The following is a 56657-nucleotide window of genomic DNA, read 5'->3' as shown; positions in this document are numbered from 1 at the left end:
TCGGCGACAACGCCAAGGGCTCGCTCATCACCCGCGGTCTCGCCGAGACGACCCGTCTCGGCCTGGCCATGGGCGCCGACCCGCTGACCTTCTCCGGACTCGCGGGCCTCGGCGACCTGGTGGCGACCTGTTCCTCGCCGCTGTCGCGCAACCACACCTTCGGCACCAACCTCGGCCGCGGCATGACGCTGGAAGAGACCATCGCCGTCACCAAGCAGACCGCCGAGGGCGTCAAGTCCTGTGAATCAGTGCTCGATCTGGCGCGCAGGCACGGCGTCGACATGCCCATCACCGAGACGGTCGTCGGCATCGTCCACGAGGGCAAGCCGCCGATGGTCGCACTGGGCGAGCTGATGTCGCGCAGCGCGAAACCCGAGCGACGCTGACGGGTTCGCCCAGGGAGGACCTGAAGGGGGCGCAAGCCGGTGAACGTTCGCGGTCATCGCTCCAGCGGCCCCGGTCACGCTGACGCGAGTGGTACCAGCAGGTACGCTCAACGCGATATGAGCAGCGAGAACCTCCCCCAGAGCCCGGAGCAGCAGCTCCGCAAGCCGCGCGTGGCCGTCGTGTTCGGCGGCCGCAGCTCCGAACACGGCATCTCGGTCGTCACGGCGGGTGCCGTCCTGAACGCCATCGACCGGACGAAGTACGACGTCCTGCCGATCGGCATCACGACGGACGGCCGCTGGGCGCTCACCGCCGACGAGCCCGAGCGCATGGCCATCACGGACCGGAAGATGCCGGACGTGGCCCAGCTGGCCGAGTCCACCGAGGGCGGCGTGGTGCTCTCCGTCGACCCCGGCAGCCGTGAAGTGGTGTACAGCGAGCCCGGCTCGGTTCCCAAGGCGCTCGGCGAGGTCGACGTCGTCTTCCCCGTGCTGCACGGCCCGTACGGCGAGGACGGCACCCTTCAGGGGCTCCTGGAGCTGTCCGGTGTGCCGTACGTGGGTGCCGGCGTGCTCGCCTCGGCGGTCGGCCAGGACAAGGAATACATGAAGCGGGTGTTCACGTCGTTCGGGCTGCCCGTCGGCCCGTACGTCGTGGTACGTCCCCGCGAATGGGACACGGACCCCTCCGCTGCCCGCAAGCGCATCGTGGACTTCGCCGGGGAACACGGCTGGCCGCTCTTCATCAAGCCCGCCCGGGCCGGCTCGTCGATCGGCATCACCAAGGTCGACGATCTCTCCGGTCTCGACGAGGCGATCGAGGAAGCCCGCCGCCACGACCCCAAGTTTCTGGTCGAGTCGCTGCTGCGCGGCCGCGAGATCGAGTGCGGGGTGCTGGAGTTCGAGGACGGACCGCGCGCCAGCGTGCCCGCCGAGATCCCACCGGTGACCTCGCACGACTTCTACGACTTCGAGGCCAAGTACATCGACTCGGCCTCCGGGATCGTGCCCGCCCCGCTCACGGAGGAGCAGACGGCCGAGGTTCAGCGGCTGGCGGTCGACGCCTTCGAAGCCGTGTCCTGCGAGGGCCTGGTGCGGGCCGACTTCTTCCTCACCGAGGACGGCAGCTTCGTGATCAACGAGATCAATACGCTGCCGGGCTTCACCCCGATCTCCATGTACCCGCGGATGTGGCAGGAGAGCGGCGTGAGCTACCAGGAGCTGGTGGACCGGCTGATCCAGGCCGCGTTGAACCGGCCGACCGGCCTGCGCTGAGAAGACGGGACCCGCGGCTGCAGGGCGTGTGCTCCCGCCCGGGAGCGCACGCCCTACAGGCTGCCGGGAACCGTCTTGCGAATGGCCGGGGCGAACGCGGCCAACGGGCTCGCGTCATGGGCGTACGCCGTCGAGAGACTCACCTCGACGTACGCCTTGCGGTAGGTCGTCGTAAAACGCGGACCGGCGTCCGCCGGCTGCTCCAGCAGCCAGTTGACGCCGTCCGCCTCGATCCCCTTCGCCATGGGGTCGTCCATCTTCGCAGGCCGGGGGACACCGCAGCGCAGTACGATCGCTCCGTCCCCCCACTCGGCGGTCAGTTCGGACTTTGTCCCGGTGTCACCGCGGTCGAGTCCGGCAACGGTCTTCGGCAGCTCCTTGTGCAGTGCACGGCAGTAGGCTGCGGCTTCCGGTGACGGAGTGGGAACCGTGATCGACGCCGTGGCGTCCGTCGAGGAGCAGCCCGCCGCGGCCAGCAGCAGCGCGGCAACGGACGGACCGAGAAACACGGGGTGGCAAAGCCGGCGGCGCAATGATGTCACCGGCCCAGCGTAGACGGGGGCTACAGATGAACGACCGGGCAGGTCAGGGTTCTCGTGATGCCTTCCACTTGCTGGACCTTGGCGACCACCATGCGGCCGAGTTCATCGACCGTGTCGGCCTGGGCGCGCACGATCACGTCATAGGGGCCGGTGACGTCCTCTGCCTGGATCACTCCCGGAACTTTGGCGATGGTCTCGGCGACGGTCGACGCCTTGCCCACCTCGGTCTGAATAAGGATGTACGCCTGTACCACGGAACCTCCAGGGCGGCCACGAGGATCATGTGGGGGAAAGGGACGCCACGGTATCGCGTCGCCGCGGGCCGCGGGGAGACCTACGGGGCGGTTGACGTCCACAGCGTGGCTCACGCAAGACACAAGTTGACGTATCTCTTGACAGTACCGACAGCAGTGACGGCCCGCGACCGCAAGTGCAGCGGTGCGAAAGGGGGACAGACATGCCGATGAGAACCGGTGCAGACTGCTCCCTGCGGCGGCGGCCGGTCCACGATCCGGACCCCCGGCCGCTGAAGCAGCCCGGACGATCGTCCGGGGCGATAGATGAGAGGTGAGACTCGGTGAAGGGAACCGTGGGCGAGTTGGGGGAGTTCGGGCTCATCAGGGAGCTCACTTCCCGGCTCACCACCACTCCGGCGGTACGGCTCGGCCCCGGCGACGACGCCGCGGTCGTGTCCGCTCCCGACCGCAGGGTCGTGGCCAGTACGGACATCCTGTTGGAGGGACGGCATTTCCGTCGCGACTGGTCGACGGCTTACGACGTCGGCCGCAAGGCCGCCGCCCAGAATCTCGCCGACATCGCCGCCATGGGCGCCGTGCCCACCGCGCTGCTGCTCGGCCTGGTCGTCCCCGCCGAACTCCCGGTCACCTGGGCCGGCGAGCTGATGGACGGCATCCGTGACGAGTGCCAGGTCGCCGGCGCGGCCGTGGTCGGCGGCGATGTGGTGCGCGGCGAGACGATCACCGTCTCGATCACCGCACTCGGAGATCTGCGCAACCACGAACCGGTCACCCGGTCCGGCGCCCAGCCCGGCGACGTCGTCGCCGTCACCGGCTGGCTCGGCTGGTCCGCTGCCGGATACGCCGTGCTCTCCCGCGGCTTCCGCTCGCCCCGCGCCTTCGTCGAGGCCCACCGTCGCCCCGAACCGCCGTACCACGCAGGCCCCGCGGCTGCCGGGCTCGGCGCCACCGCGATGACGGACGTGAGCGACGGACTCGTCGCCGACCTCGGGCACATCGCCGAGGCCAGCAAGGTCCGGATCGATCTGCGCTCCGGACTCATCGACATCCCCTCGCAGATGTCCGACATCGGTCAGGCCGTCGGCGTGGACCCGCTGCAGTGGGTGCTGACCGGGGGAGAGGACCACGCGATCGTCGCCACTTTCCCGCCGGACGTGAAGCTGCCCGCCCGCTGGAAGGTGATCGGTGAAGTCCTCAACCCCTCGGCGCTGCCGCAGGTGACGGTCGACGGGGCACCCTGGACCAGCAAGGGCGGCTGGGACCATTTCGGAGGCATCGAGGACGCCCCGTAGATTTCGGCGTGTGCCCATATCCGGTGCTGTACCCGCCCGTGTGCGCACCGTCGCCGGTTCCGATTCCGGCGGCGGTGCGGGTATGTCAGACCGATCTCAGGACGATGCCGGCGCTCGGTGTGCACGGAGTGAGCGTGCTGACCGCCGTCATGGCCCAGAAGTCGCTGGGGGTGCAGGGCGCCCGAGTTGTCCGTCGATGCCGTACGCGCTTAGTACCGCAGCGTGGTGGGCGGCCGGAATGCGGCAGGCCGCCACTAAGGTAGTGGGTTTCGGGCCGCGCCGGGTCTTCATCAAGGGCGCACATCTGCCCGGCGAACCCGTCGATCTTGTGACGGACGGCACCGAGGAGCACTCGCTGCGCGCACCGGGGCACGACAACCGCCACACCCACGGCACCGGTTGCACGCTCGCCTGCTCGCCGGCCCTGGGCCAGGACGTACCCACGGCGGTACGGGGCGCGAAGACGTAGGTCACCGGTGCGATCGAAACGGGCTTCCCGCTGGGCGCCGGAATCGGCCCCGTCGACCACGGCCGGCGGACGCGCACCGTCTGAGGGCCCCAGGAGCGCAGCAAAAAGCCGGTCCACCGAGGTGGACCGGCTTTTTGGGCAACCGGAAGGCTGCGCTACGACGGGAACGTCAGCGCGCGACCTTGCCGGCCTTGATGCACGAGGTGCAGACGTTGAGCCGCTTCGGCGTCCGACCGACCACGGCACGCACGCGCTGGATGTTGGGATTCCAGCGACGGGACGTACGGCGGTGCGAGTGCGAAATGTTGTTGCCGAAGCCCGGCCCCTTGCCGCAGACGTCGCAGTTGGCAGCCACGGGTCACTCCAAAGACTTCAGATGCACTTACAGTGAATTCCGGCGCGCCGGATTCATTTGACTGAAGTGGCGACACCGGAGGAATGGCCCGACTCTCATCGGGCAACCGAAGCAGCATACAACGGCTGCGTCGGTAGAAGGAAACTACCATGGGTTCCGCCGCCCCCTGTCCCGCCCCTGTCCCCGCCGGACCCGGCACACGGGGCTACCCTGCGGTGCAGCCGGCCACCCACGGCCGATTTCGAGGAGGACCGACAGGTGCCGCAGACCGCCGACGACATGGACGCCGTCGCGGTGCGTACCTGGTGCTCACTGGCCCTGGAGGCACTGGGCCAAGAGCGCGAGGCGATCGACGCGATCAACGTCTACCCCGTCGCCGACGGGGACACCGGTACGAACCTCTATCTCACCGTGGAGTCCGCGACCCAGGCCGTCGAAGCGGTCTTCGCCGCCCATGAGACCGGTACGACCGTGCCCGTCGCCGCCGACGCGGTACGGGCCATGGCGCACGGAGCACTGATCGGTGCGTGCGGAAATTCCGGCACGATCCTGGCCCAGCTGTTGCGCGGGATGGCAGGGGTGCTGGCCGACGGGCACGACGCGGACCATCTGCGCCGGGCGCTCACCAGGGCCGCCGCAGCCGCCCGGCAGGCCGTCGCTCACCCTGTCGAGGGCACCGTGCTGACCGTGGCCACCGCAGCCGCCGAGGCCGCCGGGCGCACGGTGGACGACGCCGGGACCGCGGCGGTCGCACGGGCGGCGTACGAGGGAGCGCGGACGGCCCTGGAAGCGACCCCCGGACAGCTCGCCGTCCTCGGGCGGGCGGGCGTCGTGGACGCAGGCGGAAGGGGCCTGGTGACGGTGCTCGGGGCGCTCGTCGAAGCAGTCTCCGGGCGTGCTCCCGAGCGCACGTACGTGGCCGTGCCCGCGACCGTGGTCCCTGCGCCGCAGGACTGTGCGGAGGGCGGACCGGCCTTCGAGGTCATCTACCTGCTGGAGGCCACGGACGAGGCCGTGGACCGGCTGCGGACCCGGCTCGACGGCCTCGGCGACTCGCTCGTGGTGGTGGGCGGCGACGGACTGTGGAACGTCCATGTGCATGTCGATGACGCGGGTGCGGCGGTGGAGGCCGGTGTCGAGGCGGGGCGGCCATACCGCATCCGGATCACCCACTTCGGCGCGGACCGGGTGCACCCGCACACCGAACCCGTGCAGCGCGCGGTCGTCGTGGTGGTCCCCGGCGACGGGCTCCGCGGCCTGTGCAAGGAGGCCGGGGCGACGACGGTCCTGGCGCGCCCCGGGGAGCCGCCCGCCAGCGGCGAACTGGTCGACGCCATCCGCCGGGCGCACGCCCGCGAGGTGGTTCTGCTGCCCAACGACGCGGAGCTGCGCCACACCGCCGCTGCCGCTGCCGAACAGGCCCGCGCGGAGGGTGTCCGGGTCGCCCTGATCCCGACCCGGGCCGCCGTCCAGGGCATCGCCGCCCTCGCCGTCCACGAACCCGACCGCAGCTTCGACGAGGACGTGGTGGCGATGACCGCCGCGGCCGGTTCCACCCGCTACGCCGAACTGGCCGTAGCCGAGCGGCAGTCCTGGACCATGGCGGGTATCTGCCAGGCCGGCGACATCCTGGGCCTGATCGACGGCGATGTCGCGGTCATCGGCGAGGACGTACCGGAAACGGCCCGGAACGTGCTGGACCGCATGCTGGCGGCGGGCGGCGAACTGGTCACCCTGGTCCTCGGCGAGGACGTCCCCGACACCCTGGCCGACGAGCTGCAGGAGCACGTGCGCGAGGGCTATCTGGCGGTCGACACGGTGGTGTACCGGGGCGGCCTCCAGTGCGCTCCGCTGCTGATCGGGGTGGAGTAGGGCGGCGCGGGTGTCCTCGAGCGCCGGACGGGCCCGGATTCCTGACCAGGTACCTCAGCAGCGCCTCCGCCTCCGCCCGGCGTGCCCGGCCCGTCTCGCCCGGTTCCTCGTCCCCGTACACATCGATGACACCGCGGGCCCGTGCCCCGGCCGCGTGCGGGCGGTTCAGATCCGCCTCCGGCCAGACGGCCATCAGGCCGGCGGCCGTGCGCAGGCCGCGGAAGTCGGGCCCGGCCTCCGCGAAACCGGGTCGGGCGATCCCGTGAGAGGTGATCGCGAGCCGGAGGCATCGGAGCCGGTCCTGGGGGGCGTGGCGACAGTTCCGACCAGCGGATTCCGGTGTTCCGCGTCGTGCCCGGCGGACATCTGTCAGTGGTGTGGTGTGCAATGGATCGCGTGTCTGCGTTCGATGAACCCCTCAAGAAGCTGCTCGGCGGAGCCACCGCGAAGGTGATGGCCGAACACCTCGACCTGCACACGGTCGGTGATCTGCTGCACCACTACCCGCGACGGTACGAGGAGCGCGGTCGGCTCACGGCGCTGACCGACCTTCCGCTGGACGAGCATGTGACGGTGGTCGCCCAGGTCGCCGACGCACGCGTCATGATGTTCAACAACGGCCGCGGCAAGCGCCTCGAAGTGACCCTCACCGACGGCAACGGCCGCCTCCAGCTGGTCTTCTTCGGCCATGGCGTCCACAAGCCGCACAAGGAACTGTTGCCGGGCCGGCGCGCGATGTTCGCGGGCAAGGTCTCCGTCTTCAACCGGAAGATGCAGCTGGCCCACCCCACGTACCAGCTGCTGGACGCCGAGTCCATCGACGGGGCCGAGGCCACGGAAGCGGTGGACGCGTTCGCCGGGCGGCTGCTGCCGATCTACCCGGCCTGCAAGCAGCTGGACTCGTGGCGGATCGCCAAGGCCGTCGACACCGTGCTGCCCAGCGCGCGGGAGGCCGTCGACCCGCTGCCGCCGAGTCTGCGCGAGGGCCGCGGGTTCACCCCGCTCCCGGAAGCGCTGCTGAAGGTCCACCGCCCGCAGACCAAGGCGGACATCGCACAGGCCAGGGACCGGCTGAAGTGGGACGAGGCGTTCGTCCTCCAGGTCGCGCTGGCCCGCCGCAGATACGCCGACACCCAGCTCCCGGCAGTGGCCCGCAGCCCCAGGCCCGGCGGGCTGCTCGACGCCTTCGACGCCAAGCTGCCCTTCACCCTCACCGAGGGACAGCAGAAGGTCTCCAAGGAGATCTTCGACGACCTGGCGACCGAGCACCCGATGCACCGGCTCCTCCAGGGCGAGGTCGGGTCCGGGAAGACCATGGTCGCGCTGCGCGCGATGCTCGGCGTCGTCGACGCGGGCGGGCAGGCCGCCATGCTCGCGCCCACCGAAGTGCTTGCTCAGCAGCACCACCGCTCCATCACCGAAATGATGGGCGAGCTGGCCGAGAACTGGGGACTGTGGCGCGAAGCGCCTCCTCAGGAGGGGCGGCGGCCGGACGACGGGCAGGCGCTCGGCGGCTCCCAGCAGGGGACGAAAGTGGTGCTGCTCACCGGCTCCATGGGCGTCGCGGCCCGCCGTCAGGCGCTGCTCGACCTCGTCACGGGCGAGGCCGGGATCGTGATCGGCACACATGCGCTGATCGAGGACAAGGTGCAGTTCCACGACCTGGGCCTGGTCGTGGTCGACGAACAGCACCGCTTCGGGGTGGAACAGCGCGACGCCTTGCGCTCCAAGGGAAAGCAGCCGCCGCATCTGCTGGTCATGACCGCGACCCCCATTCCCCGTACGGTCGCCATGACCGTCTTCGGCGACCTGGAGACGTCCGTACTGGACCAGCTGCCGGCCGGCCGCTCGCCGATCGCCAGCCATGTCGTACCCGCCAAGGACAAGCCGCACTTCCTCAGCCGCGCCTGGGAACGGGTCCGCGAGGAAGTGGAGAACGGGCACCAGGCCTATGTGGTCTGCCCCCGCATCGGTGATGACGCCGAGGACGAGGCGGCGGGCAAGAAGGGGAAGAAGAAGGCGGCCGAGGACGACGGCGAGAAGCGCCCGCCCCTCGCGGTCCTGGAGATCGCCGAACAGCTCGCCAAGGGCCCGCTCGCCGGTCTGCGCGTCGAGGTGCTGCACGGCAGGATGAACCCCGACGACAAGGACGACGTCATGCGCCGCTTCGCCGCGGGCCAGGTCGACGTCCTCGTCGCCACCACCGTCATCGAGGTCGGCGTCAATGTCCCCAATGCCACCGCCATGGTGATCATGGACGCCGACCGGTTCGGGGTCTCCCAGCTCCACCAGCTGCGCGGCCGGGTCGGCCGCGGCTCCGCCGCCGGACTCTGTCTGCTGGTCAGCGAGGCCCACGAGGCCAGCCCCGCCCGCGCCCGGCTCTCCGCCGTCGCCGCCACCCTCGACGGCTTCGAGCTGTCCCGGATCGACCTCGAACAGCGCCGCGAGGGCGATGTCCTCGGCCAGGCCCAGTCCGGGGTCCGTTCCTCGTTGCGGATGCTCACCGTCATCGACGACGAGGAGGTCATCGCCGCCGCCCGCGAGGAGGCCTCCACGATCGTCGCCGCCGACCCGGAGCTGGAACATCTGCCCGAGTTGCGGATCGCGCTGGACGCGCTGCTCGACAAGGAGCGCGAACAGTACCTCGACAAGGGGTGACGGGTGCGCGGGCCCCATCCGCCGCGACGCCATATCGTGGGTGGCACGGCGCCGCAGCATCCTGTGGGCCACCCACGAACCGAGGACCAGACACCCATGACCCGCGTGATCGCCGGCTCGGCCGGTGGACGCCGCCTGGCCGTCCCGCCCGGCACCGGCACCCGCCCCACCTCCGACCGTGCACGCGAGGGCCTCTTCTCCACCTGGGAAGCCCTCCTGGGCAGCCTCCACGGCACCCGCATCGCGGATCTGTACGCGGGCTCCGGCGCTGTCGGCCTGGAGGCACTCTCCCGCGGCGCGGTCCACGCCCTGCTCGTCGAAGCCGACCCCAAGGCTCTCCGCACCGTCCGGGACAACGTCCGCACACTCGGCCTGCCCGGCGCCGAAGTCCGTACCGGCAAAGCCGAACAGGTCGTGACGGGACCGGCGCCCACGGAGCCGTACGACGTGGTGTTCCTGGACCCGCCGTACGCCGTGACCGACGACGATCTTGGCGAGATACTGCTCACACTCCGTGCTCAGGGGTGGCTCACAGCCGATGCCCTCGTCACCGTGGAACGCAGCACCAGAGGCGGAGAATTCAACTGGCCCAAGGGCTTTGAGCCACTGCGGGCCCGTCGCTACGGCGAGGGAACGCTTTGGTACGGTCGCGCCGCCTCTACGTGCGAAGACGCACGATGACCGGACCGGAGAGCGAGGGAACCAAGTTGCGCCGCGCCGTCTGTCCGGGGTCATTCGACCCCATCACCAATGGACACCTCGACATCATTGGCCGTGCTTCGAAGCTGTACGACGTCGTACATGTCGCGGTGATGATCAACCAGTCCAAGAAGGGCCTGTTCACGGTCGACGAGCGGATCGACCTGATCCGCCAGGTCACCGCCGACTTCGGCAACGTCGAGGTCGAGTCCTTCCACGGCCTCCTGGTCGACTTCTGCAAGCAGCGCGACATCCCGGCGATCGTGAAGGGCCTGCGGGCCGTCAGCGACTTCGACTACGAGCTGCAGATGGCCCAGATGAACAACGGCCTCTCCGGCGTCGAAACGCTCTTCGTGCCGACCAATCCCACCTACAGCTTCCTGTCGTCCTCCCTGGTCAAGGAGGTCGCGACCTGGGGCGGCGACGTCTCCCACCTGCTGCCCCCGGTGGTCCACGAAGCCCTCACCGAACGCCTCGCTCAGCGCTGAAGAACTGACGAACCGTCACCAGGTGTCGGGCGGGCGCCGACTGGCCGTACAGTCGTCCCGTCCGTCTCCAAATCGGCTGTAGAGAGTGGCGAGCACACGGTGGACGTGCAGAAGAAGCTCGACGAGATCGTCGAGGCGGTCGGGAGCGCCCGGTCCATGCCCATGTCGGCTTCGTGCGTGGTCAACCGCGCCGAGCTGCTCGCGATGCTCGAAGAGGTGCGCGAGGCCCTGCCCGGCTCGCTGGCCCATGCCCAGGAGCTCATCGGCGGCCGGGAGCAGATCGCCGAGCAGGCCCGTCAGGAGGCCGAGCGGATCATCGAGACCGCGCATGCCGAACGCACCTCGCTGATCTCCGGGACCGAGGTCGCCAGGCAGTCCCGCAGCGAGGCCGACCGCATCCTCGGCGAGGCCCGTCGGGAGGCCGAGGAGGTCCGTGCCGAGGCCGACGAGTACGTCGACAGCAAGCTCGCCAACTTCGAGGTCGTCCTCACCAAGACCATCGGCTCCGTCGACCGGGGCCGCGAGAAGCTCCTCGGCCGTGGCCAGGCCTTCGACGAGCAGGGATACGAGGACCCGGACTTCGCCGAGGCCCCCGAGCGCAGCACCGACCCGGCCACGCTCCAGCGCCGTGCGGACGAGTACGTCGACACCAAGCTCGGCGCCTTCGAGGCCGTGCTCGCCAAGACCCTGGAGGCGGTCGGCCGCGGCCGGCAGAAGCTGCACGGCCGGGTCGCCACCGACGAACTCGGCGCGCACGTGGCAGCACAGGACGCGGCGGGCAGTCAGGGGCACATGAGCGACGAGGACCACTGGGCCGGCCTCGCCGAGCTCGCCACCCCGGAGCCGCAGCCGGTGCACCAGCAGGTCCAGCCGCACTTCCCCGTCCAGGCCCAGCCGAGCTACGCGGAGACGTACGCGTACCAGGAGCAGCCGCAGCAGGACGTCTACGGGTACCAGCAGCAGCCGGACCCGTACGCCGCCTATCAGCAGCAGGGCTATGACCAGGCCCAGGCCCAGATCCCGGTCCAGGGGTACGACAGCTGGCAGCAGCAGCCCGTGCAGCCCCAGCAGGCGGTCCAGCCGCAGGGCGAGAGCGCCCTGGACGAGACCAGCCTGTTCGACACCAGCATGATCGATCTGGACCAGCTCCGCCGGTACGAGCAGGAGCGCTGACCGGGCGGCACGGAGGCGGGGCGGACCGGATTGGGAGCTGGGCGGCGCGTCCAGTATCCTGGCTCTTCGGTCGCGCGTATGTCCGCGATCCCGGCTGCCCGTTTCGAATCCGAATCCGGTCGGCCCTCCCCGCGATGCGTGATGCACATGATTTCGAAAGCAGGAAAAGCCCTGAACGGCCACCTCGACCACCGAAACCCCCTCGTGTTCGACACGCACGAGCTGGGTCGGCGTCCCGGTGCCCTCCAGCGGCTGACCCGCTCGGTGGACGCACCCGGTTCACCGGCCCTCGGCATCGACGGGGTCATCGGTGTGCCGGAAGGCGCACCCGTGGAGCTGGAACTCCGTCTCGAATCGGTCATGGAAGGGGTGCTTGTCACAGGCACCGCCCGTGCGTCGGCCGAGGGGGAGTGCGTAAGGTGTCTGGAGCCGCTGCACCAAGAGGTTGTGGCGGACTTCCAGGAGATGTTCTCGTACCCTGACGCCGATGACCGGGGCCGCAGCAGCAAGGCGGAACCGGCCGACGACGCCGAGGACGACGAGGACAGGCTCTTCATCGAGGACGGCCTGTTCGACCTCGAACCAGTGCTGCGCGATGCGGTGGTGCTCGCACTGCCGATGCAGCCGGTGTGCCGGGAGTCCTGTGCCGGTCTGTGTTCCGAATGCGGAATCAGGCTGGACGAGAACCCCGGTCACCATCACGATGCCGTCGACATCCGTTGGGCGGCATTGCAAGGACTCGCCGACACCGTTCAGGACGGCGAGAAGGACAACATGGGCGGCGCCGAAGCGGGCGTCGACGAGAAGCAGGAGAAGTAGCCGTGGCTGTTCCGAAGCGGAAGATGTCGCGCAGCAACACGCGCCACCGCCGGTCGCAGTGGAAGGCTGCGGTCCCCACCCTGGTTTCGTGTGAGCGTTGCCAGGAGCCGAAGCTGCAGCACATCGCGTGCCCCAGCTGCGGCACGTACAACAAGCGCCAGGTCCTCGAGGTCTGAGCGGCTGGTGAGAGGCCCGATGTCTGAGTTGTCCAACGCCAAGAAGCAGGCAGACAACGTCAACACAGCCTCGTCCCACACGCTTCTGGAAGGGCGGCTCGGGTATCACCTCGAGTCCGCCCTTCTGGTGCGTGCGCTGACCCATCGTTCGTACGCATACGAGAACGGCGGTCTGCCCACCAACGAGCGGCTCGAATTCCTCGGGGATTCGGTGCTCGGCCTGGTGGTCACGGACACGCTGTACCGCACCCACCCCGACCTGCCCGAAGGCCAGCTGGCCAAGTTGCGGGCCGCGGTGGTCAACTCGCGTGCACTTGCGGAGGTGGGCCGCGGCCTCGAACTCGGCTCCTTCATCCGGCTCGGCCGAGGTGAAGAGGGCACGGGCGGCAGGGACAAGGCGTCCATCCTCGCCGACACCCTTGAAGCGGTGATCGGCGCGGTCTACCTCGACCAGGGTCTCAGCGCGGCCTCGGAGCTGGTCCACCGGCTCTTCGACCCGCTGATCGACAGGTCCTCGAACCTCGGCGCCGGCCTGGACTGGAAGACCAGCCTCCAGGAACTCACCGCGAGCGAGAGCCTCGGCGTTCCCGAGTACCTCGTCACGGAGACCGGCCCGGACCACGAGAAGACCTTCACTGCTGCTGCTCGCGTCGGTGGTGTCTCGTACGGCACCGGCACCGGCCGTAGCAAGAAGGAAGCGGAGCAGCAGGCGGCGGAGTCCGCCTGGCGCGAGATCAGCGCCGCCGCGGAAGCGCGGGAGGCTGCGGCGAAGGCCGCTGCCGACGGAGGGGCCGCCGACACCCCTGCCGACCCGTCGCCGTCCACGGACGTCGCTCCGGCCTGACCCGAGAACCCCTCGGTGCCCTGCGCACCGAGGGGTTCTTCCTGCCCGGATATTCTTTTCATCTCTCCAGTTCACTTCTTCAGGAGCGACACCGTGCCCGAGCTGCCCGAGGTCGAAGTCGTACGACGCGGTCTTGAGCGCTGGGTCACCGGCCGCACGGTCGGCGACGTCGAGGTGCTGCACCCGCGTGCGGTCCGCCGCCATCTCGCGGGCGGCGTGGACTTCGCGGCCCGGCTCGGCGGCGCCCGCTTCGGAACGGCCATGCGCCGCGGCAAGTACCTCTGGGTGCCGCTGAACGATGAGTCCAGCTCACTGCTGGGCCACCTCGGCATGAGCGGCCAGCTGCTCGTACAGCCGCAGGACACCCCCGACGAGAAGCATCTGCGCATCAGGATCCGCTTCGACGACTCGCTCGGCACCGAGCTGCGCTTCGTCGACCAGCGGACCTTCGGCGGGCTCTCTCTCCACGAATGCGCCGCCGACAGCACGGACGGGCTGCCCGACACCATCGCGCACATCGCCCGCGACCCCTTGGACCCGGCCTTCGACGACGCGGCGTTCCACACGGCCCTGCGACTGCGCCGTACGACGATCAAACGCGCCCTGCTCGACCAGTCGCTGATCAGCGGGGTCGGCAACATCTACGCGGATGAGGCGCTCTGGCGCACCAAGCTGCACTACGACCGGCCGACCGCGACCCTCACCCGCCCCAAGTCGGCCGAACTGCTGGGCCATGTCCGCGACGTGATGAACGCGGCGCTCGACCAGGGCGGCACCAGCTTCGACAGCCTCTATGTCAATGTGAACGGCGAGTCCGGCTACTTCGACCGCTCGCTCGACGCGTACGGGCGAGAGGGCGAGCCCTGCCACCGCTGCGGTACGCCGATGCGCCGCCGCCCGTGGATGAACCGCTCCAGCTACTTCTGCCCGCGCTGCCAGCGGCCGCCGCGGCCCTGAGGGGTGTCGGAGCCTGCCCCGCCGGACATCCGGTCGGCTCTAGCGGGCCTCGTCGTAACGATTGCGGGCGTCCAGCACCTCGGGCATCCGGCCCTCGACGAGCTGGATCAGCTCGCGCAGCCGGCCGGCGACCTCGTGCCCCAGCGGGGTCAGCTCGTAGTCGACGCGGGGCGGGTTGGTGGGCTGTGCCTCCCGGTGGACGAGGCCGTCCCGCTCCAGTGCGTGAAGCGTCTGGGAGAGCATCTTCTCGCTCACCCCGTCGACCCTGCGCCGCAGTTCGTTGAAGCGAGCACCGGAATCGTGGAGCGCGGTCAGCGTCAGGCTGCCCCAGCGTCCGGTGACATGTTCCAGCGTGCCGCGCGAGGGGCACTGCCGGGAGAACACATCGAAAGGCAGGCTGTCGGTGCTGTCCCGCCGGGTGCTCTCGTCCATACAACAAGCTTACGCTCGCACAGTGCTCACCCCTGGAGTGCGCTGTGCGGGCGTAAGCGATGCATTTCTCTGTTGCGCTGCGCTACGGAACCGGGCTCGACATCGGGGAGCGGAGCATGATGGTGCCTGAAGTACGCGGGTGCAGTTGAGTACGTGCTCGCTGGTCGGTCATGGGGTGAGACGGAACGCTTGGGCCATGCGACAACGACTACTGAAACTCATTCCCCAGCTGTTGGCGATCCTCGTGCTGGCTGTGGTGACGTCGGCGGCGTGGGCTGCCTGGCTGGGCTGGGACCAGCACCGTGACGTGCAACCTGACGGCACGACGACCGGCCCGTACGAGGCGTGGCAGGTCATCGGGCTGGTGCTGACTCTGCTGGCGCCGGTGTACTGGGCGGCATCCCGGCGCTACTTCGCAGGCGCTGTGCTCGGCGTCACGGTCGGCCTGACCGCTGCCGCCTTCTACGACTGGTCGGACGACTCCAGCGGCCTCTTCATGGTCGGCGTGGGGATGGTCATGGTGGGGAGCCTCGTCGTGACCGCCGCCGTTTCCGCGGTGATCGCCGCTGTGAAACGGGACGGACGACGGCGCGGCGCGGCGCCCGGCTCTCGCCCATAGAGATGCTCAGGACGTGCTCCGGGGTCGGCGCAGCGGCCTTGGGCTGGAGCTGCTCCGGGGCGAGTGATCACTACCCCTTGCGCTTGCCTCGATTCGGGCAGGTGCCGGAACTTCGAACGAGACCCGTCTGCGGGCCGCCGCGGACACAGTGTGGGCCGCCTCGGTTGCCGGTAACGGCCCCGAGGCGGCCCAGGAAAGCCGGCAGGTCGCTGACCTGCGGAATTCTCAGAAGCCGAAGTCCTGAGTCCACCAGGGGCCGCCGGAGCCGTAATGCACTCCGACACCGAGCGTCTTGTAGTCGCAGTTGAGAATGTTTGCCCGATGGCCGTCGCTGCTCATCCAGGAGTCCATCACGGCCTGCGGGTCGGCCTGGCCGCGGGCGATGTTCTCGCCGCCGAGCCCCTGCACACCGGCCTTCGAGGCGCGGTCCCAGGGGGTCCGGCCATCGGGGTCGGTGTGGTCGAAGAAGCCGCGGGCAGCCATGTCGTCGCTGAAGTCCTGGGCCAGCGAGGCCAACGATGCGCTGGCCGTCACGGGGCTGCAGCCGACCTTCGCGCGCTCCTGGTTGACCAGGGTGAGCACAGCGGCCTGCGCGGAGCCCGCGGCGGCAGACGTCGGCTCCACGGACCTGCGGGCGGCCGGAGTGGAGGCCGCGGCCGTCGGTGCGGCCGGCGACTTCTCGACCGCGGCAGGGGCGGTGCTCTTCCCGGCTTCCGTCGCAGCGGACTCGGACGACGCCGGAGATTCGGACGGCTTCGCCCGCCCGGTCGGTCCGGACGTCTTCGACGGGGAGGCGGACGACGGGGACCCGGTGGGGGACTCCGCCTTCGTCGGGCCGTCGGCGCGCCCCACGCCGCGGCCGGCCGAGGCGGACGCGGAGTCGCGGTCGGCAGGGGCGGTGGTGGAGGCGCCCTGGGTCAGCAGGTCCGGGGCGCCCTTGGTACGTACCTGGTCGGCAGCCGTGCCGCCGACCGTGTAGGTGTCGCCGCCGGGCAGCAGACCGGAGGCGACCGCCACGGCCCCCATGACAAGGGCCGCGGACACGCCGATCAGTCCCGTGCGAACAGGTATCCCGGACCGCTTCCTGCGGCGCGCAACCCGGTGCCGCCCCGCGTCCCCCGCCGCGTGGTGCTCAGCGGCAGGAGCTGCGGCGGAGCGTCGATGGCGTCCCATCTGCTGAGCCCTTCTGGGGGTCTGGACGCCGCTCTCGGCGTCAACATGATTCACCCGATGGGGTGAAGTTATTGCGACGGGACTGTAGCCCATGCCCTATCGGCAGGAAGTGTTCCAAGAGCAATTGGCCGGTTAGCGTTCGGGCATGAACGAAGATGTACGACTCACCGCCTGGGTACGCGGCCGAGTACAACAAGTTGGGTTCCGCTGGTTCACCAGGGCAAACGCTCTGGAGATCGGTGGCCTCACCGGATTCGCCCTGAATCTCGACGACGGCAGGGTGCAGGTCGTTGCCGAGGGTCAACGTGAGAATTGCCACCGTCTGCTGGAATGGCTGCGCTCGGACGACACACCCGGGCGCGTTGACGGAGTCACTGAGATCTGGGACACCCCGCGCGGCGGATACGAGGGTTTCGCGATCCGCTGATCCGGGCTCGATCCGGGGTCGTACCGGGAGGCTGTGTTCGGACCGTGTTCGACGGGCGGCGCGGGGTGACGGAGTGGGCGCTCATCTGCGTACACATGAAATGACCTGCGGAATGACCGGGTGGTTGCCAAGATTCGGTCGGCATGCCAGGCTGCGGCAGTAAGGATGATCTCCACGCCCCCGAGGGTCCCGCAGGAGAGTCGCGCCGCATGATCGTCAAGCCGCGCGCCCCGGGCCGCCCGTCTCTACAGGGCGTGATCGTGTTGACCGTCAAACTTTTTGGTGAGACGCTGAAATCCCCGCGCACCTTAGCTGTTTGGCAGAGCTGTTTGGCAGCAGAACAGCAGTGAATACGGAGCACTGCCGAGCACCGCGGGTGCGATTCCCTCACGACCCACACCGCATCGGTCGGTCACTCAGTGTGGAGGACCATCCATCATGGCAAAGGCGCTTCTCGGTTACGTCGGCGGTTCCGACCCGCGACTCCTCGCCGAGATGCGACGGCTCCAGCAGCGCGTCCAGGACCTCGAATCCGAGCTCGTACGGATTCAGGACGAGAACGACGCACTCAATGCCGCCGCCCAGCACCAAGAGTCGCTGCTCGACAGCATCGACATCGACGTACCTCAGGCGGAGCCGGCGCTGACCTGACCGATGGCCCCCAGGGCCGGTCGGGCTGCCCGCGTCAGCCGTCCGAGACCATCCCCCGGATCGTCGCCGGATCATTGAAGATCACTGCTCTTGATCTGTCACCACCGTGACATGTCCTTGATCCGTCATGCGCTGCACCAGCAACACCGCACACGCAACACCGCACAAGATTTACAAGGGGCGCTTCGGCGTCCCTTCTTTCTTTTCCGCTCGGACCTGTGCGGGACCCGCCCCGGACGTACACCCCTTCCCTTACCGTCTGATGTGCCCTGCACCTTCATCAGCGAAACCGAGAGCGAAAGGTAGAGTCCGGCGGCGTGCACCTCAAGGCCCTGACCCTGCGTGGTTTCAAATCATTCGCCTCCGCGACGACGCTGCGGTTCGAACCCGGTATCACGTGCGTCGTCGGTCCCAATGGGTCGGGCAAGTCCAATGTGGTGGATGCGCTCTCCTGGGTCATGGGGGAGCAGGGTGCCAAATCCCTGCGCGGCGGCAAGATGGAAGACGTGATCTTCGCCGGCACCACCGGGAGGCCGCCGCTCGGGCGGGCGGAAGTATCGCTGACCATCGACAATTCCGATGGCGCACTGCCCATCGAGTACGCCGAAGTGACGATCACTCGGATCATGTTCCGCAACGGCGGCAGCGAATACCAGATCAATGGCGACACCTGCCGGCTCCTGGACATCCAGGAACTTCTCTCGGACTCCGGTATCGGCCGCGAGATGCATGTCATCGTCGGACAGGGCCGGCTGGACTCCGTACTCCATGCCGATCCGATGGGGCGGCGCGCATTCATCGAGGAAGCCGCGGGTGTCCTCAAGCACCGCAAGCGGAAAGAGAAGGCGCTGCGGAAACTGGACGCGATGGGGGCCAATCTGGCCCGCGTCCAGGACCTGACCGACGAGCTGCGACGGCAGCTGAAACCTCTGGGCCGGCAGGCGGCCGTGGCGCGCCGGGCCGCCGTCATCCAGGCGGACCTGCGCGACGCCAGGCTGCGGCTGCTCGCCGACGACCTGGTGCGGCTGCACACCGCGCTGCGCAGCGAGATCGCCGACGAAGCGGCGCTCAAGCAGCGCAGGGAGGCCGCCGAGGCGGAGCTCAAGTCCGCCCTGGCGCGCGAGGCGGAGCTGGAGGACGAAGTGCGGCGGCTGGGGCCGCGGCTCCAGCGGGCCCAGCAGACCTGGTACGAGCTGTCGCAGCTGGCCGAGCGGGTGCGCGGCACGATCTCGCTGGCCGATGCCCGGGTGAAGAGCGCCGGCGCCGCCCCTGAGGAGGAGCGGCGCGGCACGGGATTCAGGGACCCCGAAAGCATGGAGCGCGAGGCTGCCCGGATCCGTGAACAGGAGGCGGAGCTGGAGGCCGCGCTGGAGGCGGCGGAACACGCACTGGAGGACACCGCCGCCCACCGGGCCGAACTGGAAAGGGAGTTGGCTGCCGAGGAGCGCAGCCTCAAGGATGCCGCCCGCGCCATCGCGGACCGCCGAGAGGGGCTCGCCCGGCTGAACGGACAGGTCAACGCCGCCCGTAGCCGGGCCGGTTCGGCGAAGGCGGAGATCGACCGGCTTGCCGCCTCGCGCGACGAGGCGCAGGAGCGGGCGGTTGCCGCGCAGGAGGAGTACGAACAGCTCAAGGCCGAGGTCGAGGGCCTGGACGCGGGCGACGCGGAGCTGGGTGAGCGGCACGAGGCCGCCAAGCGGGAACTCGCGGAGGCGGAGGCGGCGCTCTCCGCGGCCCGGGAGGCCGCCACCGCCGCCGAACGGAAGCGGGCGGCGGTCGCGGCCCGCCATGAGGCACTTGCCCTCGGTCTGCGCCGAAAGGATGGCACCGGTGTGTTGCTCGGCGCGCGGGACCGCCTGTCGGGCCTGCTCGGTCCGGCCGCGGAACTCCTGACGGTGGCGCCGGGGCACGAGGTGGCGGTGGCGGCGGCGCTGGGCGCGGCGGCGGACGCGGTCGCGGTGACGGATCCGGCCACGGCAGCGGACGCGATCCGGCTGCTTCGCAAGCAGGACGCGGGGCGGGCGGCGCTGCTGTTGGGCGGGGCGCGGGATGGGGTGCCTGATCAGGGTGGTGCCTCTGGTGCCTATGGGGTCGATGTGGCCGGAGCGCCCGCCGGAGGTCCGCCCGCAGTGGGCGACCTCGTCCGCGGGCCCGTCGAACTGGTGGGCGCCGTACGGCGGCTGGTGCACAACATGGTGGTCGTCGGCACCCTGGAGGATGCCGAGGATCTCGTTGCCGTACACCCGGAACTGACAGCCGTGACCGCCGAGGGGGACATCCTCTCGGCCCACTTCGCGCACGGCGGTTCCGCCGGGGTGCCGAGCCTCCTCGAAGTGCAGGCATCGGTCGACGAGGCCGCCACCCAGTTGGAGGAACTGGCCTTGCGGTGCGCGGAGTTGACCGAGGGCCAGCGGCGCGCGGGGGAGCGGCGCAGCGCGAGCGCCGGGCTGGTCGAGGAGTTGGGGGAGCGGCGTCGGGCCGCCGAGCGGGAGAAGTCCGGGGTGGCCCAGCAGCTCGGGCGGCTCGCCGGGCAGGCCCGTGGCGCCGCCGGCGAGGCCGAGCGGATGACCGCGTCAGCCGCCCGTGCCCAGGAGGCACTGGAGCGGGCGACGGAGGAGGCCGAGGAGCTGGCCGAGCGGCTGCTCGTCGCCGAGGAGATGCCGGTCGAGGAGGAGCCGGACACCTCCGTACGCGACCGGCTCGCCGCTGACGGTGCCAACGCCCGCCAGACCGAGATGGAGGCCCGCCTCCAGGTGCGTACCCATGAGGAGAGGGTCAAGGCACTCGCGGGCCGCGCGGACTCCCTCGACCGGGGCGCCCGCGCCGAACGCGAGGCCCGTGCCCGCGCCGAGCAGCGCCGCGCCCGACTGCGGCACGAGGCGGCGGTGGCCTCCGCCGTCGCGTCCGGCGCCCGTCAGCTGCTGGCCCATGTCGAGGTGTCCGTCGTACGGGCCGAGCGGGAGCGGGACGCGGCCGAGGCGGCGAAGGCGGAGCGGGAGCGGGAACTGGCGGCCGAGCGTAATCAGGGCCGCGAGCTCAAGAGCGAGCTGGACAAGCTCACCGACTCCGTCCACCGCGGCGAGGTGCTCGGTGCCGAGAAGCGGTTGCGGATAGAGCAGCTGGAGGCGAAGGCGCTGGAGGAGCTGGGTGTCGAGCCGGCCGGGCTGGCCGCCGAGTACGGCCCCGACCAGCTCGTACCGCCGTCACCGGCCGCCGAGGGCGAGGAGTTGCCGGAGGACCCGGAGCACCCGCGCAATCAGCCGAAGCCGTTCGTCAGGGCCGAGCAGGAGAAGCGGCTGAAGTCGGCCGAACGGGCGTATCAGCAACTCGGGAAGGTGAATCCGCTCGCACTTGAGGAGTTCTCGGCGCTGGAGGAGCGGCACAAGTTCCTCTCCGAGCAACTCGAAGACCTGAAGAAGACCCGGGCCGATCTGATACAGGTCATCAGGGAGGTCGACGAGCGGGTCGAGCAGGTGTTCACCGAGGCGTACCGGGACACGGCCCGTGAGTTCGAAGGCGTCTTCTCGCGGCTCTTCCCGGGAGGCGAGGGGCGGCTCATCCTGACCGACCCGGACAACATGCTCGCGACCGGTGTGGACGTCGAGGCCCGGCCGCCCGGCAAGAAGGTCAAGCGGCTCTCCCTGCTGTCCGGCGGGGAACGCTCGCTCACGGCGGTGGCGTTGCTGGTCTCGATCTTCAAGGCCAGGCCGAGTCCGTTCTATGTGATGGACGAGGTCGAGGCGGCGCTCGACGACACCAATCTGCAGCGGCTGATCCGGATCATGGAGGAGCTCCAGGAGAGTTCTCAGCTGATCGTGATCACGCACCAGAAGCGGACGATGGAGGTCGCCGATGCGCTGTACGGCGTCTCGATGCAGGGCGACGGCGTCTCCAAGGTCATCAGTCAGCGGCTGCGCTGAGCCTTTACCCAATCTTCAATACTTCAACGTGCGTTTTGAGCGTTCCTGTGCGGGTGTGTGCCAATAGCAAATATTGACTTCGAAGCTTGAAGGCATACTCTCTGAAACGTCGTCTTTACGTTCAAGTGGTGGCGGTAATGAAGTTATGCGCCACTTGGAAGAGCTCGCTCCCCCACAAGAGCTCGCCCCCCACACCTGACGACGCTGCCAGGCATCAGGAGTACATGTGACCAGCACATCGCAGGGACCGGCGTCCGGAGCCCGAGAGGCCCATCCGGACCACCTCGGCCATGTCATCTTCATCACGGCAGCCGCTGCGATGGGTGGCTTCCTGTTCGGCTACGACAGCTCCGTCATCAATGGCGCCGTCGAGGCGATCCGCAGCCGGTACGACATCGGTTCGGGAACGCTCGCCCAGGTCATCGCCATCGCCCTGATCGGCTGTGCGATCGGCGCGGCCACGGCGGGGCGCATCGCCGACCGCATCGGCCGAATCCGCTGCATGCAGATCGCCTCCGTGCTCTTCACCATCAGCGCCGTCGGCTCCGCCCTTCCGTTCGCGCTCTGGGACCTGGCGATGTGGCGCATCATCGGCGGCTTCGCCATCGGTATGGCCTCGGTGATCGGCCCGGCGTACATCGCCGAGGTCTCGCCGCCCGCCTACCGCGGCCGGCTCGGCTCCTTCCAGCAGGCGGCGATCGTCATCGGCATCGCCATCTCCCAGCTGGTCAACTACGGCATTCTGCAGCTCGCCGACGGAGATCAGCGCGGCAAGATCGGCGGCATCGAGGCCTGGCAGTGGATGCTCGGCGTGATGGTCGTCCCCGCCGTCCTGTACGGGCTCCTGTCGTTCGCGATCCCCGAGTCGCCGCGGTTCCTGATCTCGGCCGGCAAGAAGGACCGGGCCCGGCAGATCCTCGAGGAGGTCGAGGGCAAGAACGTCGACCTCGACGCCCGGGTGGCCGAGATCGAGATCGCCATGCACCGCGAGCACAAGTCCAGGTTCAAGGACCTGCTCGGCGGCCGCTTCGGATTCCTGCCGATCGTCTGGGTCGGTATCGGCCTGTCGGTCTTCCAGCAACTCGTCGGCATCAACGTGGCGTTCTACTACTCGGCGACGCTGTGGCAGTCCGTCGGCATCGACCCCTCGGACTCGTTCCTCTACTCGTTCACCACGTCGATCATCAACATCGTCGGTACCGTGATCGCGATGGTGCTGGTGGACCGGGTGGGCCGCAAGCCGCTCGCGCTGGTCGGCTCCACCGGTATGGCCATCGCCCTCGCCTTCGAGGCCTGGGCCTTCTCCGCCCACCTGGTCGACGGCAAACTGCCGCACACCCAGGGCATCGTGGCGCTCGTCGCGGCCCATGTGTTCGTGCTCTTCTTCGCCCTGTCGTGGGGTGTCGTGGTCTGGGTCTTCCTCGGCGAGATGTTCCCGAACAAGATCCGCGCCGCCGCGCTCGGCGTCGCCGCGTCCGCGCAGTGGATCGCCAACTGGGCAATCACGGCGAGCTTCCCGAGCCTGTCCGACTGGAACCTGTCGGGCACGTACATCATCTACGCATGCTTCGCCACGCTCTCGATCCCCTTCGTGCTCAAGTTCGTGAAGGAGACCAAGGGCAAGGCGTTGGAGGAGATGGGCTAATCCCCGCTGCCCCTCTCCTCGACCACGGAATGCCCCGGCCCGCACCTGCGCGCCGGGGCAGTTCCGGTGGTCCGGTCAACGCGTGACCGCCTCGCAGAACAGCCGCAGGCTGCGCCACCCCTCCTCGACGGGCATCCCGCCGCACAGCGGATGCAGCACCAGGCTGTCCAGTTCCCCGGCCGCCCCGGCGCACTCGTCCGGCGTGATGACCCGGTAGACCCCCTCGTCCCGCAGCTCCGCCACCGTCGTCGCCGCCGAGCGCACGGCCGAGCGGATGTCCTTGGACTGCCAGGAGGTGTACGTGCGAGCCTCGTGCAGGAAGCGCTCGCCGTACTCCGCCCAGGTCCGGTCCGGGTCCTCGGACACATGCAGCAACGGCGTCTCGGCGGACGGCATCATGCAGAAGCCGTCCGCCCCGAATTCCGCACGCTGCTCGTGGTAGTACGCCTCCAGTTCCGGCAGATGCGCGCTCGGGAAGAACGGCAGCCCGAACCGGGCCGCCCGCCGCGCCGCCGCTCGCGAGCTGCCGCCCACCAGCAGCAGCGGGTGCGGCTGGGTGTACGGGCGTGGCGTGATCCGGACCGTACGGCCCCGGTACGTGAACGGTTCCCCGGTCCACGCCTGCAACAATGTCTCCAGGAGCTCGTCCTGGAGACGGCCGCGCCTGCCCCATTCGACACCCGCCTGTTCGTACTCCTCGGGCCGGTAGCCGATCCCCGCCACCGTGACCAGTCTGCCCGCGCTCAGCAGGTCCAGGACCGCGATGTCCTCGGCCAGCCGCAGCGGGTCGTGCAGGGGGCCGATGATCGCCGAGACGGTGACCGCGATCCGGTGGGTGGCGCCGAAGACCGAACCCGCGAAGACGAAGGGGGAGGGCAGCCAGGAGTTGGCGGCGCCGTGATGCTCCTCGGTCTGTACGGTGTCGATGCCGTGCTCGTCGGCGTACGCGGCCATCTCCAGCGCGGCGCGGTACCGGGCCGAGAGCGACTCGGGGGTGGCATCGGGATCGACGAGATTGAACCGGACCACTGTGAAGGCCATGACACTTGTCCCCTGCGTCGGGCGGACTCGGCGAGGCGGGACAGTAGCTGACGTAGCGTCAGAAGTGTAGAGGTGCGACGCCTTCGGGCCGTTCCCGGCCTGCGGGACGCGGCAGGATCGCGTACAGCGCGGCGGACACGGCGATCGTGGCCGCCCAGCCCAGTCCGTGGCGCCCGATCCAGGTGGCGGCGAGAGGGCCGGAGAACCACTCCACGCCGGTGAAGAGCAGGCCCACCACCAGGCCCACGGTCCACGCGGTCACGGCGGTCACGGCGAAACCTCCCGTGTACCAGTAGGCGCTGGCCGGTGTGGTGTCCAGGAGTGCCGCGGGGTCGTACGTACGCCCGCGCAGCTGATCCACACCGAAGACGCCGATCCATGCCGAGAATGTCACCGCGAGCAGTGTCAGAAAAGATACGAAGGAATCCAGGAAACCCGCCGTCATCATCAGCAATGAGCCCAGAAACAGACTGATGGCGGCATTCACCCCGACCGCCCAGGCGCGGGGGATCATGAATCCCAGTGTCTGTGCGGTGAATCCGGCCGAATACATCGACATCGCATTGATCAGCACCATGCCGACCACGGCGATCAGCAGATACGGCACCGAGAGCCAGCCCGGCAGCAGGGGGCCGATGAACGAGACCGGATCCTGGGTGACTGCCAGGCCCGGCGTGGCGACCGCCATCACGGAGCCCATCAGCACCATCGGCAGAAACACGATCCCGGCGCCGCCCACGGTCGCCACGATCATCGCCCGGCCGGACGCGGTCCGCGGCAGATAGCGGGCGAAGTCGGGGCCGGTCGGAACCCAGCTGATCCCGCCGGCCGCGAGTGTGCCGACTCCGGCGATCATCATTGCCGTGGGCCCGGCGGGCCTGTCCAGGACGTCCCGCCATTCGGTCCGGCCGATGAGGTCGATCAGTACGAGGAGGCTGAAGCCTCCGAAGAGATACGCCGACCAGGTGCAGCACACCCGCAGGGCGCGCACGCCCAGCCCCGACACCAGGAAACTGCTCCCTACGAAGACGAGCAGCGTCGCCATGATCAGGGTGTTGTCGCTCTCGATGGAGAAGAGCAGATCCAGTACGGCGAGCAGGGCGTAGCCGCCGGTTACCGCGTTCACCGTCTCCCAGCCCCAGCGGGCGATCCAGATCAGCGCACCGGGCAGCAGATTGCCGCGCTGGCCGAAGACGGCCCGGGAGAGTGCCATGCCTGGAGCCCCGCCCTGCTTGCCCGCGATCGAGACCAGGCCGACCAGTCCGAAACTGACGACCGGCGCCGCGATCGCGACGGCCAGCACCTGCCAGAAGTTCAGCCCGTTGAAGACGACGAGCCCCGCACCCATGGTGAGCAGCAGCACGGTCAGGTTCGCGCCGACCCAGGTGGGGAAGAGGGTCCGGACCCGGCCGGTGCGCTCGCTGTCGGGGACGGGCTCCAGGCCACGGGTCTCCACAGGCGGGATCGTACCTTTACCGCCAAAAGGTGTATAACACCCGAGGGTGGTGCAGGGGTGATCCTTCGGGGCGGCCCCCCACGGCGGACGTGACTGATACTGGGTGGGTTATGGAATTCGTCATCCTTGCTGTAGTCATCGCCCTGGTCGCGGTCGGCGTGATCAGCGGGCTCGTGGTCAGCAGCCGCAAGAAGAAGCAGCTGCCCCCGGCACCGTCGAGCACGCCGACCATCACTCCTCCCGCCGAGCCCCATGTCGGCGAGGAAGCCGAGACGCCGCGCGAGGAACCGCGCCGCACCATCGAGGAGGTCGGTCCCCCTTCGGTCGAGGCTCCCGCCGAGGAAGCCCCCGAGGCCGTCGAGCCGGAGGCGCCCGCCGCCCCCGCCCTCGAGGTGCCCGAGCCCACCGCGGGCCGTCTGGTCCGGCTGCGTGCCCGGCTCGCCCGCTCGCAGAACTCCCTCGGTAAGGGGCTGCTCACGCTCCTGTCCCGCGACAACCTCGATGAGGACACCTGGGAGGAGATCGAGGACACGCTCCTCACCGCCGACGTCGGCGTCGCACCCACCCAGGAACTGGTGGAGCGGCTCCGTGAACGCGTCCGCGTTCTCGGCACCCGTACCCCCGAAGGGCTGCGCTCGCTGCTGCGTGAGGAGCTCCTCACTCTGCTCGGCACCGACTTCGACCGTGCGGTCAAGACGGAGAGCGGGGTCGACACCCCCGGTGTCGTGATGGTCGTCGGCGTCAACGGAACCGGCAAGACCACCACCACCGGCAAGCTGGCCCGGGTGCTCGTCGCCGACGGCCGCAGCGTCGTGCTCGGCGCAGCCGACACCTTCCGGGCCGCCGCCGCCGACCAGCTCCAGACCTGGGGCGAGCGCGTCGGCGCCCGCACCGTGCGAGGACCCGAGGGCGGCGACCCGGCGTCGATCGCCTTCGACGCGGTGAAGGAAGGGATTGCCGAGGGCGCCGATGTCGTCCTCATCGACACCGCGGGACGGCTGCACACCAAGACCGGGCTCATGGACGAGCTCGGCAAGGTCAAGCGCGTCGTCGAGAAGCACGGACCGCTCGACGAGATCCTGCTCGTCCTCGACGCCACGACCGGACAGAACGGTCTGGTGCAGGCCCGGGTGTTCGCCGAGGTCGTCGACATCACCGGCATCGTGCTGACCAAGCTGGACGGCACTGCCAAGGGCGGCATCGTCATCGCCGTCCAGCGTGAGCTGGGCGTGCCGGTGAAGCTGGTCGGTCTCGGCGAGGGACCGGACGATCTGGCTCCGTTCGAGCCGGAGGCGTTCGTGGACGCCCTGATCGGAGACTGACGGGCCTCGCGCGCCCGCAACAGAGCCCGACCGCATGAGGCAACTGCGGTCGGGCTCTTCGTCCGGTCGGGTTCTGTGCCCGGGACCACCGGGCTCTGTACCCGGGATCACCGGGCTCTGCGTCTGAGAGCGACCATCGATTGAGCAACCCCGACGACGGGACCCCACCTCCGCGAAAGCGGTGGCGGTTCAGCCGCAGTGGGGCGCGCGATGGCAGCTGTACGCCAGTGTGCCCAGCAGCAGCCGGGCCTGCGGCGGTGCGGCCGCCGTGGCCAGCACCGGCGGGCGCAGCCACCGGACCGGGCCCAGGCCGCCCTCGTCGGACGGCGGGGCGGTGATGTGGCAGCCGGGCCCGAGCGCCCGCAGATCCAGACCCGCGTCGTCCCAGCCCATCCGGTACAGCAGCTGCGGGAGCTCGGCGGCGGCACCCGGGGCCACGAAGAACTGAGCCCGCCCGGCCGGTGTCACCGCGACCGGGCCGAGCGGCAGCCCCATCCGCTCCATGCGGACCAGGGCCCGGCACCCGGCTGCTTCGGCGACGTCGAGGATGTCGAAGGTGCGGCCCACCGGAAGCAGCATCGAGGCGCCCGGCACCTGGGCCCAGGCGTCCGCCGCCGTGTCGAGCGTGGCCCCTGCGGGGACCTCGCGGGCGAAGTCCAGTGGATGGGCGCCGGGGGAGGGGCACTGCGCCTCCCCGCACGAGCAGCGGCCGGCCGCGGCCCGCGCTCCCGGCGCGACAGCCCAGCCCCACAGCCCTGTGTACTCGGCCACTGCCGTGTACTCGGCCGCACGGCCGCGGCGCCGTGAGCCGGTGCGCATGTCGCGGATGCCGCCGATCGTGAAGCCCATGCCCCCTCCAACGTGTCCGACTCGCCAGTGGTTACGACGCGGAGTCCATCGTGACGCTCCGTCGTCGCTGCCGACCCGTGGCGCGCCGGTGCACTCGGAGTCTTGCGACACGTTCCATGCGCCCCGTCGTGCGTCACTGCGCCCACTGCTGATCGCCGTGTGTCAAGTGAATCGCGCCCGACGGCGGTGGCGTTCATTCGAAGGGGTGGCGAATGGTGGCGTTTCTGTAATCGCCCTCGCGGTGGCGGTGATCGTAGGATTACCGTCGGTACACGAACCATGGAAGTATGTGCGCCCATGGGTATGCCGGAGGCAACCCGATTTCCTGTTCGATCGTGCGCAACCTCCGTATGGGCGGCATCGGATCAGGGCAATCTGATAGTGGTTCGCGCGACAGTATTCAGCGGATGGGGGCGTTCCAGTGAGTGGCAGCGGCGCAGGCGATACGAATGCCGGTAAGCGCCCCAATGAGCAATTGGGCTCATGGTTCGTGCGCAGCGGCTGGTCGAAGGGCGAGCTGGCGCGGCAGGTGAACCGCCGGGCGCGCCAGATGGGCGCTCACCACATCAGCACCGACACCTCCCGGGTACGGCGCTGGCTCGACGGTGAACAGCCGCGCGAGCCGATCCCGCGCATCCTCTCCGAGCTCTTCTCGGAGCGCTTCGGCTCCGTCGTCGCCATCGAGGACCTCGGACTGCGCGCGGCGCATCAGTCACCGTCCGTGTCCGGCGTCGACCTGCCCTGGGCCGGCCCGCAGACCATCGCCCTGCTCAGCGAATTCTCCCGCAGCGATCTCATGCTCGCCCGCCGCGGATTTCTCGGCTCCTCGCTCGCGCTCGCCGCGGGACCCGCCCTGATCGAGCCCATGCAGCGCTGGCTGGTGCCCGTCACCGCCACCGGACCCGCACAGCCGGAGCCGGCCGCTGCGGCCCGCCGACCCTCCCGGCTCTCCGGCCCCGAGCTCGACCTGCTGGAGTCGACCACCGCGATGTTCCGCCAGTGGGATGCGCAGTGCGGCGGCGGACTGCGCCGCAAGGCCGTCGTCGGCCAACTCCACGAGGTCACCGACCTGCTGCAGGAACCGCAGCCGGCAGCCACCGCCAAGCGGCTCTTCCGCTGCGCGGCCGAACTGGCGGAGCTGGCGGGCTGGATGAGCTACGACGTCGGCCTCCAGCCCACCGCTCAGAAGTACTTCGTCCTCGCGCTCCATGCCTCGAAAGAGGCCGGCGACAAACCGCTCGGTTCGTATGTTCTGTCCAGTATGAGCCGCCAGATGATCCACCTCGGACGGCCCGACGACGCCCTCGAACTGATCCATCTCGCGCAGTACGGCAGCCGGGACTGCGCCACTGCGCGCACCCAGGCCATGCTGTATGCGATGGAGGCTCGTGCGTACGCCAACATGGGCCAGCCCAGCAAGTGCAAACGAGCCGTCCGGATGGCCGAGGACACCTTCCTCGATGTCGGGATCGACGGCGAGCCCGAGCCCGACTGGATCCGCTTCTTCTCCGAGGCCGAGCTCAACGGCGAGAACTCCCACTCGTACCGCGACCTCGCCTATGTCGCGGGCCGCAGCCCCACGTACGCCACGCTCGCCGAACCCCTCATGAAGAAGGCCGTCCAGCTCTTCGGCGAGGACGGCGAGCACCAGCGGTCGTACGCACTCAACCTGGTCGGCCTCGCCACCGTCCACCTCCTCCAGCGAGAGCCCGAGCAGTCCACGGTGCTGGCCGAGAAGGCGCTGCGGGTGGCCAAGAAGATCCGCTCCGAGCGCGTCAACACCCGGCTCCGCAAGACCGTCGACACCGCTGCCAGGGACTTCGGAGACATTCCCGAAGTCGCCGGGCTCACCGATCTCCTCACCGAGCAGCTGCCCGAGACCGCAGAAGCGGTCTGAGCCGCACCCCAGGCCCCGGCCACGGCGGCCACCCCGCACAGACCGACTTCGGCTCCCCCAATTGCCAGGTCAGCGGGTGGTCGGCGTGGCCGGTTCGTGTTGCCGTTCCCGTACGGGAGAGTCGTAACCGCACCGTATGCGGCCCCGGCTGCAGAGTAGGCCCGGCCCCGGACACGCCACGGCCGGTTCATGGTGACGTAACACACCGGACCTCTTCGTCACTGTCGCGAAACACCGTGCGGCATCGGCGGAAATCGTGCTGGGCGAATCTCATGGCGCATAACCGGCCCGCACCTTTTCCCCAGTGGTCCCGCACGTGGTCCCGCTCTTACCGCCCGCACGCGGCCGCACCGACGACGAGGAGACGCCGATGCCCCCAGGCATCACGACGCCAGCCGCAGACGCCCCGACGCTGTCTGCCGCCAACACCGGGTTCATGCTCATCTGTTCCGCCCTGGTGATGCTCATGACCCCGGGCCTGGCCTTCTTCTACGGAGGCATGGTCCGCGTCAAGAGCACCCTCAACATGCTGATGATGAGCTTCATCAGCCTCGGGATCGTCACGATCCTGTGGGTGCTCTACGGATTCAGCCTCGCCTTCGGCACCGACATCGGCTCCGTCATCGGCTGGAACTCGGATTACGTCGGCCTCAGCGGGATCGGTATCACCCAGCTCTGGGACGGCTACACGATCCCCGTCTACGTCTTCGCCGTCTTCCAGCTGATGTTCGCCGTCATCACCCCCGCACTGATCAGCGGCGCCCTCGCCGACCGGGTCAAGTTCACCTCCTGGGCCCTGTTCATCACGCTCTGGGTCACCGTCGTCTACTTCCCCGTCGCCCACTGGGTCTGGGGCGCGGGCGGCTGGCTCTTCGAGCTCGGCGTCATCGACTTCGCCGGTGGTACGGCCGTCCACATCAACGCAGGTGCCGCGGCGCTCGGCGTGATCCTCGTCATCGGCAAGCGCGTCGGCTTCAAGAAGGACCCGATGCGGCCGCACAGCCTGCCGCTCGTCATGCTCGGTGCCGGACTGCTCTGGTTCGGCTGGTTCGGCTTCAACGCCGGCTCGTGGCTCGGCAACGACGACGGCGTCGGCGCGGTCATGTTCGTCAACACCCAGGTCGCCACCGCTGCCGCGATGCTCGCCTGGCTCGGTTACGAGAAGCTCCGCCACGGCTCCTTCACCACCCTCGGTGCGGCCTCCGGCGCGGTAGCGGGCCTCGTCGCCATCACACCTTCCGGCGGCGCGGTCAGCCCGCTCGGCGCCATCGCGGTCGGCGCCATCGCCGGTGTCCTGTGCGCCATGGCCGTCGGCCTGAAGTACAGGTTCGGCTACGACGACTCCCTGGACGTCGTCGGCGTCCACCTCGTCGGCGGTGTCGCCGGTTCCCTCCTCGTCGGCTTCTTCGCCACCGGTGGTGTCCAGTCCGACGCCAAGGGCCTCTTCTACGGCGGCGGTCTCGACCAGCTCGGCAAGCAGGCCGTCGGTGTCTTCGCCGTCCTCGCGTACTCTCTGGTCGTCTCCGCGATCCTCGCCTTCCTCCTGGACAGGACGATCGGGATGCGGGTCGACGAGGACGACGAGATCTCCGGCATCGACCAGGTCGAACACGCCGAGACCGCGTACGACTTCAGCGGCGCGGGCGGCGGCGCGGCCCCGCGCACCACGGCCTCCGCACCGGCACCGGGCACGACGGCAACACCGCAGACGAAGAAGGTGGACGCATGAAGCTCATCACCGCAGTCGTGAAGCCGCACCGGCTCGACGAGATCAAGGAGGCTCTCCAGGCTTTCGGCATCCAGGGCCTCACGGTCACGGAGGCCAGCGGCTACGGGCGCCAGCGCGGCCATACCGAGGTCTACCGGGGCGCCGAGTACACCGTCGACCTCGTCCCCAAGATCCGTATCGAGGTCCTCGTCGAGGACGAGGACTCCGAACAGCTCATCGACGTTGTCGTGAAGGCCGCCCGAACCGGCAAGATCGGAGACGGCAAGGTCTGGAGCGTGCCGGTCGACACCGCGATTCGTGTACGAACGGGCGAACGCGGCCCGGACGCACTCTGACCCACGGTCCCGAAACGGAAGGCAGCCGGGTGACGAGCACCGAAGTGACCACCGAATCCGAAGACTCGGAACCCAGCAGCTACGCGGCGGCCCGGCTGCGCCTCCTCCAGGAGAAGGCGCAGTCCGGGCCGCCGCGCCGTGCGGCCCTCGCATCGCTCACCGACGACTGGCTCACCGCGCTGTTCACCGCCGCGGCCGAACAGACCGGCGTCCGCGGCGCCGCCCTCGTCGCCGTCGGCGGCTACGGCCGCGGCGAACTCTCCCCGCGCAGCGACCTCGACCTCCTGCTCCTGCACGACGGCAACGCCGACGCCGGGGCCATCGCCTCCCTCGCCGACCACATCTGGTACCCCGTCTGGGACCTCGGCCTCGCCCTCGACCACTCCGTACGCACCCCCGCCGAAGCCCGGAAAACAGCCGGCGAGGACCTCAAGGTCCAACTCGGACTGCTCGACGCCCGGCCCGTCGCCGGAGACCTCGGCCTCGTCGCCGCCCTGCGCACCACTGTCCTCGCCGACTGGCGCAACCAGGCCCCCAAACGCCTCCCCGCCCTCGACGAGCTCTGCCGCGAACGCGCCGAACGCCAGGGCGAGCTCCAGTTCCTCCTCGAACCCGACCTCAAGGAGGCCCGCGGCGGACTGCGCGACGCCACCGCCCTGCGCGCCGTCGCCGCCTCCTGGGTCGCCGACGCCCCCCGCGAAGGCCTCGCCGAAGCCCGTCGCGCCCTCCTCGACGCCCGCGACGCGCTCCACCTCACCACCGGCCGTGCCACCGACCGCCTCGCCCTTCAGGAACAGGACCAGGTCGCCACCGCTCTCGGTCTCCTCGACGCGGACGCCCTGCTCCGCCAGGTGTACGAGGCCGCCCGCACCGTGTCCTACGCAACCGACGTCACCTGGCGCGAGGTCGGCCGCGTGCTCCGCTCCCGGTCCACGCGCCCCCGGCTGCGCGCCATGCTCGGCGGCGGCAAGGCGGCCTCCCCGGAACGCACCCCGCTCTCCGAGGGCGTCGTCGAGGCCGACGGCGAAGTCGTCCTCGCCCGCTCCGCCCGCCCCGAACGCGACCCCGTGCTCGTCCTGCGCGCCGCCGCAGCGGCCGCCCAGTCCGAACTCCCGCTCTCCCGCCACGTCGTACGCCACCTCGCCACCGCCGCACGCCCGCTGCCGGTGCCCTGGCCCGCCGAGGCCCGTGAGGAACTCGTCACCCTCCTCGGCGCGGGCGAGGCCACCGTCCCCGTCTGGGAAGCACTCGAAGCCGAAGGACTGATCACCCGCCTGCTCCCCGACTGGGAACGCGTCCACTGCCGTCCACAGCGCAACCCCGTCCACACCTGGACCGTCGACCGCCACCTCGTCGAAGCGGCCGTCCGCGCCTCCTCCCTCACCCGTCGCGTCGGCCGCCCCGACCTCCTCCTCGTCGCCGCACTCCTGCACGACATCGGCAAGGGCTGGCCCGGCGACCACTCCGTCGCCGGGGAGGTCATCGCCCGCGACATGGCGGCCCGGATCGGCTTCGACCAGCACGACGTGGGGGTCATCGTCACCCTCGTACGCCACCATCTGCTGCTCATCGAGACCGCCACCCGCCGCGACCTCGACGACCCGGCGACCGTGCGCTCCGTCGCCACCGCCGTCGGCACCACCTCCACCCTGGAGCTCCTGCACGCCCTCACCGAGGCCGACGCACTCGCCACCGGGCCCGCCGCCTGGTCCACCTGGCGCGCCTCCCTCGTCGCCGACCTCGTCGAACGCGTTGCCACCGTGCTCGCCGGCCAGGCCCCGGAGGAACCGGAACCCGCCGCACCCAGTGCCGAACAGGAACGCCTCGCCATCGAGGCCCTGCGCACCGGCGAACCCGTCCTCGCCCTGCACGCCCAGGCCCAGACCCCGAACGAGGACGGCGAACCGGAACCCGTCGGCGTCGAACTCCTCATCGCCCTGCCCGACCGCCCCGGCGTGCTGCCCGCGGCGGCGGGTGTCCTCGCCCTGCACCGCCTCACCGTGCGAGCAGCCGACCTGCGCGCCGTGGAACTCCCCGCCGAGCTCGGTGAGGGCCGATCCGCGGATCTGCTGCTGCTCAGCTGGCGGGTCGCGGCCGAGTACGGCTCCCTGCCGCAGGCCACCCGCCTCCGTGCCGACCTCGTACGCGCCCTGGACGGCTCCCTGGACATCCGGGCCCGCCTCGCCGAACGCGAGGCCGCCTACCCGAGGCGGCGCGGGGTGAAGGCCCCGCCGCCGAGGGTGACGGTCGCGGCGGCCGGCTCACAGCTGGCGACGGTGATCGAGGTACGGGCCCAGGACGCCCCGGGACTGCTGCACCGGATCGGCCGGGCGCTGGAGCAGTGCGAGGTACGGGTACGCAGTGCGCATGTTTCGACGCTCGGGGCGAACGCGGTGGACGCGTTCTACGTCACGGATACGGACGGTGAGCCGTTGCCCGAGGTACGGGCCGCGGAGGTGGCCCGGGAGGTCGAGAAGACGCTGGGCTGAGGGCCCGCTGCCGCGCCCACAGGCCCTCGTCCGCCCATGAGAATCGGGCGAGGGCTTTGTGTTTCCCGGGGTCCGGATACCCTTGGGGACGACTGACCTGCCCCGCCCCCGACCCTGAGGACCGACGAGCGCCGTGTTCGATACTCTCTCCGACCGCCTTAGCGCGACTTTCAAGAACCTCCGGGGCAAGGGCCGCTTGTCCGAGGCGGACATCGACGCCACGGCCCGCGAGATCCGTATCGCCCTGCTCGAAGCGGATGTCGCGCTGCCCGTCGTCCGCGCCTTCATCGGCAACGTCAAGGAGCGGGCGCGCGGCGTCGAGGTCTCCCAGGCGCTGAATCCCGCCCAGCAGGTCGTCAAGATCGTCAACGAGGAGCTCGTGGGCATCCTCGGCGGCGAGACCCGGCGGCTGCGGTTCGCCAAGAACCCGCCCAGCGTGATCATGCTCGCCGGTCTCCAGGGTGCCGGTAAGACCACCCTCGCCGGAAAGCTCGGCCTCTGGCTCAAGGGCCAGGGCCACTCCCCGCTGCTCGTCGCCTGTGACCTCCAGCGCCCCAACGCCGTGAACCAGCTCAGCGTCGTCGCCGACCGCGCCGGTGTCGCGGTGTACGCGCCGCAGCCGGGCAACGGCGTCGGCGACCCGGTCCAGGTCGCCAAGGAGTCGATCGAGCACGCCCGCTCCAAGCAGTACGACGTCGTGATCGTCGACACCGCCGGCCGCCTCGGTATCGATCAGGAGCTGATGCAGCAGGCCGCGGACATCCGCGACGCCGTCAGCCCCGACGAGATCCTCTTCGTCGTCGACGCGATGATCGGCCAGGACGCGGTCAACACCGCCGAGGCCTTCCGTGACGGCGTCGGCTTCGACGGCGTGGTGCTCTCCAAGCTCGACGGTGACGCCCGCGGTGGTGCGGCCCTGTCGATCGCCCATGTCACGGGCAAGCAGATCATGTTCGCGTCGAACGGTGAGAAGCTCGAGGACTTCGACGCCTTCCACCCCGACCGCATGGCGTCCCGCATTCTCGACATGGGTGACCTGCTCACCCTGATCGAGCAGGCGGAGAAGACCTTCAGCCAGGAAGAGGCCGCCAAAATGGCCTCCAAGCTGGCGTCCAGCAAGGGCAAGGACTTCACGCTCGACGACTTCCTGGCCCAGATGGAGCAGGTCCGGAAGATGGGCTCCATCTCCAAGCTGCTCGGGATGCTGCCCGGCATGGGGCAGATCAAGGACCAGATCAACAACATCGACGAGCGCGACGTGGACCGTACCGCCGCGATCATCAAGTCGATGACCCCGAAGGAGCGCGCCGAGCCGACGATCATCAACGGCTCGCGCCGCGCCCGTATCGCCAAGGGCTCCGGTGTCGAGGTCAGCGCCGTGAAGAACCTGGTGGAGCGGTTCTTCGAGGCACGCAAGATGATGTCGAAGATGGCGCAGGGCGGCGGCATGCCGGGGATGCCCGGGATGCCGGGCATGGGCGGCGGTCCCGGTCGGCAGAAGAAGCAGGTCAAGCAGGCCAAGGGCAAGCGCAAGAGCGGCAACCCGATGAAGCGCAAGGCCGAGGAGCAGGCCGCGGCGGCCCGTCGCGAGCAGGCGGCGGCGCAGGGCGGTGCGTTCGGTCTGCCGGCGCAGGAGGACAAGAACTTCGAGCTGCCGGACGAGTTCAAGAAGTTCATGGGCTGATCGCCCGACGACATGCGCAGGGGGCGCCCACCGACGGTGGGCGCCCCCTGCGCATGTTCCTATGCGGCGTGCCGTCCCGGCCGCAGCGTCGTGCCGTTGGCCAGCCCCGCCGGGTCCAGGGACAGCGAAGCGGCCGCGGTGGCGCCCACATCCGCGAGGCTGTCCGCGTCCGGCAGCAGTTCCACGCCGTCCGTGCCGGGCCGGTGGATCAGCACCGGCACGTACTCGCGCGTGTGGTAGGCGTGCCCGATCGTGGGGTCGTTCCCGTGGTCGCCGGTGACGATCAGCCGGTCGCCGGGGCTGTCGAGCAGCGCCACGAGCCCGGCGAGCCCGGAGTCCACCTGCTCCAGGAGGCGTCCGTAGCGCTCGGTGTCCTGCTGGTGTCCCGACAGGTCGGTCTCCTGGACGTTGGCGACGACGAGCGCGTCGCCGGGGGCGCGTACCGCTTCGAGGGTGTGGGAGAGCACGTCGGCGGTCTTCACGGCCGGGTGTCGCCGCGCCGCCTCGCAGGCCAGGATGTCGGCGGCCTTCCCCACCAGGGTGACCGGGATGCCGGCGCGGGCGGCCAGACCGGGGAGCTGGCGGGTGTGGTCGAGTTCGGCGCCCAGGTGCTGAACCTCCAGGCCGCCGTTGCGGTAGAAGCCGGTGGCGGGGGTGTCGAGTCCGACGGTTCCCGCATCGCCGGGGCGCACGAACTGCCTCAGCGGGCCGTCCGCGTGGCCGCCGACCGCGATGACCCGGGCGACGGGCGCGACCGCGCGGACGGTACGGGCGACGGCGAGGATTCCGCCGGGGCCGTCGAAGGACAGGTCCTCCAGGCGGCCGGAGGCGTTCCAGTTGATCCCGGGGTCGGCCTCCAGGTTGTCGTGGACGAGGACCGTGCCGTCGACGACGAGGAGCGGCTTGCCGTCCAGCGGTTCGACGCGGTGGCCGGCCGCTTCGAGGGCGGCGGCCACCTCGGCCAGATGGTCGGCGAGCCGGGCCACGGTGACCCGGCTGAAGTCGGCGCCCATCATCGTCTGGTGGCCCGCGAAGGTGTCTGCACCGGGATAGCCGAGCGCGGCGCGGCCCGCGGCGACGGGCAGATGGGTACGGCGGGCGAGGTCCTGGTGCGGGTGGACCAGACCGAGACCCAGCGCGCCGAGTACCGGCAGGCGCAGCGGCCGGCCGAGGGCCGTGCGGCAGTGGTCGAGGACGTGTCCGCAGGTGTCGGCGGTGAGATCGCCGGGGCGCAGGGTGCCCGCGTCGGGCATGGCGCCGATGCCGAATCCGTCGATGACGACGATGACGGTCTTGGCCATGGGTGCCTCCTATTCAGGGGTCGGCCTTAGAGGGCCCGGCCCTGGGCGTCGTACAGCCCGCTCAGCCGGGGTGTGCCGGAGGCGAGTCCGGAGACGACGGCGACGGTCGAGCGGGTGACGAAGATCTGGGTACGGAAGGCGAGCAGTGCGGTGTCGCCGAGCCGGGCGTCCTGGCTGTCGGCGGGAGCGTCGAGCAGCCGGTAGTAGTCGATGTTCTCGGCGGGTGCGTCCTGTACGCCGAGGCGTGCGCCGGTGCGCGGCAGCAGGGCGCTGCGGATGTGGGACCGGGCGTAGAAGCCGCCGCCGCGGATCGCCGGGCGGCCGTCGTCGAGGGTGTGGGCGATCTCGCTGACGTACACGTACGCGGGCTTCTCGGGCTGCCGCAGGTCGAGGGCGTGCAGCGGGGTGGTGCCGGTGAGGGCGTGGCCGGGTTCGCCGTGGGTGGCGCCGAGTTCGGCGAGCAGCGGGAGGGACGCCATCGAGGTGGCGCTGGGGGCGCTCAGCTTCAGGTACTCGTGTCCCCGGGCGGCCAGAACTTCGCGGGCCCTGAGGGCGAGCGCGAAGTTGGGGGTGGCGCGGGGGATGCCGGTCGCAGGGTCGCACAGGACGCAGGGGAAGGCGGTGACGCCCGCGATCCGGATGCCGGGCAGTTGCTCGGCCGCTTCGGCGAACGAGTCGAGGCGGCCGAGCGGGATGCCGCCCTCCTGGCCGGGGTAGACGGTGCCCTCGGCGCCTTCGAGCCGTACGAGAACGTCCTGGACGAAGCCGAGCCGCTGGGCGGTCTCGGACACGGCCCGGGCGTTGGCGAGGTCGAACACGGTGACGGTCTCGGGGCGCCAGGCCAGCATTTCGGGCAGTGCGCGGCGGGGGATCTGGACCAGGTGGCCGAGGTTGCCGGCCTGTGCGCCCGCGGCGTGCAGGGTGCGGGCCTCGGCCGGGTCGATGGCGGCGAACTCGGAGATGTGCCGGGCGACGGCCCTGATGAGCTCGGGGTTGCGGCCCAGCTGTTTGACGACGAACCAGAGGCCGATGCCGACCCGTTCGGCCTCGGCCGCCAGCAGCGCGGCGTTCGCCTCGACGGCGTCGAGGTCCATCACGTAGGTGTCGGGCGGGATCTCGCCGCGCCGGTGAAGGGTGGCCGCGGCGTCGACGAGCTCGGGGTTGCGGGTGAGCACGGTGTCGAGAAACACGGTCAGCCGTCCTTCGGGTCGTTCAGCACGTCGAGCGAGCGGCGCAGGATGTCGATGACGAGATCCGCGCCCGCCCGCATCGGGTTGATGCGTACGGTCCAGTCGGCCAGCTCGGGGGAGTCGTCCAGGGCGGAGCTGGACATCCGGTAGAAGAGCGGCGCGATCTCGTAGCGTGAGTTGGAGCCGACGGGGTAGGAGGCGGCTCCGAAGCGGGCGGCGACGGTGGGCAGCTCCTTCGCGACCGGCCGGTCGAGACGGACGAGCAGGCAGCGGTCCTGGGCGTTGGCGATCCGTACCTCGGCGACGCCGTCCACTTCGCCCGCGGCCAGCCGTTCGGCGACCTCGGCGCCGACCCGGGACTGCACGGACCACATGACCGGTACGTGGGTGAGGGCGCGCAGGGCGTCGAGCGCCTGATGGCCCTGGACCTGTCCGCCGCCGGAGTAGTTGTCGCGGCGGATGTGCCCGACCAGATCGCGGGCGCCGACCACGATGCCGACGCCTTCGGGGCCGTGCAGTTTGAACAGGGAGAAGCAGGAGGCGTCGGCGCCGAGCTCCACTCCCGAGGCGGGGGTGCGCATGACGGCGTAGTTGTCGTCGACGAGGGTGCGGACTCCGGCGGCCCGGCAGGCGGCGAGGACCTCCGCGGGGTCGTACGAGTCGGCCAGCCGCTGCCGGGTGTGCTGGACGTAGGCCCATCGGAACCGGCCGGACTCCAGGACCTCGTGCAGCGCCCGCGCGTCGTTGAAGTCGACCTCGACGGTCCGTACACCGATGCCGCGCAGCGTGACCTCGGTGGTGCGGTAGACGGGGGCCCGGTGGATGAGCAGCGGGTCGCCCGCCCGCACGGCGGCGCCCAGGGCGGCGCGGATCGCGCCGGTGCCCGCGCCCTGGACGAAGGCGGCGTCCTCGGCGCCGAAGAAGTCCGCGAGTACGGCTTCGACGCGGGCGGTGGTGCGGGGGCGGCCGAGACCGGGGACGACGCCGGCGTCCGCGTCGAAGAGCTGGGGGCCCTCGAAGTGCGCGGCGGTGGCCTCCAGGAGCCGGAACTGTCTGGCGATCGCGTCGTCCAGTTCCACCGTCGCGAGCGGGAAGGTCTGCGGAAGTACAGGGCTCATGGTCAGAACTCCTCCACGCGCGCGCCGGTCAGGAAGCGGAGCGGATTACGGCGGGTCATCAGGTCGATCAGGTCGTCGTCGACACCGGCCGCACGGGCCTGGGGCAGGAAGCTCCGGAAGAGATGCCCGTATCCCCGGCCGCCCTCGTCGAGGAGGTAGCCGTGGCGGGAGATGTCGCAGCTGAGCAGCACCCGGTCGGCGTGCCCGGCCTCGACGAGGGCGAGCAGCAGCCGCAGCCGGGTGCCGTCGCTCTGGTAGCCGTCCTTGCCGACGGTGTCGAACGCGACGTATGCCCCGCTCGCCGCGAGCTCCTTGTGGACGGCGGGGTCGTCGAGCAGATCCTGGTGGCCGATGCTGATGCGATGGGCCGGCAGGCCCTCTCCGGTCAGCAGCTCCAGCTGGGCGATTCCGCCGCGGCCGAGCTGGGCGTGGGTGGCGACGGAGAGGCCGGTGGCAAGGGCGGCCCGCGCACTGGCGCGCAGCACCTTGGCCTCGGGCGCGGTCGGGGTGTCGCCGTGGCTGCCGATCTCGCCGAGAACACCGGGGCGGATGCCGGTGGCGCCGATACCGCCGTCGATCTCCTGGACGAGCGAGCCGGTGAGCTCCTCGACGCTGCTGCCGTCGATCTCGGTGGTATGGAACGGTTCGTAGTACCAGCCGGTCGCGGCCACGACGGCGATCCGCGCGTCCCGGGCGATGCGGGCCAGGGCGCGGACATCGCGGCCCATGCCGCGGCAGGTCAGTTCGACGACGAGGGAGAGACCGAACTCGGCGCGCAGGGCGGCGAGTTCGGCGGTGACCGCCGCGGAGTGGAGGCCCGGGTCGAGGACGGCCGCGCCGTCGCCCCTGTGGTCCAGGTCGAGGACGAGGTGCTCATGGGCGAGGGCGGGGCCGGCCACGGAATCGGCTGCGAGGTCGCCGACGACGGTGCGTAGGACGGGCGGTGCGGGGTGGTTCATCGTGGGGGGTTCCTTCTTCGTGTACGTACCCGGCCTCAGCCCTTGATGGGGGTGAACAGGTCGAGCCAGTACAGGACGTTGAGGAGGATGCCGCCGACGATCACCGCGGCGGGAGCGGCGGCCATCTTCACGACCGGCCGGCCCATCGCCTCGTTCATCAGGTAGAGCCCGCCGACGACGAGGATGCCGAGTCCGCCGCCCATGGCGTTGGCGGCCATCAGCGAGCCGAAGAGGATCGCGAGCTGCAGGGTGTCCCCGATCGCGCTGCGCAGGTGTTCCGAGGAGTCACGGACGCTGGGGAGCTTGCCGAGGACCTTGCCGATGTACGAGAGGGCCAAGACCTCGGCGGCGAAGACGACGGCGCCGACGACCGCTGCCAGGAACGGGTTCGGCATCAGGTAGCCGATCGGGTACACCAGCGTGAATCCCGCGATGCCGTACGCGCCGGAGGCCAGCGCGGTCGTCGCGATCAGCGGGATGAAGCCGAAGACCCGGTAGAAGTCGACCTGCGCGGCCTCGGAGTACTGCCCCTTGGCGATCAGGAAGCTGGTCGCTTCGCCGCCGCCGAATATGTGCATCTGGGCCAGCACACAGACTCCGGCGCCGAGCACCATGAACAGCGGGAGGTACTTGCGCAGGCGGGCCGCGCTGGCGCTGAAGAGCGAGGCCATCGGGTCGTCCGCCAGGACGACCTCGGTGACACCCGCGGCCCGGTCGGCCCTGCGCTGCTTCATGTCCTTGGTGACGGCCAGGGCGATCAGCATCAGCACGCCGGCGGCCATGGCCAGCGACCCGGCGAACATCTTCGGCCAGACCTTCATGGTCATGACCACCAGAGCGAGTTCCAGGACTCCCGCGATGGCGCCCCACTTGCGGCCGAACTGCTTGGTGATGGCGAGCACCGGGAACAGCGCGAAGAGGAAGAGGATCGGCGTCGACATCTGCTGCATGGCGGTGATGAAGTCGACGGGCAGGTCGTGCGCGACGTTGTTGGCGCCGTTCAGTCCGAAGACGACGACCGCGCCCCAGGCTCCGCCGAGGATCGGCGCGAGCCACTTCTTCGGCGCCAGCATGCCGAGGATGTCGGTGGGCAGGAAGACGAGCCACGGGTTGAGCACGCCGGTGGAGAGCGCCATCGGGGCGCCGAGTCCGAAGATGAACCCGGCGGAGAGGCCGAAGGAGACCGCCGTCGTCGCGCTGCGGGTGGTGCGCCCCTGGATGAAGTCCAGCAGGAACGGACGTACGCCGTCGTTGAAGACGGCCAGAGCCATGTGCGAGATGTACGCCGTCAGCGCACAGAGGGCTATCACGGTCAGTTGCTGGGCCAGCGTGAAATCAAGGCTGGTACCGGCGGCGAGTGTGGTGCTCACGGATCACTCCTTCGTGCCCGGGACGGGGAGATGCGGACGGATCAGCCGCGGGCGGCGATGGCGCGCGCCATGAGTGGGGCGATGGCGTCGATCTGGTCCATCGAGAAGCCGAAGACCTTCTTGCCGTCGGCGATCAGGGCGCTGATCGCCTCCTCGGTGGGCACGCTGCGGCCGAAGGTGTGGCATGCGGCGCTGCCCATGAGGCCGACGAGGACGCCGAGGGAGGCGCCGGCACCGGTGTGACACGTACCGAGGTAGTAGTCGGCCTGCCCCACGCGGAGCTTCATCGCGGCGTCCATGTCGCTGGAGGTGACGACGTCGAGGGAGTCGATCCCGAGCCTGCCGATGGCCTGGGCGACCTCGACCTTGCCGACTCCACCGGTGAGGATCTTCGTCATGGCTGTCTCTTCTCTCTGTGTCTGTTTCCGCGTGCCGGGACGTGTCTGTTCCGCGCGCGGGGGCCGGTCAGGAAGTGGGGGTGGCCGGTGACTGCTGGGCCAGGACGGCGAAGTGCATGCCGAGGAAGTTGACCTCCGAGTCGGGGAGCGCGGCGCCGAGCTCCCGCTCGGCCCGCGCGGATACGGCGCGGGCGCGTTCGACGGCGTCGGGGTGTCCGGCCAGTTCGGCGGCGACCTGGTCGTCGGTGAGGAACTGTTCGATCGGTTCGCCGTCGAGGAGCCGGGTGAGCGCCATCATCAGATGGCTGGTCAGCATGCCGGCGGTCGCTTCGGTGACGGTGCGGCCGTCGGCTTCGAGGGCGGTCAGCTCGGCGGTGACGAAGTCGGCCACCTCGGGCCGGACCTGACCGCCTTCGCGGAAGAGCTGGATCCGCAGTGCGAGCTGGTCGTCCATGGTGATCCTCCTAAAATCAACAGTAACCAGGATTCTGTATTTTCATCACGGGCGTCCCGCGAGATCTACGTCACCCGACCCGTCGGTCAGTACGAGGGCACGCGCTCGCCCCGCAGTACTTCGCTCTGCAGCCGGGTCACCAGGGACAGATCGAGTGAGTCCCGGACCGCGGCGAGGGCCTTCGCCCCGTCGGTCCGGCCGATGACGGCAGCGCGGGAGTTGCGCAGCGACAGCTCCCGGGTGACCTCGTCGCCGAGCGGGAGCACGTCGACGCCGAGCCCGAGCCGGTCCTGCACCTCGTCCAGGTTCCAGACGGTGGCGTCGACCTCGTTGCGGGCGAAGAGATCGCGCAGCTGCATGTACGAGACCTCCAGCCACTCGATGTCCTTCCGGCCGGCGAAGACCCGCTCCACGAGCATCCGCAGATCCTCGGATGTGTGGTCGACGGCCACCCGCAGTCCGGGGGAGTCCAGGTCGACGCCGTGCCGCAGCAGCATGCCGTGTGCGCCGACGTAGGTGGCGGGGCCCAGGTCGGCGACCAGCTCCACCGGGTGCTCGGCGATCAGCTGGTCGGCCGCGAAGCGGGACAGGACGACGAGGTCGACCTTGCCCTCCAGCAGCGCGGCCGTACGGGCTCCGGCGCCCCGCATGAACGTGATCGCGAACGGGGCGCCCGCTTCCTCGAAGGCGCTGCGCAACCCGGTCGCCAGGCCTTCGTATCTGCGTGAGTACGGGAGCGGCATCGCGGCGAGCAGCGTGCCGAGTCCGGACAGCCGCCAGAGGACGGAGCGGTCCGAGCGGACAAGGAACGTGCCGAGATGGCCGCGGGCGGTCGTCTCGATCGCCCCGGAATCCTCCAGCAACTGCAGGGCCGCCTGAATGGTCCCGTTTCCGCAGCCCAGCTCCTCGGCGAAGTCGCGCACGCGGGGCAGGCGGGTGTCCGGCTCATGGTTGAGCAGCAGGACGGCGAGCTGCCGGGCGGCGAGGCCGTTCCGGGTGAGGAAACGGTCATCGAAATCGTTCACGAATCAAACAGTAAACAGGATTCTGGATATTGACAAGGATTTCGCGAGGGGTTCATCCGGCGGGCGTTGCTTCCCTCTGTGGGCCTACTGGAAGGGCTCACAGAGGGCTTTGGGTCGGTTTCTCATCTAATGTCACATTCACTGGCTGTCGGCAGAGGAGCGCGCGTGACCACCCCCGTACCTCCCCGCGATCGAACCGATCAGCCGTGGCGCTCCGAGGGCGCCCCGCCGCCTCCGCCGCCGGGCCGCAAGATGCCGGGAGGCTGGGGCGGGCTGCTGCTGACCGCGCTCGCCGTCTATCTGATCGCCAATCTGGTGCTGTCCTTCTTCAACGGGGCACAGGAGCGGACGATCGCGTACACGGAGTTCAGCAAGCAGGTCACCTCGGGCAATGTCTCCAAGATCTACTCCAAGGGCGATGCCATCCAGGGACAGCTCAAGAAGGAGGCGAAGGTCCCGGGGAGCGACAAGAAATACACCGAGTTCGTCACTCAGCGGCCTGCCTTCGCGGACGACAACCTCTGGGCCGAACTGGTCAAGGGCCACGTCACGGTCACCGCCGAGCCGGTCGTCCAGCAGCGCAGCTTCCTCGCCAATCTGCTGATCTCGCTGGCCCCGATGCTGCTGCTCGTCCTGCTCTGGGTGTTCATCGCCCGGCGGATGTCCAAGGGCATGGGCGGCGGGATGGGCGGCTTCGGGCGCAAGGCGCCGCCCAAGCCCGTCGAGTTGGAGGGCGGCAAGCGCACCACCTTCCAGGACGTGGCCGGGATCGACGAGGTCGAGGGCGAGCTCAACGACGTCGTGGACTTCCTGAAGAACCCACAGGCGTACCGGAAGATGGGTGCCCGGATGCCCGGGGGAGTGCTCCTCGCGGGACCGCCCGGCACCGGCAAGACACTGCTCGCACGGGCCGTCGCGGGTGAGGCCGGGGTGCCGTTCTTCTCGGCATCGGCCTCCGAATTCATCGAGATGATCGTCGGCGTCGGCGCGAGCCGGGTGCGGGAACTCTTCGCCGAGGCACGCAAGGTCGCCCCCGCCATCGTCTTCATCGACGAGATCGACACCATCGGCCGGGCCCGCGGCGGCGGTTCCGGCATGGGCGGCCACGACGAGCGCGAGCAGACGCTCAACCAGATCCTCACCGAGATGGACGGTTTCTCCGGTTCGGAGGGCGTCGTCGTCCTCGCCGCCACCAACCGCGCCGACGTCCTCGACCCCGCCCTCACCCGGCCAGGCCGCTTCGACCGGATCGTTCAGGTGAGCCCGCCGGACAGAGGCGGCCGGGAGGCGATCCTGGAGATCCACACCCGGCAGATCCCGCTTGCCGCGGATGTGAACCTGGCCCAGGTCGCCGGTACGACCCCCGGTATGACGGGCGCCGATCTCGCCAACCTGGCCAATGAGGCCGCGCTGCTCGCGGTCAAGCGCCGGCAGTCCGAGGTCAGCCAGTCCGATCTCTCGGACGCCCTGGAGAAGGTCCAGCTGGGGGCGGAGCGCTCACTGGTCCTGTCGGACGAGGAACGCCGCAGGACCGCGTACCACGAGAGCGGGCACGCCCTCCTCGGCATGCTCCAGCCGGGCGCCGACCCGGTCCGCAAGGTCACCATCGTGCCGCGCGGCCGGGCCCTGGGCGTCACCCTCTCGACGCCGGACGCCGACAAGTACGCCTACACCGAGGAGTATCTGCGTGGCCGCATCATCGGTGCGCTCGGCGGCATGGCCGCCGAGCAGGTGGTCTTCGACGTGGTCACCACCGGCGCGGAGAGTGACCTGGAACAGGTCACCAACCTGGCCAGGGGCATGGTCGGCCGCTGGGGCATGAGCCGCAAGGTGGGCAGGCTCACGGCGATCCCGAGCGATGCCCAGCAGGCGTACGGACTCTCCGCGGCCCCCGCCACGCTCGACGCGGTGGACGGCGAGATGCGGCGCATCGTCGACGAGTGCTACGAGGTGGCGTGCCGGCTCCTGGGCGAGAACCGGGACAGGCTGGACTCGCTGGCCGCGGCGCTGCTGGAGAGCGAGACGCTGGACGAGGCCGCGGCCTACCGTGCGGCCGGCATCACCCGTCTGGGCAAGTAGCGGCCGCTGCACACCAGGTTCACGGAATGGCTCAGGTGGTGCACACGAGGTAGCGGAAGACGTTCGGCATCCAGACCGTGCCGTCCCGGCGCCGATGCGGATGCAGGGCCTCCGCGACCTCTTTGGCCACCTGGTTCCGGTCCGTCGCCCGCACCGCCGTATCGAAGAGCCGCGTCGACAGCAGCCCCCGCACCGCACTGTCCATGTCCGCGTACCCGAACGGGCACGCGACCCGGCCGGAGCCGTCCGGATTCAGACCGGCCCGGAACGCCACTTCTTCCAGATCGTCCCGGCTCCACGGCCGCCAGCCGCCCGTGCTGGGTGCCCGCGACCCGTCGGAGAGCCGGCCCGCCACCCGAAGCACCGGCGCCGTCGCGCACCGCTCCGGCGGACCCCACCCGGTCAGCACGACCGTGCTGCCCCGGGCGGCCAGCGGTACGGCGGACCGCAGCGCGTCCACGAGCCCTTCCCCGTCGCCGGACGAGCAGCCGATCGGGGTGAACGCGGTGAGCAGGTTGTACGGCGTTCCGTCGGCAGGGGCGGCCGCGGACGGATCGCCGTCCAGGAGCCGCGGATGCCCGGCCGGCGGCCCGGCGTCGCTTCCCGGGCCGGGCAGCAGCCGGGCCCGGGCGAGTGCCAGCCGTTCGGGGTCGGTGTCGACGCCGGTGACGAGCGCCCCGCGCGCGGCCGCGATCAACAGCGCGAGACCGGAGCCGCAGCCGAGGGAGAGCAGCCGGGTGCCGCTTCCCACTTCGAGCCGCTCGTACACCGCTTCGTACAGCGGTGCGAGCATCCGCTCCTGAATCTCGGCCCAGTCCCGGGCACGGTTACCGGAGTCCACCGGGGTGGCCGTGCGCGCGTAGCTGTGGTGCCGGACGAGCGTTGGTGTCATGGAAGCGCCCCAATCCGCCGAGAGGTCGGTCATGTCCGATCGGTCGTGCCCCGAGTGGATGTCCCCCTGTGCGTGTGCGCCCGCTCCCCCTCGTATGTCAGAGAACTGCGCATCCGCGCCCGCGTCCAGGGGTCCGATGGCAATGCTTGCGTGCTCCGGTGGTGCGCCCGTGGGGACGGTCCGTGGTAGCAGGGCCCGTCGCCCTGTGTGGTGGGCGGTATCGCCGTACGATGCGCGCCATGGCAAAGGCACCCGTTCTCACGCCCCAGGCCGAGGACTTTCCCCGCTGGTACCAGGATCTGATCAACAAGGCCGAACTCGCGGACAACGGTCCGGTGCGCGGCACCATGGTCATCCGGCCGTACGGATACGGCCTGTGGGAGCGGATGCAGCAGGAGATGGATGCCCGTATCAAACAGGCGGGCGCCCGGAACGCCTACTTCCCGCTCTTCATCCCCCAGTCTTACCTGACACGCGAAGCCGAGCATGTCGAGGGCTTCGAGCCGGAGCTCGCGGTCGTGACCCACGCCGGTGGAAAAGACCTCGAAGAGCCCGTGGTGGTGCGGCCGACGTCCGAAACGATCATCAACGAGTACTTCTCGAAGTGGGTGCAGAGCTACCGGGATCTGCCGCTGCTGATCAACCAGTGGGCGAATGTCGTGCGCTGGGAGATGCGCCCGCGGGTCTTTCTCCGTACGACGGAATTCCTCTGGCAGGAGGGCCACACCGCCCATGCCACCTACGAGGAGGCCCGGGAGTACGCGGCGTACATCCACCGGGACGTCTACGCGGACTTCATGGTCAACGTGCTGGGCATCGATGTGGTCCTCGGCCGCAAGACCCCCGCCGAGCGGTTCGCCGGGGCCGTCAACACCCTCACGCTCGAAGGGATGATGCGGGACGGCAAGGCCCTGCAGATGGGTACGAGCCATGAGCTCGGCACCAACTTCGCCAAGGCCTTCCACACCAGCTACCTGTCCAGGGAAGGCAGGCAGGAACTCGTCTGGCAGACCTCGTGGGGCTCGTCGACCCGCATGGTCGGCGGGCTGATCATGGCGCACGGCGACGATCACGGCCTCCGGGTGCCGCCGCGGCTCGCGCCCGTCCAGGCGGTCGTCCTCGCGATCAAGGGGGACGAAGCGGTGCTGACCGCGGTCCGGTCCATCGGGGAGCGACTGCGCGCCGCGGGGATCAGGACCGAGGTCGACGACCGCACCGACACCCCGTTCGGCCGCCGCGCGGTCGACTGGGAGCTGAAGGGCGTGCCGCTACGGATCGAGATCGGCCCGCGCGATCTGGAGAACGGCACCGCGATGCTGGTCAGGCGCATCCCCGGCGGGAAGGAACCGGTCGCGATCGAGGCCCTGCCCGCGCTGCTTCCGACGGTTGTCGAGGAGGACCAGGCGACGCTGCTGAGGGAGTCCCGGAGCCGGCGCGAGTCGTCCACCAGCGAGGTCGCGTCCGTGGACGAGGCCGTGGAGGCGGCGGCCGCGGGCGGCTGGGCGCGTATCGACTGGTCGGTCCTCGGTGCGGCGGGGGAGGCCCGGCTCGCGGAACACGGGGTGTCCGTACGGTGTCTGGTCGCCGAGGACGGGTCGGTGCCGGACGCGGACGATGCCCCCGGTACTGTCGCCCTGGTGGCCCGCGCCTACTGACGCGGAGCCGCTCGGCACTCCCGCGTACGGTTGCCGCCTACGCGTCCGGGCGTACGGGGCGCTACGTACCACCTTGGTGTGAGCTGTGAGACTTCTCCGCAGATCTGCGCACCCGCCCTCGTCAGGACGCATCAACGGCAACTGACTGGTACGTGCAAATTATTTGGGATGGCCCGGAATCGGAACACCTGGGCACTCGCGCTCGTTGTCACGACGTGAGCACGACACCACCTGTACTTGCCGCAGAGCTGGCGCAGGCGTGGGCCGACATTCAGCGGTACCACCCCGAGCTGCCGGATCTAGCCGCGCCCGAGTCCCTGATCGGAGAGTCCTCGTCCGCCTGTGGCGCCGAGCTCTCCTTCGAACGACTGCTGCACGAGGCAGTCCATGGCATTGCCGCCGCGCGAGGTGTCCGCGACACCTCGCGAGCCGGCCGCTACCACAACCGTCGATTCCTCGCGATCGCCGAGGAGCTGGGCCTCGACCATGCCGAGGAGCCCCACCCCAGTAGTGGCTTCTCGCTGGTCACGCTCAACCCCGAGGCCAAGCGCAGGTACCGCCCGACGATCGAGCGGCTGCAGCGCGCCCTCAAGGCGCATACGGTCGCCACCGCCGCCGACACCAAGCGTTCCTTCCGTGGCCCGGCCGCCCGGCACGGCTCCTCCGGCGGAGGTGTCCGCGTCAAGGCCGTCTGTGACTGCGGACGCAATGTGCGAGTCGTCCCGTCGGTCCTGGCGCAGGCGCCGATCGTCTGCGGTGGCTGCGGAAAGCCGTTCCGTATCCCGGAAGCCGCGGTCGCGGTGGGGTGACCCGATGCGGTGTGGCACAATGGCTAGCTGTACTCGACAGTCGCATAGGACCCCTCTCTCCTCCGGCTGACGCGTCCATCGGGCACCCGAGTACCGCAACCCCACGTGGCATCTTCGTTGTGCCCAACCACGTCATAGACCAGGAGACACCACTTCCGTGGCAGTCAAGATCAAGCTGAAGCGTCTGGGCAAGATCCGTTCGCCTCACTACCGCATCGTCGTCGCCGACTCCCGTACCCGCCGTGACGGCCGGGCCATCGAGGAGATCGGCCTGTACCACCCGGTGCAGAACCCCTCGCGCATCGAGGTCAACTCGGAGCGTGCGCAGTACTGGCTGTCCGTCGGCGCCCAGCCGACCGAGCCGGTTCTCGCGATCCTGAAGCTCACCGGTGACTGGCAGGCCCACAAGGGTCTCCCGGCCCCCGCGCCGCTGCTGCAGCCGGAGCCCAAGGCCGACAAGCGCGCCCTGTTCGAGGCTCTGGCCAAGGACACCGGCGAGGAGTCCAAGGGCGAGGCCATCACGCAGAAGGCGAAGAAGACCGACAAGAAGGCGGACGAGGCTGCTGACGCGGCTGCGCCCGCCGAGTCGACCGAGGCCTGAGCATGCTCGAGGAGGCTCTCGAGCACCTCGTGAAGGGCATCGTCGACAACCCCGACGATGTGCAGGTCGCCTCGCGCAACCTGCGCCGTGGTCGCGTACTCGAGGTCCGGGTCCACCCCGACGATCTCGGTAAGGTGATCGGCCGCAACGGCCGCACCGCACGCGCACTGCGTACCGTCGTGGGCGCCATCGGCGGCCGTGGCATCCGTGTCGACCTCGTCGATGTGGATCAGGTTCGCTGACAGAGTTGAACACCGGCACGGGCCGGGGAGGGCCATGCGCCCGCCCCGGCCCGTCGTCGTATGACAGGAGAGACACAAGGTGCAGTTGGTAGTCGCGCGGATCGGCCGTGCCCACGGCATCAAGGGCGAGGTCACCGTCGAGGTGCGTACGGACGAACCGGAGCTGCGGCTCGCGCCCGGGGCCGTACTCGCCACCGAACCGGCCACCGCCGGACCGCTGACGATCGAGACCGGCCGGGTGCACAGCGGACGGCTGCTGCTCCGCTTCGAGGGCGTACGCGACCGTACGGCTGCCGAGGCCCTGCGCAACACGCTCCTGATCGCCGAGGTCGACCCGGCGGAACTCCCCGAGGACCCCGAGGAGTTCTACGACCATCAGCTCATGGACCTCGACGTGGTCCTCGCCGACGGCACCGAGATCGGCCGGATCACCGAGATCACGCATCTGCCGTCCCAGGATCTCTTCATCGTCGAGCGGCCGGACGGCAGCGAGGTGATGATCCCGTTCGTCGAGGAGATCGTCACCGAGATCGATCTGGAGGAGCAGCGCGCGGTGATCACCCCGCCGCCCGGTCTGATCGACGAGAGCCAGGCCGTGATCGCCTCCTCGCGCGACGAAGAGGGCGACGAGGACGAGGCGCCCGAGTCCGGGAAGGACGCCTGATGCGCCTCGACGTCGTCACGATCTTCCCGGAGTACCTGGAACCGCTGAACGTCTCCCTCGTCGGCAAGGCCCGTGCGCGCGGCCGCCTCGATGTGCACGTGCACGACCTGCGGGACTGGACGTACGACCGGCACAACACGGTCGACGACACCCCGTACGGCGGCGGCCCCGGCATGGTCATGAAGACCGAGCCGTGGGGCGAGGCGCTGGACGACGCCCTGGCGGGCGGGTATGAGGCCGGGGCGCACTCCCCGGTCCTCGTGGTACCCACACCCAGCGGCCGGCCGTTCACCCAGGAGCTCGCCGTCGAACTGTCCGAGCGGCCTTGGCTGATCTTCACGCCGGCCCGCTACGAGGGCATCGACCGGCGGGTGATGGACGAGTACGCGACCCGCATGCCGGTCGTCGAGGTGTCCATCGGTGACTATGTGCTGGCCGGCGGGGAAGCCGCGGTGCTGGTGATCACGGAGGCGGTGGCCCGACTGCTGCCCGGCGTGCTCGGCAACGCCGAATCGCACCGGGACGACTCCTTCGCCCCCGGCGAGATGGCCAATCTGCTGGAGGGGCCCGTCTACACCAAGCCGCCCGAGTGGCGCGGCAGGGGCATCCCGGACGTCCTGCTCAGCGGTCACCACGGGAAGATCGCACGCTGGCGGCGGGACGAGGCGTTCCGTCGTACCGCGCGCAACCGGCCCGATCTCATCGAGCGCTGCGAGGCGAGCGGCTTCGACAAGAAGGACCGCGAGATCCTGTCCATCCTCGGGTGGTCGCCGGAACCCGGTGGCCGATTTTGGCGCAGACCCGAGGCCGTGGAAGAATAGGCCGCTGCTGTACGTCCGGCGTGCGCCCCTGCCACAGGGGGAACGACGCCCGCCCGACGCGATCAGCACCCCCATCTCCTTATCTATCTCCCGTCGATGACCTGTGGCATCGGCGAAGAAAGCAGACAACATGGCTTCCCTGCTCGATGGCGTCAACGCCGCATCGCTGCGTACCGACCTCCCGGCGTTCCGCCCCGGTGACACCGTCAACGTCCACGTCCGAGTGATCGAGGGCAACCGCTCCCGTATCCAGCAGTTCAAGGGCGTAGTCATCCGCCGCCAGGGTTCGGGCGTCAGCGAGACCTTCACGGTCCGCAAGGTCTCCTTCAGCGTCGGCGTCGAGCGCACCTTCCCCGTGCACAGCCCGATCTTCGAGAAGATCGAGCTCGTCACCCGCGGTGACGTCCGTCGCGCCAAGCTGTACTTCCTCCGTGATCTGCGCGGCAAGGCCGCGAAGATCAAGGAGAAGCGCGACAACTGAGCTAACTCCCAGGTCCACAGGACGGCCGGATAAGCTCTGGCCCCGATGGACACGGAAGCCAAGCCCTCGGAGCGCGACCGCTCCTCCGCACCCGCAGCAGGGTCGGAGGAGGGGCCGCGCTCCTCGCGTATCCCGGACCGGTTGACCGCCTCGATCTCGTGGCGGCGGACCGCCGCACTCGGAGCCGTCTGCTCGGTCTTCGTGCTGCTCCTGAGCAACTTTGTGGTGCAGCCCTTCCTGATTCCCAGCGGCTCGATGGAGCCAACACTGCGAATGGGGGATCGGGTGCTGGTCAATAAATTGGCGTACCGCTTCGGCTCCGTACCGCAGCGCGGCGATGTGGTGGTGTTCGACGGCACCGGATCGTTCGTGCAGGAAGCCCCCCAGGAGAATCCCGTCACCGGGCTGCTGCATGGTGTGGCAGCGTCCCTGGGGCTGGCAGAGCCTGCCGAGACCGACTACGTGAAGCGGGTGGTGGGCGTGGGAGGCGACCGGGTGGTCTGCTGCGACAGGCGCGGAAGGGTCGAGGTGAACGGCCGGCCGGTCGACGAGGGCTACTTGTATCCGGGAGATGCGCCGTCCGGAGTGCGCTTCGACATCGTCGTGCCCGACGGCACGCTGTGGATGATGGGCGACCACCGCAGCAATTCCCGGGACTCACGTGACCACCTGGGGGAGCCGGGCGGTGGCATGGTCCCCGTCGACATGGTGATCGGCAGGGTGGACTGGATCGGCTGGCCGCTGGGCCGGCTGGGCTCGCTGCCGGACAGTGCCGCCTTGGCCGGCGTACGGGCGACGGGCGGGGCCCATGGGTAACCGCGGGCGGCGGCAGGACGGGTCCGACGCCGGGATACCGCTGCCGACCGGCAGCCGGCCGACGGCCGCGCGCTCACTGCCGACCAGGGCGGAACGGCGCAAGCTGGCCCGCAAGGTCAAGCGGAGGCGCCGCAGGTCGGCCGTGCGGGAGATCCCCCTTCTCATCACTGTGGCGCTGCTGATCGCGCTCGTACTCAAGACCTTCCTGGTGCAGGCCTTCGTGATCCCGTCGGGGTCGATGGAGCAGACCATCCGGATCGGCGACCGGGTGCTCGTGGACAAGCTGACGCCCTGGTTCGGATCCAGGCCTCAGCGCGGCGATGTCGTCGTCTTCAAGGACCCGGGTGGCTGGCTGAAGCAGGAGAACGCCGGAAAGAAGGACTCGCCCGTCGTCGTCAAGCAGGTGAAGGAGGCACTGACCTTCATCGGGCTGCTGCCGTCCGACGACGAACAGGATCTGATCAAGCGGGTGGTCGCGGTCGGCGGCGACACGGTGAAGTGCTGCGACAAGGACGGCCGGATCACCGTCAACGGCGTACCACTGGACGAGCCGTATCTGCATCCCGGTAATCCGCCCTCCCTCATCAAATTCGAGGTAAAAGTTCCGGCCGGCCGGGTCTTTGTGATGGGCGACCATCGGTCCAATTCGGCCGATTCGCGCTACCACCTGGACGAGCCGGAACACGGCACGGTTTCCGAGAACGAGGTCGTGGGACGGGCTGTGGTGATCGCCTGGCCCTTCGGGCACTGGCGAAAACTGGAGGAACCGGCGACATTCGACTCGGTCCCTGACGCGCGCGCCGGGACGGCTGCTGCGTCGGGCCCGTCGAATAGTGTGTCGTCCAAGGATCCCAACGGAGTGATCCCTCTCCCGACCCCTGCGGAACTCCCGCTCGTTATGGGAGTGGTGGGCCTGCACCGGCTAGGGCGCAGGCGGTGGCACGGAGTAAGGAGTGGATGTGGGGGATTTGGCGGTCGGCGCACGATCCGGACACGACGAACCCGAGGACCGGCCGGACAATCCGGAGAACGTCGCATCCGCCGGGGCGGCGGACAACATGGAGGGTGACGGCGACTCTCCGAACGGCGGTAGTGCCTCCCAGAAGAAGCCACGCTCCTTCTGGAAGGAGCTGCCCCTGCTCATCGGCATCGCGCTTGTTCTCGCGCTGCTGATCAAGACGTTTCTGGTGCAGGCCTTCTCGATCCCCTCGGACTCGATGCAGAACACGCTCCAGCGGGGCGACCGCGTGCTGGTCGACAAGCTGACCCCTTGGTTCGGCGCGGAGCCCAAGCGCGGCGAGGTCGTGGTCTTCCACGACCCGGGCGGCTGGCTGGAGGGCACCCAGACGCCCAATCCGAATGTCGTGCAGAAGTTCCTCAGTTTCATCGGGCTGATGCCGTCCGTCGAGGAGAAGGACCTGATCAAGCGGGTCATCGGAGTCGGCGGTGACACGGTGGAGTGCAAGAAGAACGGCCCGGTCATCGTCAATGGCAAGGCACTGGACGACCAGTCGTTCATCTTCCCGGGAAACACCCCCTGCAATGACGAGCCGTTCGGCCCGATCAAGGTGCCCGAGGGCCGGATCTGGGTGATGGGCGACCACCGTCAGAACTCCCTCGACTCCCGCTACCACCAGGAGCTGCCGGGCGGCGGCACGGTCTCCAACGACGAGGTCGTCGGACGGGCCATCGTTGTGGCGTGGCCGATCAACCGCTGGGCGACCCTGCCCGTTCCGAAGACCTTCGACCAGCCGGGGATCAACAACCAGTCGGGGATCAATACGGCGATGGGCCTGGCTCCGGGAGCACTCGGTGTAGCCGGAGCGCTGCCCCTCGTGTTGTGGCGTCGCAGGAGGCTGACCAGCGAGCGTACCGCCGGGTAGGGTGCCGACTCGGATCAGCGATTGTCGATCTCCGAGGTGGGGGACGCTGGGATGAGTGGAACAGGACGTACGGATGACGGCCACGGCCGGCTCGGCAGCACGCTGTCGGGGCTGGCCGTGGCCGTTGGCTGTGTGCTCTTCCTCGGCGGCTTCGCCTGGGGAGCCGTGGTGTACAAGCCGTACACCGTGCCGACCGAGTCGATGACACCGACGGTGCACGCAGGCGACCGGGTGCTCGCACAGCGAATAGACGGCAGCGAGGTTCACCGGGGCGACGTGGTGGTCTTCACCGATCCGGTGTGGGGCGACATGCCGATGGTGAAGCGGGTCGTCGGGATCGGTGGCGACAAGATCGCCTGCTGCGACAAGGGCCGGCTCACCGTCAATGGCAAGCCCATTGAGGAACCGTATCTGCGGACCAAGGGCCTCGCCTCGGCGAACGACTTCACCGCGGATGTTCCCAAGGGGCAGCTCTTCCTGCTCGGGGACGAGCGCAGCGCCTCGCTGGACTCCCGGGTCCACCTGGACGACCCGGGGCAGGGCTCCGTGCCGCGCAGCGCGGTGCAGGCCCGGGTGGACGCCATCGCCTGGCCGCTGGGCGGCATGGTCGGACGGCCGCAGACCTTCGCCTCCTTCCCCGGTGGGGTGTCGTCGCCCGGACCGCTGCGGCTGCAGCTCGGGGCCATGGTGGCGGGTGTGGTGCTCATCCTCGTCGGTGCCGCATTTGGCCCGATCGCGGCACGGTCCGCGCGGTCGGCACGGAACAGGCGCGAAAGGGTGCCTGCCGGTGCGCGTTGAGGAGCGGAAGGTCGCCAGGGTGGTGCTCCTGGACCCTGACGACCGCATTCTCCTGATACATGGGTTCGAGCCGGAGGACCCCGAGAACACCTGGTGGTTCACCCCCGGCGGCGGTCTGGAGGGCGACGAGACCCGGGAACAGGCCGCGCTGCGGGAACTCGCGGAGGAGACCGGGATCACCGATGTCGAGCTGGGCCCGCTGCTCTGGCAGCGGATGTGCTCGTTCCCGTTCGACGGGCGCCGCTGGAACCAGGACGAGTGGTACTTCCTGGCACGTACGACGCAGACCGTCACCGATACCAGTGGGCTGACCGGGCTGGAGCAGCGCAGCGTCGCGGGTCTGAGGTGGTGGACCTCCGCCGAACTGTCGGCGGCGCGTGAGACGGTGTACCCGACCAGACTCGCCGAGCTGCTGCGCACGCTGCTCGACGAGGGTCCTCCGCATACGCCACTGGTTCTGGCCCCCGAAATCGCCTAAGCGCCCAGGGGTGCCGGAGCCTGGCGCACAATGGGGGCACGCACGGCTGAAGGGGAACATGCCAATGAGCGCCGAGGACCTCGAAAAGTACGAGACCGAGATGGAGCTGAAGCTCTACCGGGAGTACCGAGACGTCGTCGGTCTGTTCAAATATGTGATCGAGACCGAACGGCGCTTCTACCTCACCAACGACTACGAGATGCAGGTGCACTCGGTTCAGGGCGAGGTGTTTTTCGAAGTATCCATGGCGGACGCCTGGGTCTGGGACATGTACCGGCCCGCACGGTTCGTCAAGCAGGTACGGGTGCTGACGTTCAAGGACGTCAACATCGAGGAGCTCAACAAGAGCGATCTCGAACTTCCGGGCGGCTGAGCCCGCTCTACGTGCTCTTCAAAGGGGATGGATTCCCACTTCCGGGTGGCTGAATTATCCACAATCCCGAAGTTGTCCACCAAGATCCACCAGCTGGGACCGGACGCGTCAGAGTCGGTGCCGGAGGTGGTGCCGATATGGACGCACGGGGGGCACTCGGGCGGTACGGCGAGGATCTGGCGGCGCGGCTGCTGACCGACGCCGGCATGTCCGTACTGGAACGGAACTGGCGCTGTCGTGCCGGTGAGATCGACATCGTCGCGATGGATGGCGACGCACTCGTGGTCTGCGAGGTGAAGACCCGCAGGGTGGGTGACTT

56 protein-coding genes and 1 pseudogene (2 of these 57 only partly in view) are annotated in these 56657 nt (G+C 69.6%); 40 read left to right on the top strand and 17 right to left on the bottom strand.

Features of this window, described 5'->3' with window-relative positions:
- Nucleotides 1–386, top strand: the end of a protein-coding gene (locus tag IEZ15_RS22335) for an NAD(P)H-dependent glycerol-3-phosphate dehydrogenase (protein ID WP_189279081.1). It extends 625 nt beyond the left edge of the window; the window shows 386 of its 1011 coding nt (coding positions 626–1011); its start codon lies off the left edge, out of view; its stop codon occupies nt 384–386.
- Between the two features lie 117 nt (nt 387–503).
- The gene (locus tag IEZ15_RS22330; RefSeq protein WP_114246879.1) at nt 504–1661 is read left to right on the top strand and encodes a D-alanine--D-alanine ligase family protein; all 1158 of its coding nucleotides are present in this window, start codon (nt 504–506) and stop codon (nt 1659–1661) included.
- Between the two features lie 53 nt (nt 1662–1714).
- On the opposite strand, the gene IEZ15_RS22325 is transcribed toward IEZ15_RS22330, so the two are convergent.
- On the bottom strand, nt 1715–2203 hold the full coding sequence (locus tag IEZ15_RS22325) for a DUF3515 domain-containing protein (RefSeq protein ID WP_229846041.1): 489 nt from the start codon (nt 2201–2203) through the stop codon (nt 1715–1717).
- Nucleotides 2204–2223: 20 nt separating this feature from the next.
- The gene (locus IEZ15_RS22320) at nt 2224–2457 is read right to left on the bottom strand and encodes an Lrp/AsnC family transcriptional regulator (protein WP_093899132.1); all 234 of its coding nucleotides are present in this window, start codon (nt 2455–2457) and stop codon (nt 2224–2226) included.
- Between the two features lie 323 nt (nt 2458–2780).
- Here IEZ15_RS22320 and IEZ15_RS22315 point away from each other — a divergent pair, with 323 nt between their 5' ends.
- Complete coding sequence (locus tag IEZ15_RS22315) at nt 2781–3752, top strand: thiamine-phosphate kinase (protein WP_093899131.1); 972 nt, start codon at nt 2781–2783, stop codon at nt 3750–3752.
- Between the two features lie 82 nt (nt 3753–3834).
- Nucleotides 3835–4305: pseudogene (locus tag IEZ15_RS22310) on the top strand (bifunctional hydroxymethylpyrimidine kinase/phosphomethylpyrimidine kinase).
- 85 nt (nt 4306–4390) lie between these two features.
- Here the strand turns inward: IEZ15_RS22310 and rpmB are convergent.
- Nucleotides 4391–4576 carry a 50S ribosomal protein L28 gene (gene rpmB, locus IEZ15_RS22305; protein WP_030928661.1) on the bottom strand — a complete coding sequence of 62 codons (186 nt, stop codon included), beginning with the start codon at nt 4574–4576 and terminating at the stop codon, nt 4391–4393.
- 258 nt (nt 4577–4834) lie between these two features.
- On the opposite strand from rpmB, the gene fakA reads away from it, so the two are divergent.
- The 9 genes from fakA to mutM all read left to right on the top strand — a co-directional run bounded on the left by fakA (nt 4835) and on the right by mutM (nt 14262).
- Nucleotides 4835–6448: a DAK2 domain-containing protein gene (fakA, locus tag IEZ15_RS22300; RefSeq protein WP_189279080.1), complete on the top strand. Its 1614-nt coding sequence runs from the start codon at nt 4835–4837 to the stop codon at nt 6446–6448.
- Between the two features lie 387 nt (nt 6449–6835).
- Entirely contained in the window at nt 6836–9106 is a 2271-nt protein-coding gene (gene recG, locus IEZ15_RS22295) for an ATP-dependent DNA helicase RecG (protein ID WP_114246882.1), read from the top strand.
- A gap of 96 nt (nt 9107–9202) precedes the next feature.
- Entirely contained in the window at nt 9203–9787 is a 585-nt protein-coding gene (gene rsmD, locus IEZ15_RS22290) for a 16S rRNA (guanine(966)-N(2))-methyltransferase RsmD (RefSeq protein WP_114246883.1), read from the top strand.
- 26 nt (nt 9788–9813) lie between these two features.
- On the top strand, nt 9814–10293 hold the full coding sequence (gene coaD, locus IEZ15_RS22285) for a pantetheine-phosphate adenylyltransferase (protein WP_189279123.1): 480 nt from the start codon (nt 9814–9816) through the stop codon (nt 10291–10293).
- Nucleotides 10294–10392: 99 nt separating this feature from the next.
- The gene (locus IEZ15_RS22280; protein ID WP_189279079.1) at nt 10393–11466 is read left to right on the top strand and encodes an ATP synthase subunit B family protein; all 1074 of its coding nucleotides are present in this window, start codon (nt 10393–10395) and stop codon (nt 11464–11466) included.
- A gap of 147 nt (nt 11467–11613) precedes the next feature.
- Nucleotides 11614–12285 (top strand): YceD family protein, encoded by a 672-nt coding sequence (locus IEZ15_RS22275; protein ID WP_114249323.1) that lies wholly within the window; start codon nt 11614–11616, stop codon nt 12283–12285.
- Nucleotides 12286–12287: 2 nt separating this feature from the next.
- The gene (rpmF, locus tag IEZ15_RS22270) at nt 12288–12461 is read left to right on the top strand and encodes a 50S ribosomal protein L32 (RefSeq protein WP_003965982.1); all 174 of its coding nucleotides are present in this window, start codon (nt 12288–12290) and stop codon (nt 12459–12461) included.
- 19 nt (nt 12462–12480) lie between these two features.
- The gene (rnc, locus tag IEZ15_RS22265) at nt 12481–13305 is read left to right on the top strand and encodes a ribonuclease III (protein ID WP_114246886.1); all 825 of its coding nucleotides are present in this window, start codon (nt 12481–12483) and stop codon (nt 13303–13305) included.
- 93 nt (nt 13306–13398) lie between these two features.
- Nucleotides 13399–14262 (top strand): bifunctional DNA-formamidopyrimidine glycosylase/DNA-(apurinic or apyrimidinic site) lyase, encoded by an 864-nt coding sequence (gene mutM / locus IEZ15_RS22260; protein ID WP_114246887.1) that lies wholly within the window; start codon nt 13399–13401, stop codon nt 14260–14262.
- A gap of 39 nt (nt 14263–14301) precedes the next feature.
- Here mutM and IEZ15_RS22255 read toward each other — a convergent pair whose 3' ends face one another.
- Entirely contained in the window at nt 14302–14694 is a 393-nt protein-coding gene (locus tag IEZ15_RS22255) for a winged helix-turn-helix transcriptional regulator (protein ID WP_114246888.1), read from the bottom strand.
- A gap of 196 nt (nt 14695–14890) precedes the next feature.
- Here IEZ15_RS22255 and IEZ15_RS22250 point away from each other — a divergent pair, with 196 nt between their 5' ends.
- Entirely contained in the window at nt 14891–15313 is a 423-nt protein-coding gene (locus IEZ15_RS22250) for a hypothetical protein (RefSeq protein WP_189279078.1), read from the top strand.
- A gap of 225 nt (nt 15314–15538) precedes the next feature.
- Here the strand turns inward: IEZ15_RS22250 and IEZ15_RS22245 are convergent, their stop codons facing one another.
- The gene (locus tag IEZ15_RS22245) at nt 15539–16486 is read right to left on the bottom strand and encodes a CAP domain-containing protein (RefSeq protein ID WP_189279077.1); all 948 of its coding nucleotides are present in this window, start codon (nt 16484–16486) and stop codon (nt 15539–15541) included.
- A 145-nt stretch (nt 16487–16631) separates the two neighbouring features.
- Between IEZ15_RS22245 and IEZ15_RS22240 the strand changes: the two genes are divergently transcribed.
- The 5 genes from IEZ15_RS22240 (at nt 16632) to IEZ15_RS22220 (ending at nt 23129) form a co-directional block, all read left to right on the top strand.
- The gene (locus IEZ15_RS22240; protein WP_093778642.1) at nt 16632–16913 is read left to right on the top strand and encodes an acylphosphatase; all 282 of its coding nucleotides are present in this window, start codon (nt 16632–16634) and stop codon (nt 16911–16913) included.
- A 209-nt stretch (nt 16914–17122) separates the two neighbouring features.
- Nucleotides 17123–17263 carry a hypothetical protein gene (locus IEZ15_RS44925; protein ID WP_229846040.1) on the top strand — a complete coding sequence of 47 codons (141 nt, stop codon included), beginning with the start codon at nt 17123–17125 and terminating at the stop codon, nt 17261–17263.
- An 88-nt stretch (nt 17264–17351) separates the two neighbouring features.
- Complete coding sequence (locus tag IEZ15_RS22230; protein WP_018551753.1) at nt 17352–17564, top strand: hypothetical protein; 213 nt, start codon at nt 17352–17354, stop codon at nt 17562–17564.
- Nucleotides 17565–17881: 317 nt separating this feature from the next.
- Nucleotides 17882–21484 (top strand): chromosome segregation protein SMC, encoded by a 3603-nt coding sequence (gene smc / locus IEZ15_RS22225; protein WP_189279076.1) that lies wholly within the window; start codon nt 17882–17884, stop codon nt 21482–21484.
- A 226-nt stretch (nt 21485–21710) separates the two neighbouring features.
- Entirely contained in the window at nt 21711–23129 is a 1419-nt protein-coding gene (locus tag IEZ15_RS22220; protein WP_189279075.1) for a sugar porter family MFS transporter, read from the top strand.
- A 75-nt stretch (nt 23130–23204) separates the two neighbouring features.
- Here the strand turns inward: IEZ15_RS22220 and IEZ15_RS22215 are convergent, their stop codons facing one another.
- Together IEZ15_RS22215 and IEZ15_RS22210 are read right to left on the bottom strand one after the other, a co-directional pair.
- Complete coding sequence (locus tag IEZ15_RS22215) at nt 23205–24170, bottom strand: LLM class flavin-dependent oxidoreductase (protein ID WP_189279074.1); 966 nt, start codon at nt 24168–24170, stop codon at nt 23205–23207.
- A 58-nt stretch (nt 24171–24228) separates the two neighbouring features.
- Entirely contained in the window at nt 24229–25626 is a 1398-nt protein-coding gene (locus IEZ15_RS22210; RefSeq protein ID WP_189279073.1) for a purine-cytosine permease family protein, read from the bottom strand.
- Between the two features lie 110 nt (nt 25627–25736).
- Here IEZ15_RS22210 and ftsY point away from each other — a divergent pair, with 110 nt between their 5' ends.
- A complete protein-coding gene (gene ftsY, locus IEZ15_RS22205; protein ID WP_189279072.1) occupies nt 25737–26948 on the top strand; it encodes a signal recognition particle-docking protein FtsY in 1212 nt (403 codons plus the stop codon).
- Between the two features lie 189 nt (nt 26949–27137).
- On the opposite strand, the gene IEZ15_RS22200 is transcribed toward ftsY, so the two are convergent.
- Nucleotides 27138–27797 carry a bifunctional DNA primase/polymerase gene (locus tag IEZ15_RS22200; RefSeq protein ID WP_189279071.1) on the bottom strand — a complete coding sequence of 220 codons (660 nt, stop codon included), beginning with the start codon at nt 27795–27797 and terminating at the stop codon, nt 27138–27140.
- A gap of 421 nt (nt 27798–28218) precedes the next feature.
- Between IEZ15_RS22200 and nsdA the strand changes: the two genes are divergently transcribed.
- From nsdA to ffh, 5 genes are all read left to right on the top strand, one after another.
- Nucleotides 28219–29694, top strand: coding sequence for a transcriptional repressor NsdA (gene nsdA, locus IEZ15_RS22195; protein ID WP_114246897.1), 1476 nt, complete (start codon nt 28219–28221; stop codon nt 29692–29694).
- A gap of 370 nt (nt 29695–30064) precedes the next feature.
- On the top strand, nt 30065–31423 hold the full coding sequence (locus IEZ15_RS22190) for an ammonium transporter (protein WP_189279070.1): 1359 nt from the start codon (nt 30065–30067) through the stop codon (nt 31421–31423).
- Nucleotides 31420–31758 carry a P-II family nitrogen regulator gene (locus tag IEZ15_RS22185; RefSeq protein WP_093899110.1) on the top strand — a complete coding sequence of 113 codons (339 nt, stop codon included), beginning with the start codon at nt 31420–31422 and terminating at the stop codon, nt 31756–31758. Before IEZ15_RS22190 ends, IEZ15_RS22185 begins: the two co-directional genes overlap by 4 nt.
- 29 nt (nt 31759–31787) lie before the next feature.
- The gene (locus tag IEZ15_RS22180; RefSeq protein WP_189279069.1) at nt 31788–34247 is read left to right on the top strand and encodes a [protein-PII] uridylyltransferase; all 2460 of its coding nucleotides are present in this window, start codon (nt 31788–31790) and stop codon (nt 34245–34247) included.
- A 133-nt stretch (nt 34248–34380) separates the two neighbouring features.
- Nucleotides 34381–35931, top strand: a complete 1551-nt coding sequence (gene ffh, locus IEZ15_RS22175) for a signal recognition particle protein (RefSeq protein ID WP_189279068.1) — start codon at nt 34381–34383, stop codon at nt 35929–35931.
- Between the two features lie 59 nt (nt 35932–35990).
- Here ffh and IEZ15_RS22170 read toward each other — a convergent pair whose 3' ends face one another.
- From IEZ15_RS22170 to yhfZ, 8 genes are all read right to left on the bottom strand, one after another.
- Nucleotides 35991–37232, bottom strand: coding sequence for a phosphopentomutase (locus tag IEZ15_RS22170; protein ID WP_189279067.1), 1242 nt, complete (start codon nt 37230–37232; stop codon nt 35991–35993).
- A 26-nt stretch (nt 37233–37258) separates the two neighbouring features.
- Nucleotides 37259–38422: an alanine racemase gene (locus IEZ15_RS22165; protein WP_189279066.1), complete on the bottom strand. Its 1164-nt coding sequence runs from the start codon at nt 38420–38422 to the stop codon at nt 37259–37261.
- A gap of 2 nt (nt 38423–38424) precedes the next feature.
- The gene (locus IEZ15_RS22160; RefSeq protein ID WP_189279065.1) at nt 38425–39540 is read right to left on the bottom strand and encodes an aminotransferase class V-fold PLP-dependent enzyme; all 1116 of its coding nucleotides are present in this window, start codon (nt 39538–39540) and stop codon (nt 38425–38427) included.
- Nucleotides 39541–39542: 2 nt separating this feature from the next.
- Nucleotides 39543–40499, bottom strand: coding sequence for a phosphotriesterase family protein (locus tag IEZ15_RS22155; RefSeq protein ID WP_189279064.1), 957 nt, complete (start codon nt 40497–40499; stop codon nt 39543–39545).
- A 35-nt stretch (nt 40500–40534) separates the two neighbouring features.
- The gene (locus IEZ15_RS22150; protein ID WP_189279063.1) at nt 40535–41869 is read right to left on the bottom strand and encodes a YhfT family protein; all 1335 of its coding nucleotides are present in this window, start codon (nt 41867–41869) and stop codon (nt 40535–40537) included.
- A gap of 41 nt (nt 41870–41910) precedes the next feature.
- Complete coding sequence (locus IEZ15_RS22145) at nt 41911–42267, bottom strand: DUF2620 domain-containing protein (RefSeq protein ID WP_114246906.1); 357 nt, start codon at nt 42265–42267, stop codon at nt 41911–41913.
- Between the two features lie 67 nt (nt 42268–42334).
- Entirely contained in the window at nt 42335–42721 is a 387-nt protein-coding gene (locus IEZ15_RS22140) for a PRD domain-containing protein (RefSeq protein WP_189279062.1), read from the bottom strand.
- Nucleotides 42722–42807: 86 nt separating this feature from the next.
- The gene (gene yhfZ / locus IEZ15_RS22135) at nt 42808–43746 is read right to left on the bottom strand and encodes a GntR family transcriptional regulator YhfZ (RefSeq protein WP_189279061.1); all 939 of its coding nucleotides are present in this window, start codon (nt 43744–43746) and stop codon (nt 42808–42810) included.
- A gap of 165 nt (nt 43747–43911) precedes the next feature.
- Between yhfZ and ftsH the strand changes: the two genes are divergently transcribed.
- Nucleotides 43912–45825 (top strand): ATP-dependent zinc metalloprotease FtsH, encoded by a 1914-nt coding sequence (ftsH, locus tag IEZ15_RS22130; protein WP_229846039.1) that lies wholly within the window; start codon nt 43912–43914, stop codon nt 45823–45825.
- Nucleotides 45826–45856: 31 nt separating this feature from the next.
- Here ftsH and IEZ15_RS22125 read toward each other — a convergent pair whose 3' ends face one another.
- Nucleotides 45857–46717, bottom strand: coding sequence for a methyltransferase domain-containing protein (locus tag IEZ15_RS22125; RefSeq protein ID WP_189279059.1), 861 nt, complete (start codon nt 46715–46717; stop codon nt 45857–45859).
- Nucleotides 46718–46956: 239 nt separating this feature from the next.
- Between IEZ15_RS22125 and proS the strand changes: the two genes are divergently transcribed.
- The 14 genes from proS to IEZ15_RS22055 all read left to right on the top strand — a co-directional run.
- Entirely contained in the window at nt 46957–48372 is a 1416-nt protein-coding gene (gene proS, locus IEZ15_RS22120; RefSeq protein ID WP_114249325.1) for a proline--tRNA ligase, read from the top strand.
- A gap of 215 nt (nt 48373–48587) precedes the next feature.
- A complete protein-coding gene (locus tag IEZ15_RS22115) occupies nt 48588–49181 on the top strand; it encodes a hypothetical protein (protein ID WP_030928573.1) in 594 nt (197 codons plus the stop codon).
- 157 nt (nt 49182–49338) lie between these two features.
- Nucleotides 49339–49782, top strand: coding sequence for a 30S ribosomal protein S16 (rpsP, locus tag IEZ15_RS22110; RefSeq protein ID WP_114246909.1), 444 nt, complete (start codon nt 49339–49341; stop codon nt 49780–49782).
- A gap of 2 nt (nt 49783–49784) precedes the next feature.
- The gene (locus tag IEZ15_RS22105; protein WP_005311361.1) at nt 49785–50024 is read left to right on the top strand and encodes an RNA-binding protein; all 240 of its coding nucleotides are present in this window, start codon (nt 49785–49787) and stop codon (nt 50022–50024) included.
- A gap of 79 nt (nt 50025–50103) precedes the next feature.
- Nucleotides 50104–50688, top strand: a complete 585-nt coding sequence (gene rimM, locus IEZ15_RS22100) for a ribosome maturation factor RimM (RefSeq protein WP_189279058.1) — start codon at nt 50104–50106, stop codon at nt 50686–50688.
- Entirely contained in the window at nt 50688–51509 is an 822-nt protein-coding gene (gene trmD, locus IEZ15_RS22095; protein WP_189279057.1) for a tRNA (guanosine(37)-N1)-methyltransferase TrmD, read from the top strand. The genes rimM and trmD overlap by 1 nt, the downstream gene beginning before the upstream one ends.
- A gap of 130 nt (nt 51510–51639) precedes the next feature.
- On the top strand, nt 51640–51990 hold the full coding sequence (rplS, locus tag IEZ15_RS22090; RefSeq protein ID WP_114246912.1) for a 50S ribosomal protein L19: 351 nt from the start codon (nt 51640–51642) through the stop codon (nt 51988–51990).
- Nucleotides 51991–52035: 45 nt separating this feature from the next.
- Nucleotides 52036–52806, top strand: coding sequence for a signal peptidase I (lepB, locus tag IEZ15_RS22085; RefSeq protein WP_189279056.1), 771 nt, complete (start codon nt 52036–52038; stop codon nt 52804–52806).
- Nucleotides 52799–53875: a signal peptidase I gene (gene lepB / locus IEZ15_RS22080; protein ID WP_189279055.1), complete on the top strand. Its 1077-nt coding sequence runs from the start codon at nt 52799–52801 to the stop codon at nt 53873–53875. The genes lepB (IEZ15_RS22085) and lepB (IEZ15_RS22080) overlap by 8 nt, the downstream gene beginning before the upstream one ends.
- Nucleotides 53775–54689: a signal peptidase I gene (lepB, locus tag IEZ15_RS22075; RefSeq protein WP_189279122.1), complete on the top strand. Its 915-nt coding sequence runs from the start codon at nt 53775–53777 to the stop codon at nt 54687–54689. The genes lepB (IEZ15_RS22080) and lepB (IEZ15_RS22075) overlap by 101 nt, the downstream gene beginning before the upstream one ends.
- A 51-nt stretch (nt 54690–54740) precedes the next feature.
- Nucleotides 54741–55487 (top strand): signal peptidase I, encoded by a 747-nt coding sequence (gene lepB / locus IEZ15_RS22070; RefSeq protein ID WP_189279054.1) that lies wholly within the window; start codon nt 54741–54743, stop codon nt 55485–55487.
- A complete protein-coding gene (locus IEZ15_RS22065; RefSeq protein WP_189279053.1) occupies nt 55477–55965 on the top strand; it encodes an NUDIX hydrolase in 489 nt (162 codons plus the stop codon). The genes lepB (IEZ15_RS22070) and IEZ15_RS22065 overlap by 11 nt, the downstream gene beginning before the upstream one ends.
- Before the next feature lie 64 nt (nt 55966–56029).
- A complete protein-coding gene (locus IEZ15_RS22060; protein ID WP_003965949.1) occupies nt 56030–56338 on the top strand; it encodes a DUF2469 domain-containing protein in 309 nt (102 codons plus the stop codon).
- Nucleotides 56339–56475: 137 nt separating this feature from the next.
- A protein-coding gene (locus IEZ15_RS22055; RefSeq protein ID WP_189279052.1) for a YraN family protein crosses the window boundary here: on the top strand, nt 56476–56657 show its 5' portion. 178 nt of this gene lie beyond the right edge of the window; 182 of the gene's 360 nt are visible here — the first part of the coding sequence; it begins with the start codon at nt 56476–56478; the stop codon falls past the right edge of the window.

Source organism: Streptomyces atratus (assembly GCF_014648655.1).
Classification (GTDB): domain Bacteria; phylum Actinomycetota; class Actinomycetes; order Streptomycetales; family Streptomycetaceae; genus Streptomyces; species Streptomyces atratus.
Note: the sequence above shows the minus strand (reverse complement) of the source record. Positions and strands in the feature narration are given on the sequence as shown.

What these genes read in the sequence shown, in the direction of transcription:
- IEZ15_RS22190 (WP_189279070.1), top strand. Translation starts at nt 30,065, where the DNA reads ATGCCCCCAGGCATCACGACGCCAGCCGCAGACGCCCCGACGCTGTCT.
- IEZ15_RS22155 (WP_189279064.1), bottom strand. Translation starts at nt 40,499, where the DNA reads ATGAACCACCCCGCACCGCCCGTCCTACGCACCGTCGTCGGCGACCTC.
- ftsY (WP_189279072.1), top strand. Translation starts at nt 25,737, where the DNA reads ATGGAATTCGTCATCCTTGCTGTAGTCATCGCCCTGGTCGCGGTCGGC.
- IEZ15_RS22240 (WP_093778642.1), top strand. Translation starts at nt 16,632, where the DNA reads ATGAACGAAGATGTACGACTCACCGCCTGGGTACGCGGCCGAGTACAA.
- IEZ15_RS22140 (WP_189279062.1), bottom strand. Translation starts at nt 42,721, where the DNA reads ATGGACGACCAGCTCGCACTGCGGATCCAGCTCTTCCGCGAAGGCGGT.
- rplS (WP_114246912.1), top strand. Translation starts at nt 51,640, where the DNA reads ATGGCTTCCCTGCTCGATGGCGTCAACGCCGCATCGCTGCGTACCGAC.
- IEZ15_RS22105 (WP_005311361.1), top strand. Translation starts at nt 49,785, where the DNA reads ATGCTCGAGGAGGCTCTCGAGCACCTCGTGAAGGGCATCGTCGACAAC.
- IEZ15_RS22255 (WP_114246888.1), bottom strand. Translation starts at nt 14,694, where the DNA reads ATGGACGAGAGCACCCGGCGGGACAGCACCGACAGCCTGCCTTTCGAT.
- IEZ15_RS22125 (WP_189279059.1), bottom strand. Translation starts at nt 46,717, where the DNA reads ATGACACCAACGCTCGTCCGGCACCACAGCTACGCGCGCACGGCCACC.
- rsmD (WP_114246883.1), top strand. Translation starts at nt 9,203, where the DNA reads ATGACCCGCGTGATCGCCGGCTCGGCCGGTGGACGCCGCCTGGCCGTC.
- IEZ15_RS22160 (WP_189279065.1), bottom strand. Translation starts at nt 39,540, where the DNA reads ATGAGCCCTGTACTTCCGCAGACCTTCCCGCTCGCGACGGTGGAACTG.
- IEZ15_RS22170 (WP_189279067.1), bottom strand. Translation starts at nt 37,232, where the DNA reads ATGGCCAAGACCGTCATCGTCGTCATCGACGGATTCGGCATCGGCGCC.
- proS (WP_114249325.1), top strand. Translation starts at nt 46,957, where the DNA reads ATGGCAAAGGCACCCGTTCTCACGCCCCAGGCCGAGGACTTTCCCCGC.
- lepB (WP_189279056.1), top strand. Translation starts at nt 52,036, where the DNA reads ATGGACACGGAAGCCAAGCCCTCGGAGCGCGACCGCTCCTCCGCACCC.
- IEZ15_RS22245 (WP_189279077.1), bottom strand. Translation starts at nt 16,486, where the DNA reads ATGGGACGCCATCGACGCTCCGCCGCAGCTCCTGCCGCTGAGCACCAC.
- IEZ15_RS22330 (WP_114246879.1), top strand. Translation starts at nt 504, where the DNA reads ATGAGCAGCGAGAACCTCCCCCAGAGCCCGGAGCAGCAGCTCCGCAAG.
- IEZ15_RS22200 (WP_189279071.1), bottom strand. Translation starts at nt 27,797, where the DNA reads ATGGGCTTCACGATCGGCGGCATCCGCGACATGCGCACCGGCTCACGG.
- IEZ15_RS44925 (WP_229846040.1), top strand. Translation starts at nt 17,123, where the DNA reads ATGATCGTCAAGCCGCGCGCCCCGGGCCGCCCGTCTCTACAGGGCGTG.
- lepB (WP_189279055.1), top strand. Translation starts at nt 52,799, where the DNA reads ATGGGTAACCGCGGGCGGCGGCAGGACGGGTCCGACGCCGGGATACCG.
- IEZ15_RS22215 (WP_189279074.1), bottom strand. Translation starts at nt 24,170, where the DNA reads ATGGCCTTCACAGTGGTCCGGTTCAATCTCGTCGATCCCGATGCCACC.
- rnc (WP_114246886.1), top strand. Translation starts at nt 12,481, where the DNA reads ATGTCTGAGTTGTCCAACGCCAAGAAGCAGGCAGACAACGTCAACACA.
- IEZ15_RS22250 (WP_189279078.1), top strand. Translation starts at nt 14,891, where the DNA reads ATGCGACAACGACTACTGAAACTCATTCCCCAGCTGTTGGCGATCCTC.
- IEZ15_RS22185 (WP_093899110.1), top strand. Translation starts at nt 31,420, where the DNA reads ATGAAGCTCATCACCGCAGTCGTGAAGCCGCACCGGCTCGACGAGATC.
- IEZ15_RS22230 (WP_018551753.1), top strand. Translation starts at nt 17,352, where the DNA reads ATGGCAAAGGCGCTTCTCGGTTACGTCGGCGGTTCCGACCCGCGACTC.
- lepB (WP_189279054.1), top strand. Translation starts at nt 54,741, where the DNA reads ATGAGTGGAACAGGACGTACGGATGACGGCCACGGCCGGCTCGGCAGC.
- IEZ15_RS22060 (WP_003965949.1), top strand. Translation starts at nt 56,030, where the DNA reads ATGAGCGCCGAGGACCTCGAAAAGTACGAGACCGAGATGGAGCTGAAG.
- trmD (WP_189279057.1), top strand. Translation starts at nt 50,688, where the DNA reads ATGCGCCTCGACGTCGTCACGATCTTCCCGGAGTACCTGGAACCGCTG.
- recG (WP_114246882.1), top strand. Translation starts at nt 6,836, where the DNA reads ATGGATCGCGTGTCTGCGTTCGATGAACCCCTCAAGAAGCTGCTCGGC.
- IEZ15_RS22145 (WP_114246906.1), bottom strand. Translation starts at nt 42,267, where the DNA reads ATGACGAAGATCCTCACCGGTGGAGTCGGCAAGGTCGAGGTCGCCCAG.
- IEZ15_RS22275 (WP_114249323.1), top strand. Translation starts at nt 11,614, where the DNA reads ATGATTTCGAAAGCAGGAAAAGCCCTGAACGGCCACCTCGACCACCGA.